We start from the raw sequence: 57,671 nt of genomic DNA on the forward strand, positions 1-57,671 counted from the left end.
CTACCCGCACCACGCCCTCGGCCCAGGGCCGGATGCGCAGGGTGCCGCCGCTGGTGCTGTTGATGGTCAGAATACCTTTCTGGTACGAATGGCTGCGGTAGTTGCCAATGCCGCGCGTAGCGCCCGCCACCTCGTGCCGCGCAAACGGGTCTTGCGTAGGTGGGCCGCCGCTGGCGCGCTGGGCTCGGGTGGGCACGGCGGCAACGGACAGCCAAAGCAGGAGCAGGGCGCGGCAGAATCGGGGAAGCATAGCGGCAGAACGGAATGGGCCGCCAAGATAGGGCCCCGCCGCCAACTCCCGGCCCGCAACGACCCGCCCGCGCCACCCGTACAGCAAAGCTCAACCCCCAATTCCTACGACCATGGCCCTTTCCTCCGACAACCTCAACGACCACCTCTATTCGACCAACCTCGCCCTGGGCGACCTGTTCAACAATCACACCTTCGCCCACGACCCCAGTGGCCTGCTGCCCATTATCGACAGCTGGACCCCGCAACTGCAGAACTCCCACAGCGCCGTGCTGCATACCGCCGCCGCCGACCTGGGCCAGCTCAAAGGCTACGTCCAGAACGGCGACCGGGCCGGCCTGAGCGCCCTGCTCCAGCACCTGGGCGAGCAGGCTTCCAAAGCCGCCAGCAACACCCACGACCTGGCCGGCAACCACCTGCACAACGGCATCGGCGACCAGCTCCGCCACCTCGGCCAGCTTCTGATTATGGCCTCCGGCAACCTGAAAAGCTACATCGGCCCCCGAGTGTAAGTGAAGTTGTGAAATAGTGAATTTGTGCCCTTGCGAGGCGTAAGCCATTCCGCGTTTCAAGCGGCGTCAATGCGTCTTCTGAAATGTGCTGAGCCTTCTAATGTGAAAAGCCCTTTCCCGTACCAACGAGAAAGGGCTTTCTGGTAAAAGAGTGTACCGTACTGTGCGGAGGACGGATTGCTTCGTGCCTCGCAATGACACATTTCACAACTGCACCTTCCACAATTTCACCACTAATACCCCACCGCCGTATCGTCGCCGCGGGGGTCGGCGCCGCCTTCGAGACGGTTGTCGGGCAGGATGCGGATGGCATCGACGCGGCCCCACGCCCCGCGCGGGTTGATGCGGTAGCCACGCTGGCGCAGCGAGTCGGCCGCGGCGGGCGTTAGGGCATCTTGTTCGGCGTCAATCTGGTCGGGGAGCCACTGATGGTGCAGGCGCGGGGCGGCCACAGCCTGTTGCAGAGTCATATCGTAGTCGATGACGTGCAGAATGGTTTGCAATACGCTCGTAATAATGGTGCTGCCGCCGGGCGTGCCTACCACCATCTGCAGCTTGCCGTTACGGGTCAGAATGGCGGGCGTCATCGAGGACAGCATCCGCTTGCCGGGCCGGATGGCGTTGGCTGTGCCGCCCACTAGTCCGTAGGCATTGGGCACGCCGGCTTTGGCCGAGAAGTCGTCCATTTCATTATTGAGCAGAAACCCCGCCCCGGCCACTACCACCTTGCTGCCGTAGGCGCCGTTGAGCGTGGTCGTGCAGCTTACCGCGTTGCCTTGGGCATCCACGATGCTGTAGTGGGTGGTCTGGTCACTCTCGTAGGCCGGCAGGCCGGGGCCGGCCGTTACGCTGGCGCTGGGCGTGGCCCGGTGGGGCTGAATAGTGGTCATGCGCTGCGCGTTGTAGCTTTTGTCGAGCAGCTGCGTCACCGGCACCCGGCCAAAGTCCGGGTCGCCGAGGTAGGTGGCGCGGTCGGCGTACACGCGCCGCTGGGCCTCGGTAATAAGGTGGACGCCGGTAGGGGAGTGCCAGCCGGCTTTGCCCAGGTCGAAGGGCTCCAGCATCTGCAGCATCTGGAGCAAGGCCACCCCGCCGCTGCTGGGCGGCGGAAACGTGGTGATTTCGTAGCCCCGGTACTGCCCGTGCAGCGGTGCTCGCCACTTCGGCTCGTACTTCTTCAGATCCTGCTTCGTAACAAGGCCCTTACCGCGCTTCATCTCAGCCGTGAGCAGATCGGCGGTACGACCCTCATAAAACCCGGCCCGGCCCTGGTCCCGAATGCGGCTCAGGGTGGCGGCCAGCTCGGGGTAGCGGATGGTGTCGCCGGGTTGCCAGGTGCCGTTGCCGGGAGCCAGGTAGGCCAGCGGCTTGCCGGGGTTATATTTCACAAACACCGCCCGGGTGCTGTTCAGTCCCGCCGCTTCCTTGGCCGTGAGGGCTAGGCCGTGCGCGGCCAGATTTACGGCGGGCTGCACCAGTTCGGCCCAGGTGAGCTTGCCCAGCTTCTGGTGCAACGCCACCATACCGGCCACGGTACCGGGCACGCCCACGGCCAGGTGGCCCGCCGTGCTCAGGTTGGGCACCACGTTGCCCTGCTTGTCGAGGTACATATCCCGGGAAGCCGCGGCCGGGGCCGTTTCCCGAAAATCCAGCGCGCCTTCCTGCTTATCGGCACTACGGTAGAGCAGAAAGCCGCCCCCGCCGATGTTGCCGGCTACCGGTAACGCCACGGCCAGCGCAAACTGCACAGCCACGGCCGCATCGTAAGCGTTGCCGCCCTTGCGCAGAATGTCGAGCCCAATGCGCGAGGCCTCGGGGTGGGCCGACACCACCATGGCATTGGCTGCCGTAACGCCCAGCCCGGCAGCAGTGGTCGGTGAACCGGTAGCTGCCGCCGGGCTGGGCGTTACGGCAGGAGTAGTGACGGCCGAAGTAGGGGCCGTCGTGCGGGTGCAGGCAAGCAGCGCGGCCAGCGCCAGTAGGGAAAGGCGAGTATGCATCATGTGGTGAAGATAAGTGAAGCGGCCACGGCGGCGCACACGCGTAAGTGAAAATGCCTTCGTGGACCCGGGGTTGCCAACGGGGTGTAAACAGTTAAAAAAAATTTTGTTTACACCCAGGTCGGATGGTCTACCGGGGGTGTAAACAATTAAAAAAAAATTTGTTTACACCCCCACCGGCCGGCAACCTTCCCGCTGCGGGCCGGTGGGGCCGGTGGGGTGTGGAGAGTCCTCGGCTGGCTCGTGCATTGAAACCGGCCGTGCGTAGTGCTACCTTGCGAAACCCGACTGCTACTGCGCCGGGAATCGTAGTTTTGGCCTAACTCTCCCTCGTTGCTATGGAAACCTCTTCGCTGACTACCGCCGCTACGCCCACCTTGCCCCTGGTACAAAACGACCCGTGGCTGGCGCCCTATGAACCCGTGTTGCAGGCCCGCCAGCAGCGCCTGGAACAGCGCCTGGCCGATATCACCAGCCAGTACGGCTCGTTGGCCAAATTTGCCACCGCCCACCAGCGCCTGGGCCTCACCTACGACGGCCGCCGCCGCGGCTACTGGTTCCGGGAATGGGCCCCGGCCGCTACGTATCTGTCGCTCACCGGCGACTTCAACAGCTGGGACCGGGGTGCGACGCCCCTGCAACAAGGCCCCGACGGCGTGTGGGAAGTGTTTCTGGCCGATAAGGACTACGCCGGCCGCCTCACCCACGGCAGCCGCTACAAGGTGCACGTGGCCAATACCATGCGGGGCCAGGACCGGCTGCCAGCCACCGTGCGCCGCGTAGTGCAGGATGAGGATACTAAGGACTTCGCGGCTCAGGTGTGGCGGCCCGAAGCCCCTTTTACCTGGACCGACCAGAAATTCCGGATTCAGAATTATGTGCGGGAGCCGTTCATTTACGAGGCTCATGTGGGCATGGCTACCGAGGAGCACCGGCTGGGCACCTACCTCGAATTTGCCGAAAAAGTGCTGCCCCGGGTGCAGGAGCTAGGCTACAACTGCATTCAGCTGATGGCCATCATGGAGCACCCATACTACGGCTCCTTCGGCTACCACGTCGCCAATTTCTTTGCCGCGTCCTCGCGCTTCGGCACGCCCGAAGACCTGAAGCACCTGATAAACGAGGCCCACAACCGGGGCATTGCCGTGCTGCTCGACGTAGTGCACTCGCACGCCGTGAAAAACGAAGCCGAGGGCCTGGCCAACTTCGACGGCTCGGGCGGGCAATATTTCCACGAGGGTGAGCGGGGCAACCACCCCGGCTGGGACTCCAAGCTGTTTGACTACAGCAAGCCCGAAGTGCAGCAGTTCTTATTGAGTAACCTGCGCTACTGGCTCGAAGAGTTTCACTTCGACGGCTTCCGCTTCGATGGCGTCACGAGCATGCTCTATCACCACCACGGCGAGGGGGTGGCCTTTGGTAGCTACGACCAGTATTTCGGGCCCGAGGTGGACGAGGATGCAGTGCTTTACCTGCAACTAGCCACCACGCTCATCCACGAAATGAAGCGCGGCGCCCTGCTCATTGCCGAAGACATGAGCGGCATGCCCGGCCTGTGTCGACCCATTGCCGAGGGTGGTATCGGCTTCGACTACCGCCTGGGCATGGGCATTCCCGACTTCTGGATCAAGCAGCTCAAGCACAAGCGCGACGAAGACTGGAGCCTGGGCGAGGTGTGGTACACGCTCACCAACCGCCGCCTCGGCGAGAAAACCGTAGCCTACGCCGAAAGTCACGACCAGGCCCTGGTGGGCGACAAAACCCTCTCGCACTGGCTCCTGGACGCGGCCATCTACGAGCACATGCACCGCGACGACCCGAGCGACATCGTAGCCCGGGGGCTGGCCCTGCACAAGATGATCCGGCTGCTCACGCTGGCGTTGGGCGGCGAGGCTTACCTCAACTTTATCGGTAACGAGTTCGGCCACCCCGAGTGGGTCGATTTCCCGCGCCAGGGCAACGACTGGAGCTACCAGCACGCCCGCCGGCAGTGGAGCCTGCCCGACAACCCCGAGCTGAAATACCAGTACCTGCAGGCCTTCGACAAGGCCATGATAACCACGGCCCGGCAGCGCCGCCTGCTTTCGGCCGCCCCGGCCAAGGAACTCAATCAGGATAACAACAACCAGGTGCTCATCTTCGAGCGGGGCGGCCTGATTTTCATCTTCAACTTCCACGTCACGGCCAGCATCTTCGACTACCGCTTCTTCGTGCCCCAGCCCGGCCGCTACCGCATCATCCTCACCTCCGACGCGGCCCAGTTCGGCGGCTTTCAGCGCGTGGACGACTCCCTTATCTACGAAACCTTCCGGGAAGATGAGGTCAACAAGCTGAGCCTGTACGTAACGAACCGCACGGTTTTAGTTTTGATGAGAGTAGGTTGAGCTTATAACTTCTATACCAACCAAAAACATTAGTTGGTATAGCACTGCAAACCCGTACTAACTATAAAAGCGAATGCTGTTGATAATTATCAACAGCATTCGCTTTTATAGTTAGTACGGTGCCTTAGTGGGCGTAACAAAGGTGGTAACAATTTTTTCTTTTAGTCTAGGTGTATAAGACTTGATGATTATTTTTTTAATTCGAATAGATAATCATAAAAGAATATATCTACTATCGCCAGAATGAATAATATAATGATAATATATATCGGTTTGAATTTGTCAAAAATCGTAAAGAGAATTTTGATATTCTTTAAATTCGGATTATCCAATTCATTTTCATTTAAAATATACTTTGCTGATTTTGCTAATATCATACCAATGATAATGCCAAGGGCAAATACATGTGCAATTCCTGCAACAATACCTAGGAAATTTCTCATTCGAAAAAAAGATTTTAATGAGGTCTTGTATCACGAGCGGTTGATACGCCAACTCTTGCCTTTATCTCAGCACCTAAAATTGCTCTAGCGCTTCCAGAAACTTCAATTCCAACATTATATATGGTGCTGTTGTCTTGGAGTGAAGTTTTGCCTTCAAAGTAATAATTTATAAAGGGGATTCCAGTCGGTAAATTAAGGGTATTGGTATAGGAGTCTGGCTTGATTATGCCTTGTCCATTTTCAACTCCCTCTAGGCCAAAGGAATATCCAAGTCCTAAAAACGCAGCTCCTACTCCAAAATCTACCTTTGATTTATCAGGTTGTCCCAAAAGTTTATTTATAAGAACACCATCTACTTTTGGTCTATTGTCTTCACGTGAATTGTAGCTGAAAGAAGCCATATTCCAAGCGCCACCTATTATCTCTGCACTTAGTTCTTTGGAAAGATCTGCCCCAATTTGAGGTCCTAGGCTTATTTTTCCCGAAAATTCCCCATAAAAATTTAAACTATAAGGAGTGCCTTTTAAAGTAAGGGTACCCGACCTAAAGGAGTACCCAGCCATGTAAGTCTTTCCAGTAGACTCACTTCTCTTTGAGTCTAGTACATGCCATGTGTAGATAGGAAAGCTATAGCTGCCATTTGCATTATATTTCCCTACGAGTCCTATCTGGCGCATTTGCGCCATTATCTCAGCAATTGGTAGAGAGGGGCCACCCATTACGGTTACTCCTTCTTGGTAGTTCATCCAGCTGGCTCCCGTGTAGTCGTCTACTACGCGCTGACCATATACGTTGCGTGGGTTGGCGGGGCGGCCGTTGATATACACGGTAGCTTCATCACCGTTCGGGTCGTTCAGATTGATTGGGTCATTCAGCGCAAATTGGTAGGGCGATACATCAGCGAAGCTGGAAGCTTTACTGTCAATTCCTTGGAAGCGACCGAGTAAGGGGTCGTAGGTGCGGAAGAATGTGCTGTACGTAGCCTGTTCGCCGAGTAATTCATCTTGCAGTTGGGAGCCGCCGTTAAACTGGTTTTTGCTGATTTTTTCGCCGGGCTGGGTGTTTACCGCTACGCCGCTGAGGTTTAGGCCAAACGGATAATAGTGGTTTTCCTGGGAGATGAGCAGCTCGTCTTTGGGGTGGCGGATGGTCAGGGAGTCAAAGAATACTGACTGGGTGCCATCGTTCAGCAACTGTACCTTCAGGTAGCCGTTCTTAGTTCCGGCGTCGGGCAGCTGAATATCCAGTACTTTTTCCAGCGGCCGCCAAGCATTGTCGAAGTAAGCCGAGGCATTCTGCCGCCCCGAGGATACCGGCTGATCTTTGTCGTCATACAACGTCCAGGCCAAGTAGGCATAGCGCTGCTGAGGAGGCAGGATCGGCCCCGCCGGCGCCATCGATTCCGCAACGACAGCCTGTTTGCGAAGGCTACCTAATAACCCGAGCACGTTTAGCTGCACGCCCAACGTTGGTTGCGGGCGGGAGTGCTCTGCCTCGGCAATGCGCGGCGGCCCAATCAGCGGAGCCACTGCCAGCAAAGGAGCCTTGCGTACCATCGTCATCGGTTCGGCCGGGGCCAGTGGGTACTGCGGTCCGTTCGGCGTCTGATAGTACACCCGTAGCTTCAGATGGTCGCCGTGCGCCACCGGAATGCGGGTATGGGGCCCGGCCTGGGTTGCCGATACAGCCCCCGCGTAGGTTCCGGGCGTGGTGCTGCCGGCATGATAAGAGGTGCCCGCTACGCGCGAAGCCGCTACGCCCTGAAACTTTGGATAGGCGCCTTCTTCAGTAGGAGTTGGCTGGCCTTCAAAAGCCAGATGCAAATCTTCCGTTTTGCTTTGTGCGCGGAAAGCCACGCGCAGGTTGCCTAAATGGTCGCGCAGATGATATTCATATACGAATTTGGTAGGGTCGTCGGGTAGCAGCAGCACCCTACCCTCCGTAGTGGGCACCGAGGCGAGCAGGGGAGCGGAGCTACCCACCGACTCGTAGGCAAAGCCATCAACGTAATCGAAGGTTCTGGTTATTGTCGCGCGGTTTTCCAGCAGCCCGCTCACCGTACGCCGTAGCACCACGCCTTCCGCGCTGTAGTGGTAGGTGATGCTTTGGGTAGGACTGTTCTGCTGTCTGTCAACTTTGTTTAGGACGTTATACGTGTAATCAACGCCCTTATTATCGTCGCGCCTGATGTTACCATTGTCATCTATCTGGTATTCATTGTTGAGAGTGCCCGCGTCCCGGAAACCACTGTTAGGGTCACCAGTATCGGTAACGCTGCGCAGCTGGTTGCCGCCGTTGGTCGAGAGCAGGTTGTAGTTGTAGGTCAGATCATCGATGAGGCGTGGTGTCGTGGTACCGTTGTCCTGCGAGTAGCGCTTCAGGGTCAGGATGTTGCCGTTGGCATCGTAGGTAATGTTGCGCTCGTCATATGCACCTGTCTCTACTCCCCAAAAGCCGGCTTCTTTCGCCTGATAATCGGCGTTGCGCAACCTACCCAAGCCATCGTAATCGAAGGTATAAGCCCGTTCCCGCTCGGGCTGGTTTTGTTGGGCCGTATTGCGTGAGTGCCATTTTACGGCCGATATTCCACCATCGTAGCGGGCCGTGTTATACAGGCCTTCTTCGGTCTGTTCCCGGAGCAGTTCCATACCGAACACATCGTTGGCATCATCGTAGCTGGCACTGCCCGAGGTTAGGGCGCTGTTGTTGATAGCCGTAAGCTGGCCGTTGATATTGTAGCTGAAATCCTCTGATTGCAGAAAAGAAACCCCGTTGTCGCGGCTGTGCAGGTTTTTCTCGACTTCCTGACCCAACTCATTGTAGACATGGTGCGCTAAAAGAATTTCTGGCTGCTTCTGCGAGTTCAGCTCGTTTTGCTGCCAGGCATCCACTAAACGGCCGGCGTGGTCATAGCCAAATCGGTTGCGAATAACGACGGTTCCGGTGGGCGCTACCTGCTTTTTGTGCGTAAATAAAAGCTGGGGTACAAAGCCTTGCTCCCGGTACACCATCGTGGTAATATCCGACAATGTAGTAGCTACATTCAGGTGGTTGTTGCCCTGCTTCTGAATCAGGTTGCCGTAGTCATCATAAAACAGGACCGAGACGAGCCAGCCGCCGTACTGTGGCGTTCCCGAGTTGTTTTCAAGTACGATGCGCTTATGAGTTACCGTCAACCGCCCACGTGTGCGTGCTGACGGTTCTGGCTGTACTACATTCGGGCCCAACACCTGGGTTTGATACTGATAGTCGGGCTGATCATTGGCATCCAGGTCATAGTCATCGAAAAACGAGCGCGACAGAATAGTACCGTTGCTTGCCGTAATCTCTGGGAATGTCTGATTGGTGGTGTAAGTCGTGTAGGGTGTGGCAGGTAATCGGTCTTCAGCCGAGCCGCCAGTCCAGGCATCCGCCAAGGCTTGTAGCTGCGTGCGCTGCGTACTAGTATTATCGGTGTAGAGGCCCTCAATAACGGCGCGGCCTTGCGCATTATACTTGGTGAAGTACCAGGAGTTTGTCGTTCTGCGGTTGCCATCCTGCACCAGAATCGGCCGGTCCAACTTGTCGTATACAATGTGAATTGCCTTGGCACCCGGCATCTGACGCGTTATTACCCGACCAATATCGTCGTAGCTGTATTGATAGAGCCAGCGGTTTTTGAAGGTGTTGTCCAAAATAATACCCGAAGCTGGCAGACGCTCAACGGCTCCCGGAGGAATGGTGTACAGGGTGCGCCCGGCATCGTCATACACGGTGTAGGTATCAAGCTTTCGGCCTGTTTCTGCCATAATCCTGCGCTGCAGAATTACGCGTTCATTAAGGTCGAGGTAGGTTTCGGTACGCCGGCCATCTGCATCCGTTTGTACGTGCTTAAACAGCGAGTTAGAGGTATAAAAGGAAGAGCCATCCAAGCCGGTCCAGCGCCGAACAAGGTCATTGCTCTGGTTCGTCTGGTAAGAGATTTTATTGGGATGACCTGCCCGGTCGGTACCAGCCTGGGTCGCCTGCTGAACGCGGGCCAACGGTGATGCTTCAACAGTAGCCGTTGAGTAAGGCTGCAAATCTGCCGCTACCCGGGGAGCTCCCAAATCATAGAAGTCGTTCTGTTCGTTTGCCGCGTCAGTATGATACGGGGCCGAGGCAGCGGTTGCCGTCTTAGCATATGGCAGATAGCTGCGGGGAGTGCCACCAAACTGGTCATACTGCTGGAAGCTAACCAGATCCTGCTTGGCAGGTGAGCCCTCTATCTGGATTTTTTGTTCGGCTCTTCCCAGTCCGTCCCAGTATGTTACCTGCTGGTTTTTCTCGGCTATGGCGAGTGTGGCTAAGTCGGCTCCCAGCAATAGTCCCCGCTTCAATACGGTAGTTTCCTTGCTGAACGAAAGAGGCATTCCATTAACGGTGCTGCCATCGTATACAACAATGTCTTGCGCACTAATAAAAGAGGTTACCTGCTTCTTAAGGATGTGATTATAAGTGTCATAGCTGGTAGTGGCAGTGTATATCCCGGGCTGAGTTATAGTTAAAGTCGAACTGTAGTTATTTGCTAGTGCAATGCCGTTTCGGCTCCAAACACCATAAGTGCCATGTGCTTTTAGGGTAAGGCCCGTTGACAAGGCAATCGGCCCGGCTATAGGGGTGTCGTCAGCAAGCGTGATGTATATGCTGGTTGCAGCAGGAAAGGACCTGTTTTGTCCAAAGGAATGACCTGGTAGCAGCTGAAGTGTGAATAGGGTTACAAAAAAGATGTACTGAAGGTATGACTGCATAGCCCGCACGTTAGTCATTTCGCTAGTAGGTAAGATTGTTTTCATTGACAAGGATATGAGCTTTGGAAATGACCTACTTCTAGCGGCGCTGAAATTACTTGTGGGGAATTTCTAAGCCGGCATTGTACCCGAAAGCGACGGACGCCATTGCGTAAAACCAATACAGAGCTAGTGGTAGAATTGCTGCCATTTACTATGTAATTCTCGGGTAGGCTAGTGTCAAGAACCCAAGTGGTTCCATTATGAGTATAAATGACCCAATCAACTTCCGCCACAATACCACTGCCACTATTAATTGTATAGGGCTCACTAAGCGTCACGCAATATTCTGTCTGGTTATTAGGCGGCAAGCTGCGGCCTAAGCAGCTTTCAGTAGCGTGGTTATTGCCGCACAAATCATATTGCGTAACCCCGTTCATACAGAAGCTTGTAATACGCGGCGGGGGCGGTGCTATACTGATGACTTTCGACTTGGAGCGTACGCCTGTTGGAGTAGTAATCTGCAACGTAACCGTGTAATTCTGCACGGTAGCCACCACAGGGAAAGTGCAGGTCGGAGTCGCCGCATTCACGTCTGAAACTACCGCCGCCGTCGAGCCAAAACTCCACACGTAGCTGATGGAATTCGCGCAGTTGTAGGTGGAAGTAAATTGGATAGGCCGTCCTGATTCCCATACTCCTTCGGTGGAAAAATCCACCAGGTCTTCCTCGGCCTGGCCCAGCGCCTGTCGATCAAACTGGCGCACGATATGCCCCCGATGGTTACGAACCAAAGTCAGCTTACCGGAACCGGCGTATTCATAGAAGGTGGTTTCGCCGCGGTCATTCGTTTCGGAGGTTTTGCCCAAACGAATGTCATAAGTCATGCTTTGAGCAATAGCGGCGGTAGGCAGCAGCAGCACATCATCGACTTTAAAAGCGGGGCCGTCGCTGCTTAGCACTACAGAGTAGTTCTGGCGGTTAGCCGACGGCAGCGTCATGGCTAGTTGCACGTGCTGCCACTCGGAAGCAGAAGCCGTAACTGCCACTGATTTGGTGGAAAACACAGCGCTAGAGCTGGTGGTAATCACCTGCACCACCAGATTGCCCGCCGAAGGCGACTTCACCCATAGGCTCAAGCGGTAGGTTGGCAGGCTGGTCGTGCTAGCCGGCATTGGCAGGGAGGCTTTCAGCGTTACTCCGGAGCCCATAAGCAGCCCTTTGCTGCCAGTGCGAGCAGCCGATGCGCCCGGTTCCGTATTTGCCGGGTTGATCTGCCATTGCCAGGGTAAAGTCGACTCGAAGTCTGAGAACCGGGCCTCCGAAGCATACGCATGCTGGAGTTGCAGTGCCGGCAAGTTGCCTTGGTAGCCTAAGTGTACGCCACTGATGAGCTGGCCCGCTTTTTTATTGACGGAAACAGGCGCGTGTTTGTCATTTACTTCTTCAATGGCTAGCTCGGGGCGCAAATGCGCAACGTCATATTTCCATTGCCAGGTACCATTTTCAACAACCGCTCTGGCAGAGTCTGCATACGTCTGCGGGGTGGCTGGTTGCCAGGCAAGTACCTGATAAGGCCGGCTCATTTGGCTATAGGTGCCGGCTTCCATACGGTATGTATTCAGGGTTACACCCAGCAACTGTACCTGGCGAACCATGCTGGTGTTGACGGTGATAACCTCCTCAATGGTTTCAATTACGTCGCCCGTTATCTTTTCATCATAGTAGCGCTTTACCAAAGGCTGGATACCAGCCGATAAGTTGGAAGAGCTGGAGGGGGGTAAAGCATAATCGGCGGCGTGCTTGTAACGGGTGCGATACGTGCGCCCATTGCTGCCCGTGCGTACCAGTGTTGTCAACAGGCCCTGGGCATTGTAGCCATAGCGTGTGAGCGACGATACAGCGGCACTGGTCAGCTCCTGGTTGTAGGTAGTCTGGGTTTCGCCAACTAAGGCAATCTGACAATCTGTAAGCAACTGGTAGCGGGCGCAGGCATACACAGCTGGCGAGGCTGAGCCTATCTGGTCGTAAGTGAAGCCCATAACCCAAGCAGAGGAGGCGGGTCGTAAATCCCGGAATGCGTAGTTATAGTCGAGGGCCTTTACCAGTACGGGAGCCGCTGTCCCTACTGGCTCGGCGTAGTGGGTCACTTTTAGCGGGAGGCCCCGGGCAAAATGCAAGCTGCTACTCGGGGCTAGCGGATAACCATCGTAGCCAGGGGAATAGGGCGCGTTCGGGGTAGTGCAGCCTGCTGCCATGCGAGCTAGCCCTATCACGGTTCGTTGCCAGGCGGGAGCCATGGCGCTTGCCAGATTGCTGCTTTCATCGGCAATGCCCAAACCAGTTAGGGAGAAAGTCGTGACGCTACTGCCCCGACCCGAAACAGACTCCGTAACGCGGCCGTAGCCCAGCGGCCGGTCTTCAAACGCATCAATGTTGATATCCTCATTAAAGCGGATGGTGGCCGCCGCCCAAAGGTTGGTTGGAGTTGCGCTGGCTGGCGGTACCTGCAAGGCAAAGCAGGGCATCCGCAGCAAGCGGCCACTCGACTCGCCGCTGGTTTGGGTGTAACTATAGTTTCGTTTCTGCCAGATGGCGTTGGCGTTAGCTGCGTTGTCGGTCCAGCTCACGGTTTTGATGCGGGTGCCGGGGCCATAGTAGGGCAGCGTGCCATTCCAGCTGGAGGCCTGCGCTACCGGGTCGTAGAAGCGGTGGGGCTCGTATTCCAGCTTGATCTTGCCGCCACTAGGCAGCCGCACTTCCGTTAAGGTGCCCAGCAGCGTAGACTCCTCGAAGAAATTGCCCTGACCACTACCGGTGGGGTCAGGCCAGCCATTCGATTTCCACGGGGGCTGCTCTGTGCCGGCGGGCCTTCTGTCGCCGCCGTTCAGTTGAAACTCCCCGGGGCGGCTGCCAGTGTTGGGCAACGGAAATAGGCGGTAGGGCGCGTTCGGATGCACTTGGGCGGAAAGGTCAGTGGGGCCGCCTTGCGGCCCTGGGTACCCGTATATTTGCGGTTCAATCGAGGCTTCGAAATCCACCCGTATATAGCCCCAGAGGTCACGCTCCAAGCACCGCGGAGGCGGAATAGCGGCAATGGCGGTAACTGGGTTTATGCGATGGTACGTGAAGTAATAGTTAGCCGGCAGTCCGCAGATTGGCTGGATCTTGACGTTGGTCAAGAACCGACGCTTGGTTAGAGAAGAAGAGGTCTCAATTAGATGAGAGTCCTGATCTTTCCAGTCACCTTGAGTTGATCGGTCCGTTGGGCGTACTTCCGTGTAACTAAAGAATATTTGTTTTACTAAATTATCGGTGCTTCTCAGTAAAGAAGAAATAGTAATACGGTTTAGATAATAGCCATCACCATCTTGTTCTGGATTATTATCCAAAACGATGGATAAAGTAGGTGTAGTAATCTCCGTTAGAATTTGCTTGTTACGCTCTATCAGCCAAGTATAGTCCTTATGAAGTTCGTAGGGATTAGCTGAGTCAAAATAACCAAAAGAATTATTTTGCAAGGATACTTCCGACTGGTCAGGAGTCGTTCTGTAGGTGAGATAAATGCTTTCGGATTGTGGATTGCTTATTCGAGAAGCATTCCATTGAGTGGCAAATGTTACACCAAAACAAGTTCTGTTATACCCATTTTGGTCTTTGTAATAATAGTACTCGCGGGCAAAGTAGCTGGGAGTAGCAGTTTGTTCCATACTGGCCTTTCGGGTCACGGTTGGAACATCAAATTGATATTCCATTCCTTCAGGCGTTTTAAGAACGAATTTATTAATATAGCTAGCGCCATCTTCCGCATAGCCTCGCGCTTGCGTAAGCATAATCGGATCATAAGGGATGGTGCGAGCAGCGCCAGTCGCATCGAACACGAAATGGCCGGAGTGCCCCGGTACGGAATAAGAAAAAACATCCGGTTCGGAGTCGTACATTGTTGCCGGGTTATTCGTACCAGAAGGCTGTTCCAATAGGCTGATTAGTGCCTTGGCTTGCCCTTCAGCAGCCGTAGTGCAAACCGTCTTATCCAACGGATAGGTATAGTCCGTAAAGTTTGCTAAAGCATCTTTACGCGGTTGGGCTTGCGCTTCGGCACTCAACCAGCCATACCGCTTCGTTTGGACGCTAGCATCCGGCCGGAAGTCGTCGGGTAAGCCCCGGACTACCCGGTTAATAGTGGGTAACCCTGCCAAGGACCAGTTGACCCCCACCAATCCTCCTCTGTTATCTACTTTCACGCCGCTAGCAGCATGAGAAAGAATAACAGGCATTGTCAGCCCCTTAATCTCGGGAGTAGCAATAGGAATTGTTACGTGGGCAGTACCCGTAAACTGATCAACCGAAACCTCTTGCTGAGCAAGAATCGGGGTAGTGCCAACTCCCAAAAAAAGCAGGGATAGTAAACTTAAACTTCGAGTTGTAGTATTACTAAAGAAATTCTTTTTTAGAACACGTACTGTCCTAATACTTTTGGTGTACTCGTTGTGCATACAGCTCCTTTTCCCCAATACCGAATTGGCATCAGGCGATAAATGACAATTTTTTTCAAAACTGAAATAGGATTATCCGTCTCGTTTTCGAAACAGACAGCTGCAAGAGGAGTGTAAGTAGTAGAGCGGTTATACCTATTACTCAGATAGGCTATAGTAGGCGCAATCTATGTATTAAATAACCTGGTAATTACAACTGCTTTGTTTTTATATTAACTAAAATATGCTATGAGGAAATGGAAGGCCGGCCGTTTTTATAGCTTTTGTTTAAAGCTTGGATTGTACGGCTAGCAGTATTTGTCACTTTTTCAGCTGGTGGATGCTGGTTTCGAATCTTTTGCTTCCGTAAGCCAGCATGCGTATTCCTGCCGTAGGTGTAGGCCAACATGCCTAACGTGGCGTGAGCGCCACTCACCGCAGTCATGACTTCGGCCAGCTCCTCGCACACTTGTACGGTCCACTCGGTTGTATCTTGGCTGAGCGTTACGCTAGACCAAGTCGCCGGGCTACTTGCCGATGGCCTCCCGGGTAGCCTTGTGCACCAGCAGCAGGTAATGGCTATCCATCCGGGCTAGGTTCAACTGAAACGCTTAGCTATCCATTGTGCTGTGCACACGCACCTAGCCTTTGATACCAAACACAAAGGGCACATCCAGCGGTGAAGTACGGAAACAGCCGCCGCCCCCAGCTGTTTTCAGTTGGGCTTCCGAAGAATGAACGAGAGTCATATCGGCTACCTTAATAGTTAGTCGAGCTTTTTACCCGCGCTGATCAGCTCAATGGATTCCTTAATGCGGCGCATCCGGGTTTCGGGCTTCTTGGCCCGCTCTATCCACTGCACATACTCGCGGCGGTAGGGGTAGGGCAGCTGGTCGAACTTGGGGCGGAAACCTGACTGCGACAACGCCCGCTCCAGGTCCTGGGGCAGCTCGAAGGAGGCTTCCTCAGTATCGAGTTGGATGATGACGTCGACCGGCAGGCCCCAGGTTTTGTCGATGGCCCGGCGAATCTGCTTGCCCACGGGCAGCATGTATTCCCCATCCTTGTTCTGCACCAGGGTGAGGCGGAATGGGAAGCCGTCGAGGGTGCCGCGCACATGAAACGGCGGCTTCTGGTGAAAAGCCTCGGTAGGCTCGAAGGGAATCAGCAGCTGCACGCCGCCATCGGTGTCGTCGAGTTCGAGGGTACCGGTAAAGCGCTGTTCAAAGGAATCGGACATGAAAAAAGAAAAAAGCGGGCCGCAGACCGGCTAGGAGCGGGAAGCTACGCTGGTCAGGGCCTCGTTGATGGCGGCGGTGTCGGTGGCAGCAACCACCCGAATGCGGGCCGCAGGAAGAGAATAAAAGGAAGTCAGGCGCTGGGCCAGCGCCTCCGTGTTGGCCAGAATCAGCTCGGCCCGGCGCAAAGTTAAGCGTTCCAGCTCCAGGATCCAGCCCCGGTCGGCGGGCGAGTCGCGGTCGGCGGCCAACGACTGCACGTGCAGCACCAACGGGCAGCCCGTCATCTGCCTGATTTCGAGGGCAGCCAGCCAGGCGGGCCAGGCAGCGGCATATATCACCCCAAAGGGCTGGCTCACGGCCATCGGCGTAGCAAACCGGGCGTATTGAATCACCCGAAAGTTCAAGTCGCCGCCTTCCACTCCGTCCAGCGCCTGCAGGGCCTGAATAAAAGAAGCTTGCCCGGCCGCATCCTTGGCCGACATAGGTGCCGGCGCGGCCGGAGAAGTATTCTCCAAAACCCCAGAGTCCAGCGTCAGGTCGTTCTGGGGCTGGCTCAGCGCTTCGGCCTCATCGGTCCCCATTTCGGCGGTGGCCACGGCAAATTCGTCCGAGTTGAGTAGCGTCTGGGGCTCCTGAGCAGTAGTCGGGGAGGCTATGCTCGGCGTAGCGGTCGGGCTGCTGGTGGCAGCTACGGGATATTCCGCTACTATCGTTTGGTTATCGGCCTCGTGCGTGCCGGAGCCGGTATAGGGAGCGGCTGGGGCCTGCCACGTGCCGGGCAGCCCTGCGGGGCGGGCCGTGGCGGCTGCTAGCTGCTCGTTGCTCAGCGTGTTGAGGCTCAGAATCTGGTCGGTGGCCGTTAGCGCGGAGGCTTCGGGCAGGCGGGGCACGATGACGGAAACGGGGGTAAAAGCGGCTAAGCGGCGGGAGACATCCAGGGCCGGCGCGGCGGTAGGTTCGGCACCCTGGGCCGAGTCATCCCAGCCCAGCAGTAATACCTTGAGAGGATGACTTTCCATAAGAATCAATGCGTAACGGCGAAAAGAGAAGCGAAAGAAAAAGGGCCCGGATACGGTCCTGTTGGGGTTTCAGGCCTTGGGAAGCTAATGTTAGGCAAAATTCGCGGGAATCGTTTTTACCTTGCAGGCTTAAATTGCATTGCTTCCGGCCGGGCCGGATTTTTTTTGCGCTATTTCTTCTCCTCGAATACACACCCGATGGCCGATACGATTCAGGAAAACAACTACATGGTCAATGACCTGGCCGCCCGTGGGAAGCAGGAATTCTTCCCCGGCCAGGTGCTTTCCTGCGTGCAGCAGGGCAATGATTTCCTGCTGACCTGCGACAATGGTGTGCAGCTGAGCGTGCAGGTCATTACCGACAAGATACTGCGTTTCCGTTACGCTACCGAGGTGGGCTTTGCCGCCGATTTCAGCTATGCCGTGCCCGCCGACCAGCCCCGGCCGGCCGTTGAGTTTCTGGAGTTTCGCGAGAAGCCCGACCACTACCGCATCACCACCGACCGCCTGATTTGCACCCTGGCCAAGGAAAACCTGCGCGTGCGGGTGCTCGACCGCTCGGGCAACGTGCTCAGCAGCGACGAAAAGGGCTTCCACTGGGAATACGACTACGAAACCGGCAACGACATCGTCAAGATGAGCAAGCAGGTGCAGAGCGGCGTGCACTACTACGGCCTCGGCGACAAGCCCGACAACATGAACCTGCGCGGCAAGCGCTTCACCAACTGGGGCACCGACACCTACGGCTACACCAAAGGCAGCGACCCGCTCTACAAGAATATCCCGTTTTACCTGGAGTTGCAGCAGAAAACGGCCCACGGCATCTTCTTCGATAACACCTTTAAAGCCTCGTTCGACTTTGCTGCCGAGCGGGCCGACGTGACCAGCTTCTGGGCCATGGGCGGCGAGATGAACTACTACTTCATCTACGGCCCCAGCCTGCTGGAAGTAACCCAGGAATATACCCGCCTCACCTGCCCGCCCGAAATGCCGCCGATGTGGGCTTTGGGCTACCACCAGTGCAAGTGGAGCTATTTCCCCGAAAGCAACTTCCGTGACATTGCCAAGGGGTTCCGTGACCGGAAAATCCCCTGCGACGCGCTGTATCTGGATATCGACTACATGGATGGCTACCGGTGCTTTACCTGGAGCCCCACCCACTTCCCCGACCCCAAAAAGATGGTGCGGGAGCTGGCCGAGGATGGCTTCAAAACCATCGTCATCATTGACCCCGGCATCAAGATTGACCCGCAGTACAGCGTGTACACCGAGGCGCTGGCCAACGACTACTTCTGCCGCCGCGCCGACGGCCCCCTGATGAAAGGCTCAGTGTGGCCCGGTCTGTGCAATTTTCCCGACTTCACCCGCCCCGACGTGCGCGACTGGTGGGCCGGCCTGTTCAAAGGGCTGATTGCGGAAGACGGCGTGCGGGGCGTGTGGAACGACATGAACGAGCCGGCCGTGTTCGAGAAGGGTACTTTTCCCGACGACGTGCGCTTCAGCTACGACGGGCACTCAGCCTCCCACAAAAAGGCCCACAACATCTACGGTATGCAGATGGCCCGGGCCACGGCGGCCGGCGTGAAGCAGTTCAGCTACCCCAACCGGCCCTTTACCATCACCCGCAGCACCTACGCCGGCGGGCAGCGCTACTCCTCGGCCTGGACCGGCGACAACATTGCCAGCTGGGAGCACCTGTGGCTGGCCAACATTCAGTGCCAGCGCCTGAGCATCTCGGGCTTTAGCTTTATCGGCTCCGATGTGGGCGGCTTTATTGATACGCCCGACGGCGAGCTGTACGTGCGCTGGGTGGCGCTGGCTGCCTTTCACCCGTTTTTCCGCACCCACAGCTCCGGCGACCATGGCGACCAGGAGCCCTGGAGCTTCGGCGAGCAGTACCTCGACCTGGCCCGCGGCTTCATCGAGCTACGCTACCGCCTGCTGCCCTACATGTACACCACCTTCTGGCAGTATGTGGAGCAGGGCACGCCGGTGCTGCGCCCCCTCACCTTCCTCGACCAAAACGACACGGAAACCTACCTGCGCATGGCCGAGTTCAGCCTCGGCGACCATCTGCTGGTGTGCCCCATTACCCAGGCCGGCGCCGACGGCCGCTGGATGTATTTGCCCCGCGGCGACTGGTTCTACTACTGGACCGACGAAGCCAAGGCCGGCGGGGCCGAAGTGTGGGCCAGCGCCCCGCTCGACCGGATTCCGCTGTTCGTGAAAGCCGGCGCCGTTATTCCGATGTACCCGCTGATGCAATACGTAGGCGAGAAAACTGTGGAAGAGCTGACGCTGCACGTCTATTATAAGAATGGCACCGAAAGCAGCGTGGTGTACGACGACGGTGGCGAAGGCTACGGCTACCAGCAGGGCCAGAGCACCACGCGCCGCTTCACCGTGGCCGGCACGCCCACCAGCCTCACGCTCACCCAGGCCATCGAAGGCGACTACCAGCCGTCCTTCACCACCTACCGCATCGTGCTCCACGGGCTGAGCTTCGGCCCGGGCCAGGCCACCGTCGATGGGGGGGGCGGCACCTTGGCTGAGGCTACCACCGATACTGGCCTGACGCTGCCCGAGCTGGTGGTGCCCAGTTCATTTACCACGGTGGCTATTGCCGCCAACGTTGAAAAAGCCAGCTAAGGTTACGGCTGCAGTTTTGCCCGAAGCCCCTTTGCCGCCCGGCAGAGGGGCTTTTTTTGTGCTCGTTGTAGGGGCAGCTGCAAGAAATGCAGGTGTTGGTCCCGGCAAAATGGGTGTTGGTGTAACAAATTTCAGCCAACTGACGGGTTGAGGTACGTTTGTGTCATCCCAACAGCAGCCCGGCAACCAAAGGCGTTTGCGTCTCAGCTTTCGCGTCAGAGCACTCCATACATTAGCCAGCAGCAGACGCGCAACCCGGTAGTTGATCAGGTGAAAAACGGGATAAGGGGTAAAAGGGTACTTATTATTATCTGATTAGATAGTTATTTTATTCGATCCTCTAGATTATGAAAAAGCCGGCCCGGCGTAAAAATCGGGTCGGCTTTTTCCTTTGCTGTGTCAAGTAGTTTTTTGTGTTAGTAGCTGTCTGTAATTTATGGCAGACGATGATTGTTGCGGCTGGTTGCTATCAGTTGCAGTAATTCATTGGTCATATAAATTATGTTGGTGACCAGTGGTGCTGTGCTAAGTGTCTGCTGTGAATAGCTATAGCAGAAGCCTGTGCCATTTTATTGATTATAAGCCCAAACAAGATGTTTAGGGCTGTTGGTACTTCGAAAGGGAGGATTGGTGTAATGTATTTTTAAGCCGCCGCTGACTACTCTATGTTTGTATCATCAGAATCGCAAAAGGGAATATTACAAGGGGTTGTTTTGGTTTGATAGTTATTTCATAATGAATTTTTATTAACAGGTAAATTATTTTATGACAATGCGTTATTTAAGCTAAAGGGGTTAGCAGTATTTTTATTTTATGTTGATGATTATCTGTTCTGTTTATTATTTTATCATTATCGTTATTTAAAAAAAGAACCCGGCTATTTTAGCCGGGTTCTTTTTTTGTGGCCTGCGCAGTAGCCCGCCAATAACCTGCTGATTATAGATGGTCGCGCAGGTATTGGTATACTTCCGGGTTGGAAAGCAGCCCCGCGTGGCTTTGCTGCGCGAATACGCGGGTATGCACCTGGGAGTCAGGTGGCAGGGCTGGGTCGCCGAAAATGCGGCCAACGGCGCTGCCGGCTCCTACCAGCCCGTCGCCGAAATAGTGATGGAGCGCCGAACCGGCCGTTTTGAGCAGTGAGCCCACCAGCACATGGTATTGCACACCGGGTAGAGGCGGCACCACCGTGCGAGGCGGCATCAGTACGTCATCGGCGTGCGGGTCCTGCCAGTCCTGGTCCACAAGCAGGGCGTGGCGTAGGTCCTTGATGCCGTTGCTACGCTGGTCCATGGCCCGGCTTAGGAAGCGCGTCGGGGCCACGTTGATTTTGCGCAGCATTACGGACGTGAGGTGGCTGTTCTGCTCTAGAAACGACCCATCGTTGGGCACGCCCAGCAAAAACACCGACCGGAGCCGGCTCAACCAGCTGGCGGGCGTTGCCGGGCCGTGCGTGCCGTAGTAGCCGGCGCTGCGAATTACGAGGCCGCCCATGGAGTGGCCCACCAACACCAGCTCGCCCACGGCTTCCGCATGGGTTTCTACCAGCTCGGTAAGTAGTTGGGACAGTAGCTGGCCATTTTGAGAAATGTGCAGGCCGCTGTTGTAGCGCACGTAGAGGCAGCGTACCCCGGCCTCACGCTGCAGGAGCGGGCCGTAGCGCGGCGTATCGGGCGAGCCCGCCTGCCAGATCATCTCGTCGCCCATCAGCCCGTGCAGAAAGACCACCGTAGTCAGGGGCGGAGCGGTCAGGGGCAGGTCGGCCACGGCCACATCGGCCCCGAGCTGGCGGAAACTTAGCTGGATAGCCCGGTAGTCGTGGCGCTCAGCCAGCTGGTCGCCGATGGCCCCGTTGAGAATGGGCAGGGTAAAGTGCCGGTAGGCCTGGCCGGCCTGGTACAGATAATCGAAGCCCTGCACCGGAAGCGAAGCCGCCCTTCGCGCGGCGGCCGAAAAGCGGCGCCAGCGCGAAGGGCGGTCAGCAGAATCCCCGGTGGGAGTGGTAGGATCGGTCACGGAATCAAGAGTTTGTGAATTACCGGGCCGTCGGGCGTGTCGAGGCGCAGGGTGTAGACGCCGGCCCGCTGGCCCCGCAAATCTACGGTGCGCAAGCCACTTGCGTTGGCCGGCGCGGCCGGCTGGCGCACGATGATGCGGCCCGTCATATCGGCCACGGTGTAGGCGGCGCGCACCCAGTTAGCTTCCCGGGAAGTGGAGAGCATAAACAGGCCATCAGCGCTGGGGTTGGGGTACACCGTAACGGCCGCATTGCGGGCCGCATCGAGGGTAGGAGTAGCCGTGCCGCTTAGTACCACATCATCGATATAGAGACTGGTGCCGACGGTCGGCGCGTCGTTGGTGCTGGAAATAAATACAATGCGGATGGAATCGGGGGTGGCAGATGAGGCGTACTGCAGTGGAATTGTGCGCAGCGTATACGTGCTGGCGGGAGCCAACTCATCGGCGCCGGCGGCTATTACGGTAGTCTCGGTGCCGTTCCACTTCGTCAGAATTATCTGGGCCCCGGCCATTTCAGTAGCGGCGGCGGCCCCGGTAAGCTTATAGTAGAATTGCATATTGGCCGGCCGGCCGGTAAAGGGAATGCCGCCCGGAAACTCCGAATCGATGGTAGCACCGGCGCCGAGGCCCAGAATGCCGGGAAACGTGAAGCCAAATATTGGGTTGGATTTGTTTTCTAGCAGGGCCGCATACGTACCGCCATGCTTGTCGATGGTCTGGCTGGTAGTGCTCACCGGAAACGGAAAGCCCGAATTGGCCAGCACATCGTCGAAGGTAAACCAGCTAGTGGGGGCCAGGGCGGTACCGCGGGTTTGCCAGGTTTCGAGCGTGCCGTTGGGCAACGTCTGAGCGGTGGCCGACAAGGACACGGCGGTGGTCAGGGCCGTGAGGCAGAGGCGTACAAGTGTTTTTTTCATAGCTGTGGAGGTAAGGTTTTTATCAGAGATGCCTAAGCTGGCAATAGGGTTGCCAGCGCTCCAAAGGTACAAGGTGAAAGGTGCTTAGTCCAATCACATCTTTATGCGATCCTATCGGTGGGGTTAGGCTCTGCGCTGAAACACCGCGTAGAGCAGCCCCAGAAAGCTGCCCGCCAACAGCCCGCCGATGTGCGCAGCATTATCTGTAGAGCCCGTGCCTTGCAGGCCTGCCTGCAGCTGACTGGGCACGAGCAGCAGAATAAGCCAGAACAAGCCGAAGCGCTGCTGCCGGCTCAAAGGCACGGCTCCCGTCACGGCCAGGGCCAGCAGCAGTCCGTAGAGCCCGAAAATGGCCCCGGAAGCTCCCACTGAATTAACGCCCGGCGCGTGCCACCACAAGCTCAGCAAACTGCCCCCCACGCCGCTGAGTAGATAAACCAGCAGCAGCCGGCCCGGCCCGATTAGCGACTCGGTGAGCCGCCCCAGAAACAGCAGGGCCAGGGAATTGAGCAGCAAATGTGCTAGCCCGCCGTGCAAAAAGCAGCTAGTGAGCAGGCGCCAGGGCTGGCCGTGCAGTGTGAGCGGCGAAAAGTTGGAACCCCAGGCCACCAGCATAGCCGCTTGGGGCTGAAATACGTCGGCCCCGGCCTGTACCATGAGGCCAAACACCAGCACGTTGAGCGCCAGCAGTAGGGGCGTTACGAAGTAGGTGGCGGAAGGTCGGAAAAGCTGCCCCAGCGCATCGGCGGCCACGCGGTACCAGGGCTGCTCGGCCGGTACGGCTACCGGGGGCGGGGCAGCGGCCGGGGTTAGCTGCTCGGCCGTGGGCACCAAGCCACGCTGCTGTAGCTCGCGCACGGCAGCCTCGCCCAGCGCGGGTGGGTAGCGGCGGGCATTCTGGGCCAGATAGAGCAGCTCGGCGTCCGTCTTTTGGGCAAATAACTCAGGTAGGGTAGGGCCGGTTGCCATGGTCGGAGTAAAAGCCGGCAGCGCCGGAAAAGTTTGTTGCCGGCCTTATTCCCGGGAAGCCGCCGCGGCGCGCTTGGTCGTTACGACCACCGCGCCCGAATGCGCCCGGGGACCGAAGGCAGCAACGGCGGCTTTGCCATTCACTACCAGCACGCGGGCAATGGAATCGGGGTGGAGGCGGGCTACTTTTTCCGGCGCGTCGCCGGTTTGCGGGTCGCTGGCCAGCAACTCGCCATCCAGCACGTAGAGCGGATTGTGGCCCGGGCGGGTGGGGGGCAGCTGCAGCTGCTGAGCTACGGCCGGGGCTGCTTTGGGCTGGCGGGCCTTGGTAACGGTGCCGGGCTTAATGCGCTGCCCCACTGGCACGCCCAGCAACCCCTGGCGCATGTACAAAATGGAGTCGTTCATGAGCATCGAATACTCCGTCAGCACCGCCGCACCTACCTTGTAGGCATCCCGCTGCGCCTCCAGGGTGTTGATGCGAGTAATGGCCACGCGCGACATTTGCTGGAGCTGCCGCGACATGGTAGGCCGTAGGCGGTGGTCGTACACTAGTACGCTGGTCAGGCGGTGCCACTTATCGAGCGTCATATCGGCCTGGCCGGGAAAGGTGGCGTCGAGCTGGTCGGCTACGACCTGGTCGAACAGGTAGTTCGAGGGGTTTTCAGCCTCCCAGAAACGGCGGGCCAGCAGCAGAAACTTGCGCTGGGCAGCGGTGTCGGCCCGCTCGGCGGCAGGCAGCGTGGCCGGCATCTTCTTCAGCTGGGCCGTGGTCAGTGAATCGAAGGAGGGCATCTGGTGGGTGGCCACCGATACCAGCTCGGCGGGTTTGGCTGGTGCTACTGCCTGGGCAGGCTTTTTGGCTCCCGAAGGCCACAGAAAAAAGCCGGCGGCCACTACCACGAGGCCCACCCCGATGGCCGGGGCCAGCCAGTGCCGGGTGGGTGCTTCCTCGTCGTAGGCGGTATCAACCAGCGGGAGCTGGGCTGGGTTGGCGGCTACGGGGTAGGAAATAGTCACGCCCCGCCGGTGTAGCTCCTTGCGGGCCGCGTTTACTAGCTCGGAGTGGTAGTACGTCGGGTTTTGAACCAGGTAGAGCAGCTCGGCCTCCGATTTGGAAAGCAGAAAATCAGCGTTGGAAGAAACGGGGGCAGACATGAAGAAAGCAGAACAATAAGGCCAGTATCAATCCGTAAGTTGGGGAAAACCGCGGGCAAAACCACTGGGAATTATTAAACCAGCCCACCCGCCCGGCGTATAGCATAGCAGCACGTAGCCGGCCGGCTGCGGCTTCCTAACCCAGCACCTGATTCTTATGCAAGATCCTGAGGAAATTCCCACTGACGGCCGCAACATTCAGCAGGCCACCACTTCCCAGTCGGAGCAGCGCCAGCCCGAAGGCCGGCAGGCCCCCGGCACCGACGCGCTGCGGGGCAACAACGGCGACGACAACTCCGGCAGCGGCGGCACCGCCGGCGGCCACGCAATAAAAGGCCGGCGCGTGAGTACCGGCCCCAACTACGACCAGCCCGGCAACGCGGCCGACGGCGACGTGGGCGGCAGCACCATTTCCAGCGGCACCGGCGTATCGGGCGGTGAAACCGGGCAAGTACCGCAGCTGTAGCTGCTCATAGGTTGTTCTGCCTAATCAACTAACAGCCAGAAAAATTAACAATCAACTACTAATCAACCACCAACCACCCTCATGGCAAACCAACCCAATAATGCCGGCACCTCTTCTGAAGACAGCGGTGCTCAGCGCGTAAGCACCACCAGCCACGGCCAGGACGGCACTTCCAAAAATGAAGCGCAGGCCGCCGCTCAGAAAGCCGACGACGCCCAGAACAACACTACCAGCACCCAGAGCAACATGGGCAACGGCGACGGTATCCGGGGCGACTACGGCGACGCCAGTCAGACTAACGGCATGGAAGGCGGCAACAAAGACGAATCCGACACCCGCCAAAACCACAATTAGGGGCCGCTTCAGCTGTGTAGTCGATTAAGTTCTGTGAAAATGCTGCCTGGGCTATATAGAAAGCCAGGGCAGCATTTTTGCATTTTTAGCCAGCCTTCATCCAGCAGTAAGGGCTGATTTTGGGCGAGCTTCCGCAAAACCCGGCGGGCCAGTGCGTAATTTGCGGACGTTTTCTCCGTTTCTGTGCTGATGTTTCGATTGTTCCCGGCTGCCCGCCCTCTTGGTTTTTGGATTTTTTCGCTGCTATTCCTGTTCAGCTTCACCCGGGCGGTTCTGGCTCAGGATGGACCGCCGAAGCGGGAGCTGCGCGGCGTCTGGATTGCAACGGTGGAAAACATCGACTGGCCCAGCAGCCGCACGCTCACGCCCGAGCAGCAGCGCCGCGAGTACCGCCGCATTCTGGACGTGCAGCAGCGCAACGGCATCAATGCGGTGTTTGTGCAGGTGCGGCCCGCCGCCGACGCCTTTTACCAGAGCGAGCTGGAGCCCTGGAGCAAGTGGCTCACCGGGCAGCAGGGCAAAGCCCCTGGCCCGGCCTACGACCCGCTCCCGTTTCTGATTGACGAGGCCCACGCCCGGGGCATGGAGTTTCACGCCTGGTTTAACCCCTACCGGGCCAGTATGGACTCCGTGACGCGCCGCCTGGCCCCCAACCATCCGTTTAAGCAGCACCCCGAGTGGTTTTTGCGCTTCGGCGGCAAGCTGCTCTTCAACCCCGGTCTGCCCGAGGTGCGCAGCTACATCACCCGGGTTATCCTGGACGTGGTGCGGCGCTACGACATCGACGGGGTGCATTTCGACGACTACTTCTACCCCTATCCCGAGCCCGGCCTGAAAATCCAGGATGACGCGGCTTTTCAGCTCTATAATGCCGACAAGCTGAGCCTGGCCGACTGGCGCCGCCAAAACGTGAACAAGCTCATTGAGGGCCTCCACGACACGATTCAGGATACCAAGCGCTGGGTGAAGTTCGGCATTTCGCCCTTCGGCGTTTGGATGAACAAGAGCGCCCACCCCGACGGCTCCGACACCCGCGCCGGGCAGCCCAGCTACGCCAACCTCTACGCCGACTCGCGCCTGTGGCTGCAGGAAGGCTGGATCGACTACATCGTGCCCCAGCTCTACTGGAGCACCAATTTTAAGCTAGTGCCCTACGCTACCTTGCTTGAATGGTGGACGCGTAACCACTTCGGCCGTCACCTCTACATTGGGCAGGGCGCCTACCGGATGCTGGAAAACACCCGCTCTGACACCACCTGGCGCAACCCCCGCGAGCTACCCCGGCAGGTGCGCCTCAACCGCTCGTACCCCACCGACGTCAGCGGCAGCGTGTTTTTCAGTGCCCGCTCCCTGATGTCGAACCCGCTGCACACCCGCGACTCGCTCCGCCAGAACCTGTTCCGCTACCCGGCCCTGGTGCCCACCATGCCCTGGCTCGACGCCGTGCCGCCCCGCCCAGCCCAGAACCTGGTGCTGACCCGCGCCGCGCCGGCCATTACCCTCACCTGGCAGCCCGGCCCCGCCGCAGCCGATGGCGACGTGGCCCGCTACTTTGTGGTCTACCGCTTCACCAAAGGCCAGGAGCCCACGCCCGACGACCCGCGCAATATTCTGGCTCTGGTGCAGAGCCGCCCCAACGCTTCGTCGGTACTAGTGGATACCAGCGCCGCCCCCGGCACCGACTACGCCTACTACATTACCGCCGTCGACCGGCTGCACAACGAAAGCACCCCCGTGCGGGTAAGCACCCAGGGCAAAGCCGCCGAGGTTATCGTGGCCCAGGCCCCGGTGTCTGCGGCTCCGGTAGCTGCCGCGCCGCCAGTGGCGGCTACCAGGCCATTGCCGCCAACCCGGCCCGCCGTAGTGCAGCCCGAAACGGCCGCCGTGACGAAGGTGAAAACCAAGACCAAAAAGCGCGGCTTCTTCGCCCGACTGTTTGGCAAGAAGTAAGCTTTTCAGCCTTCTTGTAGCAATGAAAACGGCCTAGTGCGAAGCAGCAGCGGGCGTAGTATCGGTGCGCCCGGCCCGCACCAGCGCCCAGCCGGCCAATAGCAGCAGCAAGCCAAACCCGAGAAAAGCCAGATCGGCCGGCAGGTGGCGGATAGTATACTCGTAAACGTGGTGCAGGCCCAGTATTTCGTGGTCGATGATGCCTTCAATGACGTTGAATAACCCCCAGCCGATGAGCAGGGAGCCGAAAAAGGTGCGGCCTGACCACGGCACATCCCGGCGGTGGCCCACGGCCCATAGCAGGCGCAGCCCCAGGGCCGTCATCACCCACACGGCAGCATGAAATACTCCGTCCCAGTACATATTTACCTTGGCATCAATGAGGTTGTTGGGCGGAAGCTTACCGGAAAGCATATTGTGCCACTGCAAAATCTGGTGCAGCACGATGCCGTCGACGAAGCCGCCCAGCCCGGCCCCCAGCAGGATGCCGGCCGCAATCAAGGGGCCACGGTGGAGCGGGGAGGAGTTGGCTTCCATGAGAACAGCGTAGGCGAGAAAAATAGCAACAGCACCCCACCCACCAGCAGCGCCACCGGCAGCAGCAACAGCAGCAGGGTATCTGTATAGTCCGGGGCATGGATGGCGGCCTCGACCCTGGGCCGGCACACCGCGCAGGCCTGGGCCGTGGTGGCTGCCAGCAGCAAGGCCAGCGTGGCAAGGAGCTTGAGCATAGCGGGGGCAGTCAGGATAGTTGGTTTCAGCCGTAACGAGGCCATTGCAGGCCAGGTTGCTACTGCTCAGTTCCGTTGGCAGCCTACCTCGGCAGTACCATCGACAGCACAAAAAAAGCTCCGGCCAACTGGCCGGAGCTTTTTTACAACCTAAGTAAGCGCCGCCGCTACAGTGCCTTAATATCCAGCGTGAGCGTGACGCTGGCAGCGGTGCGGCTGATGCCGGTGACGGTGAAGATGACGTACTGATCGGCGTTGCGCAGGCGGGCAATGACCACGTCGCCTACCACCACATTGTCGAGCTGCACTACCTGGGCGCTGGTGGCCGTCTGGTAAGCCTGCCGGATGCTGTTGAGCGTGGCCGCCGCGTACACCGCCGCCGTGGAGCGCACAAATTTGGTGGCATTCAGCGGCTTGAGCTGCACGGCGTTGGTAGCAATGCTGCTAATGCTTACATCTTTTGAAGCGGGCAGGTCGCCGGCGGGCACTGTAGTAAAATTTGTCAGGTCGTAGGCGGCCTGGTCGCCGCCAGCGGTGCCGCTGAAGACGAGCGTGGCGCTGCGCACGGCGGCCAAAGCAGTAGGCGTGGTAGGCGTAATAGCGGCCGCCGTGGCACTGCTGCTCCGGATGCTGGGCGCCCCGGCCGGGGCGGGCAGCGTGGGCTTATCCTGGAAGCGCGACTTCACCTCGAAGCGGTACACCAGCGGCTGCCCGCTGCTGCCGGCAGGGAGCGTCACGTCCACATTTAGTCCTACGGTGCCACCCGTTTGCGCACCGGTGCCCACTGGCACCCGCTGTCGGGCCACGCGCCGCTCGGCCTGGGTGCCCACCTTCACGTAGGTTATCAGGCTGTCGATGTCCTTGTAGAGCGTGCCGGCGGTGGTAATGGCCGCGGCCGTGTTGATGCCGCCCACGTTCAGGCGCACCGGAAAGCGCACCACGTCGCCGGGCGCGCGGGCCGCGTCGGACGGAGCGGTTACGTTGGTCGGCGCATCTATGGTGATGGTTGGAGTGGGTTCAGCCAGGCGGAAGCTGAAGCTGCGCACCTTGCTCTGGCCGTTGTCGGCCACTACCACGGCATCTACGCGCACGTTGGCCTTGTTCACGCCGGCCGGCACCACGTAGTTTACTAGCAGCGTATCGGCCCGGTTGATGCGCGAATAAGCGGCGCGGTAGGGTATGGTCTGCACCAAAGTCGAGTCGCGGCCCGGCTCTATTTTCTGCAGAATCCGGATTTCGCGGATGGGCGCGGTTTGCTGGGCAAAGCGCAGCTCAAAGCTCACGATTTCGCCGGTGGCATACTTGGTGGTCGTGTTCAGGCTGTTAGCCAGGAAAGTTGGAATCTGGCCGCCTACTTCCTGGTAAGGTTTTTCCAACTCGGTGTCGCAGGCAGCCAGCGCCGGCCCGAGCAGTGCCAGCAGCAGCGTGCGGCGGAGAAAAGTATAGAACATAAGGAGAAAGTCAGGGAGTGAAATACTGGGACAAAACGCACAACAGGGGTGGCCCTAAGGCATGTCCCACCACAGCGGCCGGGTGATGTAGTCGGGGGCACTGGCACCGAGGGCGGCCACGGCCTGCGGGTTGTACATCACCTCGGTAGCGCCCGGCAGCATCCGCCGCGGCCACTTGCCGCCCAAGCCGTTGGGGGCACCCACGGGGTATTTCAGGTTGGGGTAAATGGTAGGGTCGAAGTCGTAGCGCCGCAGATCCGACCACGACTCCGGGTTCAGGAACATGGCAATGTACTTCTGCTCCATAATGTTCTTGATGGTCAGCTGGGCCTCGGTCTGGGCTACGGCCGCGCTGGCGAGGTAGGCGTCAATCTGGGCTGTGGTGATGGTAGGAAACGTCACGGCCGGGTTGGCAAATGTGCCGCCCACCCCGATTTTGGCCATGTGCGCCCGGATACCAGCCCGGTAAGCCGTCAGGGCCCGGGTTTTGTCGCCGGCCTTGAAGGCAGCTTCGGCTTCAATGAACTTCAGCTCGTGAAAGGTAATGACCTCGAAAATGCCTAGGTCGCGGGCATACCAGCCGTTGTAGAAGTCGGCCACGCCATTAATCAGGTTGGGAGACGTAGTGAGTACGCCGGGGTCGGTGCCGCTGCTGCTGTTGGCAATCATGATGGGCAGGCGCGGGTCGGCTACGCCCGGAAAAGCGGCTCCCACTACCGTGCCGTTCAGGTACTTAATGATGTTGTTGGAAAAGGTGGAGGTGCCGAAGTTGGACCGCGTAACGCCGTAGATGTTGGTAGTACCCGCCAGCGGCGCCACGGCTACCTGAAACTGAATCTGGGCGTCGTCGGCCGAGTTGCGGAAGCTGGCACTGACCAGCTGCAGCACCTGGGCCGGGTCGTAACTGGCTTTCTTGGTGAGGTGGTTGAGCTGCCGGGCCTTGAGGGCATTGGCAAAACGAATCCACTTGTCGGTGTCGCCGCGGTAGAGAATGTCGCCGCTGGGGCTGGGTACGCTCACATATAGAGGCCGGAAGTTGTCGGTGGCGGGCGTCTTCATCAGCGCAATACCCTCGTCGAGCAACGTCTGCACGGTGGCATAAATCTGCTCTTGTGGGTCGTACTTGGGTGTGTAGTTTTCGGCGCCCTTAAAAGCTTCGGAGTAGGGCAGGTCGCCCAGCATATCGGTGGCGTGGGCCAGGTCCATGGCCAGGATAATCTTGCCTGCCCCCACGTAGTACGGCGACTTTTCCTGCTCGGCGGCGGCAATCATCGTGGGCACGTTGCCGCCCGAGTAGAAGTAGGCGTAGTTGAAGGTGTTGGTGCTGTTGCCGTTGGTAAGCACAAACTGGTCGGTAAGGTTGCCCGGCGTTTTGCGCACCGCATACTGGGTGATATACGCCGTGGTAATGGACGTAAACATCTGCTGCTGAATGCCGTTGGAAATAATGCCGGGCAGCAGGAAGTTCGGCGACGAGGTAATCGGGTTGTTGGGGTCGGTATTCACGTCGAGAAACGACTCGCACGAGGGCAGCACCGCACCACTCAGGGCCAAACCCAGGAAAAGGATATATTTTTTCATCTTGATTGTCTGCTTGTTAGGCTGCTGGAAATGGCCCCGCTTTAAAGGCACAACGTCACCATTTCCCGGCTTCACCGTTTAGAAATTTACCCGCAGGCCCATGTCCACGCCGCGCGTGGCAGGCACGCTGCCGTAGTCGAAGCCCGAGGAGCCGCCGCCCCGCACGCCCGCGCCGGCCGCGGCCGTTTCGGGGTCTACGCCGGAGTAGTTGGTCAGCAGCACCAGGTTGCGGCCCGTTACGCTCAGTTCCACGCCGCGCACAAACGATTTGCCCAGCAGCGAAGCGGGCAGCGCGTAGCTCAAGGTCACGTAGCGCAGGCGGCTCCAGGAGGCGTCTTCCACGAACGAGGCCGCCGTACCGGTCAGCACGTTCTGGTAGTAGCCCTGGGTCAGCTCGGCGGGCTTGGTGTTGCGCACGTAGCCGCCGTCGGAGTTCAGCAGCGGACCGTTGGCGGCGGCATTGGCCAGCACCCCGTCGAAAACGACCTGCTTGTAGCGGTCCAGGGTCCGCTCACTGATGCCGGTTTTGGTAGCAAACCAGTCGTTGCCGTTCACCACGTCGCCGCCCTGGCGGAAGTCGAGCAGAAAGCTCAGATTCAAGCCTTTGTAGCCGAAGGAGTTGGTGAGCTGCACCGTGTAGTCGGGGGCGCGGTTGCCGGCGTACTCAAACACGCCGGTATTCACGATGGGGTAGCCGGAGGCGTCGATGAGCACCTGCCCGTCGGGGGCGCGCTTGAAATCCACGGCGCTGATGGAGGAAATGGGCTTGCCGGGAAACGCCCCGCCCCGGGCCCAATCAATTACGAAGGCGTCGGACTGGTACACTTCGGTCAGGAAGCTGGGCAGCTCGATGGCGCGGTTGCGGTTCAGGGTGAAGTTGGCAATAACGTCCCAGGTCAGGCCCTTCGACGACTTGAGGGGCGTACCGGTCAGGGACAGCTCGAAGCCCTTGTTTTCGACCTTGCCGCCGTTGATATACTGGAAAATGAAAGCCGTGGCCTGGCTCACGCGGGGCGCAATGAGCTGGTCGCGGGTTTCCTGGTAGTACACGGCCGCGTCTAGGGTCAGGCGGTTCTGCAGAAACTGCAGGTCGAGGCCAGCTTCCACCGAGCGGGTTTGCTCGGGCTTGAGCAGGCGGTTGGAGCCGAAGAAGCCGTTGCGGAAGCCGCCGCCGATGTAAGTGCTCTGGGCCAGGGGCGAATCGACGCGGTAGGGACCCGTGTCTTTGCCCACCACGGCCACCGAGCCGCGCACCTTGCCGTAGTTCAGAATCGGGTTCTGATCCATACCCAGGGTGCGGGTAAATTCCCAGCCCACGGCCGCCGAGCCGTAGCCGAAAGCCTTGCCGTAGTTCTTGTTCTTATTGGGCCGGGGCAGCGTCGACGACATATCCACGCGGCCGTTCAGCTCCAGTGTCACCTGCTGAAACAAATCCAGGTTCAGGCGGGCAAAGTTGCCGATAAGGCGCCGGTCACGGTTGGTTACCAGCGTGTTGCGGTTTACCGTGTTGTTGATGCTGACAAAGTCCGGGTTCTGGAAAATCAGGCCGATGTTGTCGGTGGCTTCGTTGCGGCTCATTTCCACGGTGTTACCCAGAACGAGCGAGGTGCCGATGTTGTCCGAGAACTTGTGGTTGAGGCTGACCAGGAAGTTGGAGGTCAGCAGGCGGTTGAAAATGGTGGTTTCCGAAATGCCGCCGTCCTGGTTGCTGGGCTGCGACGTGCCCACGGCCCGCACTGAGCGGTCTTTCTGGGCGTAGAAGTCGGTGCCGATGTTGTAGCTCACCGAGGCCCATTTGAAGGCCTCAAACGTGACCTGCGCGTTGCCGATCATGCGGTTGGTGCGCGTGGTCTGGGGGTTGCGGTAAATGGTGAAGTAAGGGTTGTCAGGGTCACCGGCCGAGGTGGCCGCGCCCAGCAAGCGGCGGCGGGTACCGTCGGGATTGAGGTAGTTGCGGGCGTCGTCGTTGCGGGGCCAGTTGAGCAGGCTGGTAAAGAAGCCGCTGGGATTCAGACCGGTACCAAACAAGCCGCCGCCCTGAAACGGCGACTGGCCGCCGCTGTTCAGATACTGGGCCGAGGCCGAACCGCTGAACTTGGGCGAAAACTGCACCGTGCCTGAGGCCCGCACCGTCGACTTATCATACAAGGTATTGGGCACTACGCCCTTCTGGTCGAGCCGCGAGGCCGATACCAGGAATGTGGCTTTGTCGCCGCCGCCCGACATGGTGAGGTAGTGCTGCCAGGCGGTGCCCTTACCGAAGAGGTTGCCCAGGTTATCGTACACGGCTTCGCCCTCGGCAAAGCGTGGCCCCCACGAGCCGCGGGTGGTAGCGTCGAATACGCCGTTGGCGCCCTGCTTATACTGGTCCTGGAGCTTGGGCAGGCGGTTTACCTCATCCACCGAAAACTGCGTGCGGTAGTTGATGTTGGTGCGGCCGGCGGTGCCTTTCTTGGTCGTGATAATCACGGCCCCGTTGGCGGCGCGCAGGCCGTAGAGCGCGGCGGCGGCCGGACCCTTCAGCACCGTCATCGAGGCAATATCCTCGGGGTTCAGGTCGCCGGCGCGGTTCTGGCTTACCGAGCTACGGCCCAGCTGCCCATTAAAAGCCGAGCCGCCCCCGGGCGAGGTAGATTCCACGAAAGAGGAGTTGTCCATGATGATGCCGTCGATAACGAACAAGGGTTGGTTGTCGCCGTCGAGCGAGTTGCCACCCCGAATCACGATGGCCGAACCTTCGCCGGGGGCACCGCCGGCGCTGGTAATCTGCACGCCGGCCACCTTGCCCTGCAAGGCATTCACGATGTTGGTTTGCCGCGACTCGATGATGTCTTTGGCCTTCACTTCCTGGGCCGCGTAGTTGATCTGGCGGCGTTCCTGCTTGATGCCGTAAGCCGTTACCACCACGTCATTCAAGCTGGTTGTGTTTTCGGCCAGGCTGATGTCAATAGAACCGTCGGCGCCCACAGCGCGCTCCTGGGTAGTGAAGCCGATAAAGCTGAAGGTGAGCGTGCTACCGGGCGCGGCCTGCACCGAGTAACGGCCGTCGGCGCCGGTGCTGGCCCCGTTGCTGGTGCCCTTCACGAGCACCGTTACGCCGGGCAGCGGGCTACCTTTGGTATCGGCTACCACGCCCGAAACGGTGCGCGGCGGGCCGGTTTGGGCATAGCTGCCGGGGGCAAGCAGCACTCCCAGCGCGAGCAGAAGCCATAAAAGTTTGGTCATGTGAGAGAGGAAAGAAGGTGAGAAAAGGAACAGGGAAGCGGAAAAAGCAAAACCGGAGCCCACCGGGTTTAGTCGGTCGGGCTCCGGTAGGAGAAAAGCCAGTTAGGAAACCAAAGACGAACAACAGAGCAGAACGATTTCCATGGAGAAATTCGGGGCTGAAAGTTGAAATCAGGTGCTAATACGGCAGAAGTTATCCTTTTTATCGATAAAATTCCTTCGCTAAGTCGAAGAAAGGAAGAATATTGTCCACTGAAAACTATATAGGATATTTTGAGTATTTTCAGCGGCAGTAGGACGGAGCCAAGTTCCTGGCTATTTACAGCTACCCCGTAATAGTTACCCACTACCTTTTTTTGCCACTCCCAGTCACTCTCACCCAGTCCCTCATGACTCCTGCCAGCCCGCCGCCCGCCCTGTCCGTTGCCATCCACCCCGATTCGGAAGTAGCTTCCGTAGCCGTGGCCCGCACCATGGCCGAGCTGATTCGGATTCGGCAAGCCGAGGGGCGCACCGCCGTGCTCGGGCTGGCCACCGGCTCGTCGCCGACGCGAGTGTATGAGGAACTGGTGCGCCTGCACCGCGAGGAAGGCCTCAGCTTTCAGAATGTGGTCAGCTTCAACCTCGACGAGTATTATCCCATGCCGCCCGACTCGCTACAGAGCTACGTGCGCTTTATGCACGAGTACCTGTTCGACCACGTCGATATCCGGCCCGAAAACGTGCACATTCCCGACGGTACGCTGCCCCAGGAGCAGGTAGCCGAGTTTTGCCGACGCTACGAGGAGCAGATCCGCGAAGCCGGCGGCATCGACTTGCAGCTGCTGGGCATCGGGCGCACCGGCCACATCGGCTTCAACGAGCCAGGCTCGGGGCCCCAGTCGCGCACTCGCCTGATAACGCTCGACCACATCACCCGCACCGACGCCGCCAGTGACTTCTACGGGGAGGAAAACGTGCCGCGCCGGGCCCTGACAATGGGCGTGGGCACTATTCTGGAAGCCCGCCACATTGTGCTGCTGGCCTGGGGCGAGGGCAAAGCCGCCGTGATAAAGCGCATGGTGGAAGGGGAGCCCAGCGACTCAGTGCCGGCTACGTATCTGCAGAAGCACCCGCGTGTAGACGTGGTGCTCGACGAAGCCGCCGGGGCCGAGCTGACCGAGCGCAAAACACCCTGGCTGGCCGGCGTGCCTTGCCGCTGGCAGGATGAAGCAGTGGTGCGCAAGGCCGTGACGTGGCTGGCGCGCCGCCTCGAAAAGCCCATACTCAAGCTCACCGACGAAGACTACAACGAAAACGGCCTCTCGGATTTACTAGCCGAGTCGGGCCGGGCCTACAGTATCAATATTCGGGTGTTCAACCAGCTCCAGCACACCATTACGGGCTGGCCCGGCGGCAAGCCCGACGCCGACGACACCCACCGCCCCGAGCGGGCCGAGCCGTTCCCGAAGCGCGTGCTCATCTTCTCGCCCCACCCCGACGACGACGTAATATCCATGGGCGGCACGCTGCTGCGCCTCGTGGATCAGGGCCACGAGGTACACGTGGCGTATCAGACCTCGGGCAACATTGCCGTGTTTGATGACGAAACGCTGCGCTTTGCCGAGTTCGTGGCCGACTACGACGAGGCTTTCCGGCTCGATGAGCAGCCGGCTGAAAACCTCTACCAGCGGGTGGCCGAATTCCTCAAAAACAAAGCGCCCGGCCAAGTCGATTCGCCGGAGGTGCAGCAGATCAAGGGCTTGATCCGGCGGGGCGAGGCCAAGGCTGCCTGCCGCTACGCCGGCATCCCCGACGACAACGCCCACTTCATGGATTTGCCGTTTTACGAAACCGGGCGAGTGCGCAAAAAGCCCATCGGCGAGGAAGACATTCGCCTCACGATGGAGCTGCTCAACCAGATCCGGCCCCAGCAGATTTATGCCGCCGGCGACCTGAGCGACCCGCACGGCACGCACCGGGTGTGCTTAGCGGCCATTTTCGAGGCTGTGCGTCGCCTGAAGGAAACCAACACCGACTGGCTGGCCGACTGCTGGGTGTGGCTCTACCGCGGGGCCTGGCAGGAGTGGGACATCGACCAGATTGAAATGGCCGTGCCCCTGAGCCCCGAGGAGCTGACGCGTAAGCGCCGGGCCATCTTCAAGCACCAGTCGCAGAAAGACCGGCCGCTGTTCCCGGGCGCCGACCAGCGCGAGTTCTGGCAGCGTAGCGAAGCCCGCAACCGCACCACGGCCAGGATTTATGACCAGCTGGGTTTGCCGGAGTATGAGGGCATCGAGGCGTTTGTGCGCTGGGTGTTTTAACACCTCAGTCGCTCGGCTGTGCCGAGTGACTGTGCCGTGCCGAAGGACCTCGTCACCTGACTTACTACAGTCTGTATCAATTTGAAAAGCCCTTTACCGCGCCGGTGGTAAAGGGCTTTGGGTATATAATTAACCCTATCACTTAGGTAGGGAAGGTCACGCCGCTCGATGCGCAGAATACAAGATGACAGAACAAGCAATGTCAGCACGCGCGACGCGGCGTTCTGAATGCACACTCTGACTTGGGAGCCGGTAGGCTCAATAAGGTCGGATATTTATATAGTACAATTATTATATAAGCCCTGCTGGGTTGGTAAGACAGCTCGGCGGTCAAGAAAATCCGGCTGCGAGTGAGTAATTACTCATCCTTTGTTTCGAAAACGGCATTTGGCAACGTTCCCGACAACGTTTGCATAAATTAATTCGCTCACCTTCTGTCGTTTCCTGGTGATTAGCGCAACCTTATGAGAGTGCAACCGCGTGCGTTCTGCCGCCGTTGGCCGCCGGTTCTTCGACAAATCAAATTCCCACTTTACTTCCCACATCATGAAAAACTGGTTACTACTCCTCGCGCTGCTGTGTGGCCTGGCCGGGCAGGCCTGGGCCCAGCAAGCCCGCCAGCTGACGGGCCAGGTCCTCGACGACGCCAACGGGCAGGGTTTGCCGGGCGTCACGGTCGTTGTGAAAGGAACCACCATTGGTACTGGCACCGATGCCAGCGGCAATTTCTCACTGAGCGTACCCGCCGGCACCGAGCCCACGCTCGTGTTCAGCTACGTGGGCTACCTGGCCAGCACCGTAACGGTCGGCTCCGACGGCGCGGTGAAGGTGCGGCTCAAAACCGACCAGAAAGCCCTGGACGAAGTCGTGGTAATCGGCTACGGCGAGGTGAAAAAGAGCGACGTGACCGGCTCTATCGTGTCGGTGAAAGAAGAAGACCTGAAGAAGGTGCCCGCCGCCAACGTGATGGAAACCCTGCAGGGCCGCCTGCCCGGCGTGGATATTACCAGCGCCGGCGGCTCGGCTGGGGCGGCCGTCAATATTGCCGTGCGCGGCAACCGCTCCATTCTGGCCAGCAACGGTCCGCTCTTTATTGTGGACGGTGTGCAGTATAACTCGATTCAGGATATCAACCCGAACGACATTCAGGCTATGGAAGTGCTGAAAGACGCAGCTTCCACCGCCATTTACGGGGCCCGGGGCGCCAACGGCGTTATCATCGTGACGACCAAGAAAGGCAGCGCCGGCAAAACGAAGGTGAGCTTCAACTCCTACTACGGGCAAACCGACGTAGCCTTTTACCCCAAAGTGAACAACGGCGCACAGTACGTAGCCCAGAAGCGCGAGGCCAACCGCACCACCGGCAACTGGACCGGCACCGCCGACGACGCCAAGATCTTTACGCCCCTGGAGCTGCAGGCCATTGCCAACGGCACCTCCACAAACTGGGCCGACCTATTGCTGCGCAACGGCGTGCAGCAGGAGCACCAAATCGGTGTATCGGGCGGCTCGGAGAAAACCAAGTTCTACCTCTCGGCCGACTACTACAATGAGCAGGGTTTGTTCCGCAACGACGATTTGAACCGCTACTCCTTCCGGGCCAACATCGACCAGGCCATCAACGACAAGGTGCGCATCGGGCTGCAAAACCAGCTGACTTATTATAACCTCGATGCCCGCCGCGACCCAACCAACCTGGCCAACAAGATTAACCCGCTCTTCACGCCCTACGATGCCAACGGCGGCTTCGTGAACTACCCCAACAACGCGGCCTTTCTCAACCCCCTGGCCGACGAGCAGCCGGATGCCTACGCCAACAACACCCGCCGCACCCGCACCTTCTCGACGGCCTACCTCAGCTACCAGATTCTGCCCAGCCTGAACTTTCGCTCGAACGTGGGCCTCACGCTGTCCAACGACCGCACCGGTATCTATCTGGGGCAGTATTCTATTGACCGCAACGGCCAGATCAACCAGGCTTCCTACGGCACGGGCTTCGAAACCAACTGGAGCTGGGAAAACATCCTGAACTACAGCAAAACCTTCGGCGACCATTCCGTTAACGTAACGGGCGTCACCTCGCTGCTTACCTTCAATCAGGAAAACTCCCTGGCCCAGGGCCGCGGCGTGCCAGTGCCCTACCAGCAATACTACGCCCTGGCCAACGCCTCGCAGGTGGTTTCGCCCTACACCAACCTGACCCGCAGCAAGCTGCTCTCCCTCACGGGGCGCGTGCAGTACGGCTACAAGAGCCGCTACCTGCTCACGCTCACGGCCCGCGAAGACGGCTCGTCCAAGCTCTACACCGGCAACAAGGCGGCCTTCTTTCCCTCGGCCGCCGTGGCCTGGCGTATCATCGACGAGGAGTTCATGAAAGGCCTCACGCCCATCACCGACCTGAAGCTGCGCGTGAGCTACGGCCGCGCCGGCAACTACGACGTGGCCCCGTACTCGTCGCAGAGCGTGCTGACGCGTATTCCCTTCGGCTTCGGCGAAACCAGCGCCTCGGGCTACGGCTTCGATAAGCGCGTGGGCAACACCGACCTGGGCTGGGAAATTTCGCTTACCAAGAACGTAGGCCTCGACTTCGGCCTGATCCAGAACCGCGTGACGGGCTCCATCGACGTGTACGAAACCAAAACCAGCGACCTGCTGCTCGACAACTTCCTGCCCTCGACTACGGGTCGCGGTAACATCATCGAGAACATCGGCAAAACCCGCAACCGCGGCGTGGAAGTCGGCATCAATGCCCTGGCCGTCGAAACCCCGGATTTCCGCTGGAATGTGGGTTTGACCTGGTTTAAGAACAAGGAAGAAATCCTGGAGCTGGGTGGCTCCGATGACCTGGTAAACAACCGCTTCGTGGGCTACCCCGTGCGCGTGTTCTACGACTACGAGAAAGTAGGCATCTGGCAGACCAGCGAAGTCGACGAAGCCAAGCTCTACGGCCAGAAGCCCGGCCAGATCAAGGTGAAGGACATTTCGGGCCCCAACGGCGTACCGGACGGCAAGATTAGCGCCGCCTACGACCGGCGCGTGCTGGGTGCCGCGGTGCCCAAGTGGAGCGGCAGCTTCAACAGCGACTTCGCCTACAAAGGCATCGACCTCTCGTTCCAGGTGTTTGCCCGCATCGGCCAGATGATCAACTACGAGTACGCCCAGATTTTCGACCCGCAGGGCATCGAAAACAGCTCGGTGCAAAACTACTGGACCCCCGAAAACCCGAGCAACGACTACCCCCGTCCTGACGCCTCGCTGTCGAAATCGACGATGCAGAACAGCCTCTACGGCACCACGCTGCAATACCGCGACGGCTCGTTTGCCAAGCTGCGCGGCGTGACCTTGGGCTACAACCTGCCTGCCGGGCTGCTGGAAAAAATCGGTCTGGGCTCGGCCCGCATCTACATCCAGGGCAAAAACCTGGTGACCGTCAGCAAAATCGACAACTACGACCCCGAGCGGGGCGGCCCCATCACCACGCCCATTCCGCGCGTCGTGCTGGCCGGTATCAACCTTGGTTTTTAGTTGTTAGTTGTTGGTTGTCAGTTGTTAGTGGTTCTAGTTGGGCGTTTGGACTTTCGGAGTCAACTGCTAACTACAAACAGTAACAACCGGCAACTAACAACTGACAACGAGCAACTAACAACTAATAAAGCTCCCATGAAATTCTCGAAGAAAATATATGTTGCCCTGACGGCCGTAGCGCTGGCGGGTCTTACTTCCTGCGAAAAGCAGCTGGAAGAATACAACCCCTCGGGCCTCACGCCCGACTCGGTATACACCACGCCAGCTGGGTTCGACAACCTGGTGAATGCCGCGTATTCCTACACCCGCTGGTGGTACGGCAAGGAGGATGGCTACAGCATGTCGGAAATGGGTACCGACCTGTGGTTGCGCGGCGCCGGCGACGTAAACCCTGACCTGACCGAGTACACCACGCTGCAGTCCAGCTCGCGGGCCGTGGAGTCGCTCTGGAGCAAGCTCTACATCGGCATCAACGTTTGCAACGCCGGCATCAGCCGCGTGGGGCAGAGCGGCATGAGCGATGCGCTGAAGAAAACCCGGGAAGGCGAACTGCGCTTCCTGCGGGCCTTTTACTACTGGCACATCGTGGAAAGCTGGGGCGGTGTGCACTTCACAACGGCCGAAACCCTGGGCGCCGACAAAACTGCCAACCGCACCCCGGTGGATGAGTTCTACAAGCAGATTTTCGAGGATCTGACGATTGCCGTAGCCAACCTGCCCACCACCACCACCGACTACGGCCGCGTGACCAAGCCCGCCGCCGAGGCGTTTCTGGTGCGCATGTACCTCACCCGGGGCAACAACCAGGAAGCCGCCACGCTGGCCCAGAAGGTGATTTCGAGCTACGGCTTCTCGTTGCAGCCCCGCTACGCCGACTTGTGGTCGATGACCAACCTGGAAAACAAGGAAATCGTGTGGGCCGTGAACTACTCCAAAGACCTGACCTTGAACGACCGGGTAGACGCGGGCCTCTACCCCGACGGCCACCCGCGCGGCGGCAACAATGGCCACCTGATGTGGATGATGAAGTACGACGACCAGCCCGGCATGACCCGCGACATTGCCAACGGCCGGCCCTTCAACCGCTTCATGCCCAGCAAGTTTCTGCTCAATCTGTTCGACGAAACCAAGGACTCGCGCTACGCTGCTTCCTTCCGCACGGTGTGGCTGGCCAACACGGCCGTAACCACCGGCACCAAGCCCCTGGCCGTGGGCGACACGGCCATTCTGGCTACCAAGAAAGTGGTGTCTACGGCCGTGCGCAACGCCAAGAAGTACCGTGTGTATGACGTCAACGACATCTACAACGCCAACGGCACCGGCAAAAACCGCCTGCAGTACGTGTGCCTGCGCAAATTCGACGACCCGACGCGCCCCACGATTCAGGAGGAGCAAAGTGCCCGGGATGCCTACGTAATCCGGCTGGCCGACGTGTACCTGATGGCCGCCGAAGCCAACTTCAAGCTGGGCAAGACGGATGACGCCGTCAAGCAGATCAACGCGGTGCGGGAGCGGGCGGCGCTGCCCGGCAAGGTGGCCGATATGCGCATCAGCGCCTCCGACGTTACTCTGGACTTTATTCTAGACGAGCGGGCCCGGGAGCTGGCCGGCGAGCAGCTGCGCTGGTTTGACCTGAAGCGTACCAACAAGCTCATCGACCGGGTGAAGGCCAATAACCCCGAGGCCGGGGCCAGCATTCAGCCCTACCACGCGGTGCGCCCCATTCCGCAGCGCCAGCTCGACGCCATTACCAATAAGAGTGAATTCCTGCAGAACCCGAACTACCGCTAAGAGGGAAGTAGCAAGCAAAAGGCCCGTCCGGAGTTCCGGACGGGCCTTTTCTGTATGGCGGAATCAGCCAGTTCCAAAAGAACTATCACTGAATCATCAAATCACCACTTCACTGGGTGTGGCACTGCTGGCACACGCCCGACATGAGGTAGTCGCGGTGGGTGGCCTGGAAGCCGCCGGGCAGCTGCACCACCGGAATGGCCACCTGGTTGAGGCAGTAGGTGTGCTGGCACACCGAGCACTTGAAGTGGACGTGGTCGTCGGCGTGGGCCTGCTCGGTGCAGGTGGCGGCGCAGGCAGCAAAGCGGATAACGTCGGAGCTGTCGAGTACCCGGTGAATAACGCCCTTCTGCTCGAAGGTGCGCAGGGTGCGGTAAAGCGTAATCCGGTCGGTATCGGCTTCCAGCGCCTGCTCAATGTCGTTGCTCGACAAGGCAAACGACTTGCTGAACAGCACGGCCAGCACGGCACGGCGCATGGGCGTATGGCGCAGCCCGTGGCGGGCCAGCGTGAGGGCAATATGGTCGGGAGTTGCCATGGGAAGTTCAAAAGTACGAGGTTGGCACCGAAGCCCATGCGTGCCGCCGGAAATGGGGCCGCGCGGTAGTAACAAGCAAGCCGCCGAAAAGGTGTGCAGGATGCCGGCCCCAGGTATTGGGTGGCAGGAGCACAGTAACGCGAATTTGGCAGTTGGCGGGCCAGAACGACCTGACGGCCCAGGCTACGCGAGCTACGCAGTTCGCGCTACGGGCCGCTGCGGCCTTTCCCTATCTTTGGTAAAACCGCCGCCTCTCCCTATGCCCCGCCTCACCGTTCCTTCTGCCGAACCGCTGCCATTACTGCCCACCCGCTTGGTGTCGCTCGACGTGTTTCGGGGCCTCACCGTTATGGCCATGGTACTGGTAAACAACCCCGGCGACTGGGGCCACATTTACGCGCCGCTGGAACACGCCGAGTGGCACGGCTGCACCCTGGCCGACCTCATCTTTCCCTTCTTCCTGTTCATCGTGGGCGTTTCCATCGTCTACGCCCTCGATTCGGCCCGGCGCACGCAGCCCCACGGGCCACTGCTGGGGCGTATTGCACGGCGGGCGGCGGTGCTGTTTGGACTGGGGCTGTTTGCGGCGCTGTTTCTGCAGTGGGACTTGGCCACGGTGCGCATTCCGGGGGTGCTAGCCCGCATTGCGCTGGTGTTTCTGGTGTGCGGGGCGCTATTTCTCAAAACCACCGCGCGGCAGCAGGCGTGGCTGCTGACCATTATTCTGGTGGGCTACAACGTGCTGCTGCAGCTGGTACCGGTGCCGGGTATCGGGGCAGCCAACCTGGAGCCGGCCACCAACTTGGGCGCCTGGCTCGACCGGCTGCTGCTGGGGGAGGCTCACCTCTGGAAAATCAGCAAAACCTGGGACCCGGAAGGCCTGCTGAGCAGCCTGCCCGCCGTGGGCACCGGCATTATGGGCTTGCTGGCCGGGCAGCAGCTGCGCAAAACGAGCCTGGAAGCCGCCGCCAAAGTGGCCTGGCTGTTTGTGGCCGGCGGCGGGGCCGTGGTACTGGGCCTGGTGTGGAGCAGCTGGCTGCCGCTCAACAAAAGCCTGTGGACCAGCTCCTATGTGCTCTACACCGGCGGCATTGCGGCTATGGGCTTGGCTGCTCTCTACTGGCTCTGCGACGTGCAGGGCTACCGGCGCGGCATTAAGCCCTTTGTTGTGTATGGCGTCAACGCCATTACCGTGTTTTTCCTCTCGGGCCTCATTGCCCGGGGCCTCAACAAGTGGCCGGTAACTACCAGCGCGGGCGTTACCAACATGAAGCAGTGGCTCTACGACACGCTGTTTGTGCCTTTCTTCCCCGGCCCATACCTGGCTTCCCTGGCCGGCGGCCTGGCCTGCGTGCTCATCTGGCTGGGCGTGCTGTGGCTGATGTATGAGCGGCGCATTATTATAAAGGTCTGAGGCAGACTGTCCTTGCCATTGTGCCTGGATAGTTGGTTCTTACCCCGGTATCCTAACTCCCAGGTAGCATGGCACGCGTCACCCATAACAGTCTCTTAAGCGGCCTCAGTGGCAAGCTGGGCAACATCACCATTCGCCAGGTAAGCGGCCAGATGCAGGATCCGGCCGCTAAGGCGTTGTACACCACTGGTATCACCGTCAGGAAGACCAGCGCCCGGACCGTCGCCATTTCCGATTTCATGCGGGGGCCGGTTATTACGGCTACCGACCTGAGCAACTACCACGGCCAGGCTGGCGACTCAATCCGCATTTGGGCTACCGATAATTTTGCCGTTACGGCCGTGCAGGTCCGCCTCTACGCCGCTACCGGCGCCCTGATGGCGCAAGGCCCCGCCACGCCTGAGCCTGGTGGCAGCTGGCTGTTTCAAGCCGCCGTAGCAAGCACCGACTGGCCCGGCACCCGCATCGAGGTAGAAGCCCAGGACCGCCCCGGCAACCTGACCAGCCAGAGCTATATCCTGCAGTCGGGGTTGCCGGGAGGCTGGGCCGTAGCGAAGCCACCGGAAGAACTATAGGTTTTGTCCTATTGAAGCAACCAACGTTCGTAGGCCTTGGTTGGTCAAAGTCTAGAGGAAGTCTAGAAGCAGTATAGAGGCAGACTAGAAGTAGTATGGTCAAAATATCCAATTAGCCCAGCCGATACTACCGGCTGCTTCTCCGCTGCGAGCAAGGTGCGCAATGGCATTTTACCGGCCAAGAGGGGGAACTGGCGAAGGCAGAAACAAGCGGGAAGTAGTATCTTGCCCCCATCTGTAGAATGAGGGGTAAGCAGGCCTGTTGCGGCTGGTAAGCCGTCCTGAGTTACCACGGATATCGAACCCTATTTCTTCACCGGAACCACGCGGCCGGGCCGGCCGGCCATCCGCTGCGTGCTCTGCATTAGCTTACTATCCGTGCGTACTTTCCTTACTTCCCTAGTGGCTGCCGCGCTGCTCACTATACCCGCTGCCGTGCAGGCCCAAACCCCGGCACCTGCCGCCACCAGCACCAGCACCCCAGCCCAGCGCAAGGCCGCCGAAACCTTCCTGAACACGATGCAGGTAGAAAAAACCCTGGGGTCGGCCATGGACCAGATGATGACGATGCAAATAAAGCAGCGGCCCGAAATGAAGGCTGTGGAGCCGGAAATGCGGGCCTTCATGGCCAAGTACATGAGCTGGACGTCGCTCAAGGAAGACATGATTAGCCTCTACGCCAAGGAGTTTACAGAGAAAGAGCTAAAAGACCTGACCAAGTTTTACGAAACACCCGTGGGGCAGAAATTCGTGACCCGCCAGGCGTTTCTGATGCAGGCCGGCATGGAGCTGGGCCAGCGCCGGGTGCAGGAAAACCTGCCCGAGCTGCAGCGGGCCATTGAGGCCAAGATGAAAGGCCAAGAGTAGTCATTGCTTGACTTGCGCAGGGTGCAGCTCCCCGCATGCAGCCGTTTGACACGACTACAACTGCGCCTGAAAATAGGGCAACGTGAAATAGAGTACCACGCCTTGCAGCAGCGTCAGCACCAGGGTAACGCCCCAGAAAGCGGCTTTGCGGTTTTTGTGGTGGAGCAGCAAAATAGCTGCCCACGCGCCGGGCGCCGCGCCGGGCAGCGTAGCGAGGTGCAGCGTTTTTTCGGCAATGCGCCGCTGGCCCCGTTGGGCTTTGCGTTTATCTAAGGCGAAGAGCAGGAAACACAGGAGGTTGAAAAACAACAGGCAACTCAAGAGTATGGTCATGGTGCGGGAGCCGGGCCTTTCTGGCTAGTCAGTGCTGGTTTCGGCCGGGGTGGGTTCAAAAGGGACGGGCAAGATGAGATACCAGCGGGGCCGCAAGGTATGGAGCTGCATTCAAGCAAGCAGCGGTTTTCATTGAAAGAGCGGAGGGCGCCGCTCACCGAGCTAGACCTTCCGTTGTTGAGAGGTTGCCAACGATACTAAAAAAGCGTTCCAGCTTACGGCCGGAACGCTTCTAAAAAGGCAAAAGGCCCGGTACTGCACCCCGGGCCTGTTGGCGTTTCAGCCTATTGCACCGGCGGAAACTCGTAGCCGGTAAAGTCCTGGCGGAGCTTGGTTTTGAGCAGCTTGCCGGTGGCCGTGTGGGGCAGTTGCTCCACGAATTCCACCGCGTCGGGCTTCCACCAGTGCGCCACTTTGCCCTCGAAGAAATCGAGCAGCTCCTGCTTGTCGACCTCGGTGCCGGGCTTGCGTACCACTACCAGCAGCGGCCTTTCGCTCCATTTGGGGTGGGGCAGGCCAATAACGGCGGCTTCGGCCACGCCGGGGTGAGCTACGGCCAGGTTTTCGAGGTCAATAGAGCTGATCCACTCGCCGCCCGACTTGATGACGTCCTTCGAGCGGTCAGTAATGTTCATGAAGCCGTCGGGGTCGATGGTAGCCACGTCGCCGGTCAGGAACCAGCCGTCGGCGGTAAACTGCGTGCGGTTGTCGGACTCGTAGTAGCCGCCGGCCACGAAGGGGCCGCGCACCAGTAGGTCGCCGAAGGCCGCACCGTCGTGGGGCAGCTCCCGGCCCTCGCCGTCCACTATCTTCATATTGATGCCGAATATGCTGCGGCCCTGCTTGGTACTGATGGCAAACTGCTCGTCGGGGCTCAGCCGCAGCTGGTTGCTCTTGGGCGTGTTCACGGTGCCCAGGGGCGAGGTTTCGCTCATGCCCCAGGCGTGGCGGATGGTGACACCCAGCTCCTCATCGAAGGCCCGGAGCAGGGCTGGCGGGCAGGAGGCGCCACCCACAATCATTTGCGTCAGGGTGCGGAAACGAGCTTTTTTCTCCCGCATGAAGGTGAGCAGGCCAAACCAGATAGTGGGCACGCCGGCCGAGAAGGTCACGCCCTCATTTTCGAAGAGCTCAAACAAGCTGGCCGCATCAAGGCCGGGGCCGGGCAGCACCAGCTTGCAGCCAATCATTGGGGCCAGGTACGGAATACCCCAGGCGTTGACGTGGAACATGGGCACCACGGGCAGTATCACGTCCCGGGCCGAGCAGTTGAAGCAGTCGGGCAGGGCCGCGGCGTAGCTGTGCAGCACTGTGGAGCGGTGGGAGTAGAGCACCCCTTTGGGCTGGTCGGTGGTGCCGGAAGTGTAGCAGAGCGAGGAGGCGGTGTTTTCGTCGAAGTAAGGCCACTCAAACTCGGCGCTCTGGGCAGCCAGCAGGTCTTCGTAGCAGCGGATATCGGGCAGCTGGCTAGTCTCGGGCATGTGGGCGCGGTCGGTGAGTAGCACCCAGCCTTCCACTTTGGGGCAGTGCGGGGCCAGCTTTTCCACCAGCGGCAGAAAGGTCAGGTCGAAGAAGATGAACCGGTCGGCGGCGTGGTTGATAATGTAGATGAGCTGCTCGGCAAACAGGCGCGGGTTGATGGTATGGCACACGGCCCCGATGCCCGAGACACCATAGTACAGCTCGAAGTGGCGGTGCGTGTTCCAGGCTAGCGTCCCAATTCGGTCCCCGCTTTGCACGCCCAGCTCCCGCAGGGAGTTGGCCAGCTGCTTGGCCCGCAGATGGGCGGCGTGGTAAGTGTAGCGGTGGAAGCCGCCCTCAACGAGGCGCGTCACGATTTCGGTATCGGCGTGCCACTTGGCGGCGTGCTGCAAAAGCCCGGCAATGCGCAGGGGCTCGTTCATCATTAGTCCTAGCATGCTGTTCTGGTGGGGTTAGGTCGGGGCTTTAAGCTACTAGTTAATGTGCTGATGTGCTAATGTGGAGAATGTGGTTGCATGTGGGAAATATGTATTGTGAGGAGACACGAAGCAATCCGTCTGCTGAAATGTAGAAAGCTGTCTTAAATGAAAAGCCCTTTACTCCAGTTGGAATAAAGGGCTTGCTAGTGAAAGGCGGAACTACCTGCGTAGAGGACGGATTGCTGCGTGCCTCCTCGCAAGAACGAAGAGGCAGAGCTTACGGCAGTCGGTACCAAAGGCCGGTGCCGTCTTCTTCAAAGGCCACTACGCCTTTGTTTTTGGCATAATACAGTTGGCGCACCAGCTTGAGACCGGGCAGAGTAGCAGTCGGATACTGGTTTTGGGCGCGAATAACCTGCGAATAAGTAGCTGGCCCAAGGGTAATGGTCGGCAGAAACTCGATACCTGGAGTAAAGGTGGTGCCCAGGGCAACACCCGCATTGACCGAGTCAATTGGCAGGCGGGCGGCCGGGTAAAATGTTTCCCACTCGACCTCGGCAAGCAGCACCACTTTCGCCTCGCTGCCGTCGTAGTAGAGCTCCAGGTTGAGCACAGTCTGGGGCTGGGCCGTGGAATCGGTGCGCAGGGCCAGCACCTTAACTTGTTGCGCTATGAGTTCCCGGGATGGAAAAGGCGTCCAGTTGATGCCGGTGTTTTGCTTCTCCATTTGGTCCTGCACCTCCGTTACGCGGTAGGTGCGCACTTTGCCGTCCTTGGCGTGGCCGAAGCGCAGCACGTCGTTGGCGTGGTACGGCTGCCAAGCTAGCTGCTCGGCCGAGAGCCTATATTCCTCGGGGTCTTTTTCGCAGCCCGAAAGCAGCACTGTAGCCAGCAAGGCAAACGGCAGGATAATATTAAGGCGGATGGGATGAAGCATAGTCGTCAATAAGTTCGGATGGGAGTTTTCCAAAGCTGAAGAGCCCACTGGGCCCCGAACAGTTGCAACTCCGCTTCTATAAAAAATACTTCTACTCCTCCACGGTCGTCTCCACCGGCTGGGTCTGCGCCTTCCGGATGCTTTCTAGGGCTACCTGCAGAATCTGGGTGCGCACGTTCAGTTCGCCGAGCTTGTTGTTGCGCCGGGTCGGGTTTACGCGGTTGGAGAGAAACACGTAGATCAGCTCCTGCTCCGGGTCGACCCAGAAGAAGGTGCCGGTGAAGCCCGAGTGGCCGAAGCTGCTTTGGGAGGCGTCGTGGGCGGTATTGCCGGCAGGTTTGGCGGCCTGCCGGTCGAAGCCCAGGGCGCGGCGGTTGCCCTGCTCGCAGAACTGACAGCGCGTGTAGTCGGCCAGGATTTCGGGCTTCAGGATTTGCTGGCCGCCGTACTTGCCCTGCCAGGCGTAGGTTTGCACCAGCTTGGCTAGGTCGTTGGCATTGCCGAAGAGGCCAGCGTGGCCGGAAAGGCCGCCGAGCAGGGCCGCGCCTTCGTCGTGCACGGTACCGTGCAGCTGCTGCTGCCGAAACAGCGAATCGTACTCGGTGGGGGCAATACGACTGCGCGAGAAGCGGCGGGTGGGGTTGAAGCCGAGCGTGGTAGCGCCCAGCGGCCCGTAGATTTCCTCGCGCAGAAACTGGTCGAAAGGCTTGCCAGTGACCTGCTTCACGAGCAGCGGATAGAGGTAAAACGACAGATCGGAATACACGTAGCCCGGCTTCTCATTCAGCGGCGACTCGCCAATCTGCTTTACCAGCAGCTGGGGCAAATCCTTGCGGCCCCAGAGCCGGGTGGCCACTTGCAGCGGGAAGCGGGCCGACGAGTCGGGGCGGAAAAAGCGGCGGCTGAGTTTGGCGTCAGGGGCCAGCTTGCGGTTGGGGTCGGGTTTGGCGAAGCCCGCGAAGAGCCGGGCAAAAAAGCCTTTGGGCTGGGTGTAGCCCTGCCAGAACGGAATCCAGGCCTTGAGGCGGGCCTGGTGGGCCAGCACGTCGCGCAGCTTCAGATCCTGCTTGTTGGTGCCCTGGAACTCGGGGAAACAGTCGCCCAGGGTTTTGTCGGGGCTGAACTTGCCCTGTTCCTGCAGCTTCATCAGGGCCGGAACGGCGGCCGATACTTTGGTGAGCGAAGCCAGGTCGTAGAGGTCGGTGTTGCGCACGGCGCGACTGGGCCGGCCGGCCTGGGCGGGTGCATCAGCGAAGCTGTGGGTGCCGTAGCTTTTGCGCAGCACCACCGTACCCTTGCGGGCAATGAGCACCTCGCAGCCGGGCATGGCGCGGGCCGCCATAGCCTGGGCCACGATAGAGTCGACGCGGGCTTCGAGGGTGTTGCTCATGTTCACATCTTCGGGGAAGCCGTAGCCCAGCCGCAGACCGCCAGCGGTAGTCAGCCCAAAGCCCCGGCTGTACTTGTCGGTAACCGTGACGGGAAGCTGGCCGGTAGCACCGAGGCCGCCGAAAATCACCTGGGCTACGGTTTCCTGGGCGTTTTTGCTTTCCTGGTAGGCCAGCAGCACCGCGTCGGCGCGGTCTAGGTCCCGGATTTTAGCCACGGCATAAGCATTACCAAACACGCTGACGACAACGCGCTGCTTGGCGCTGGTCAGCTCGCGCAGCAGTAGGTTGGTTTCGGGCGTCACGCCGAAGCTGGTAGCCGGCAGCCGGCCCAGATTATTGACCCCGATGAGCAGCGTGTTGTAGCGTTTCAGCGCGGCCCGCATCTGCGTCAGCTCGTCGAGGGTGGCGGTGGCGCTCAGCCAGTAGTGGTCCACGGCGGCGTAGTCGGCGGTGAGACGCTGAAAGTCGGTGGTGTCTTTGGTGCCGATGGTGAGCGTGGCCAGCCGCAGCGTGTCGAGGCGCTGCAGAGGCAGCACGTTTTTCTGGTTGCGCAGCAGCGTGACGCTCAGGGCCGAGAGCTTCTGACTCAGGGCCTGGGCGTGCACCGGATTGAGGTCCTGGTAGAGGTTGCGCAGCTCGATGGGGCGGTATTTATCCAGGCCGGCCCACTGTTTCAGGGCCAGCACCTTGCGGCAGCGGGCGTCAATGTCTTCCTGCTTCAACTGGCCAGCATTGATGGCGGCGCGCACCATCTGCAGGGCCAGGGGAATGTTTTTGGAAAACTCCAGAATGTCGTTGCCGGCCACCAACGCCCGCAGGTCGGCCTCGCCGGGTGGGTACTTGCTGATGACGCCCTTCATGTTCATGGCATCGGTAAATATCACGCCCTGAAAACCCAGCTGCTGCTTCACCATGCCCGTCACAATAGGTTTTGACAAGGTGCTGGGCATGCCGGTGCTGTCGAGGGCCGGAATGTTGAGGTGGGCAATCATGATGCCGCCCAGGCCGCGCCGCATCAAGTCCCGGAACGGAAACAGCTCCAGCGTATCGAGGCGGCGCCTATCTACGCGCACCAGGGGCAGGGCCAGGTGGGAGTCGGTGTCGGTGTCGCCGTGGCCGGGAAAGTGCTTGGCTACGGCCAGCACGCCCGCGTCCTGCATGCCGCGCATATACAGGTAGCTTTTCTCGGTCACGTTTTCGCGCTGCTCGCCCCAGCTCCGGAAGCCGATGACGGGGTTGGCCGCGTTGTTGTTCACATCCACTACCGGCGCAAAGTTGACGTGCATGCCCAGGCGCTTGAACTGCGTGGCAATTTCGCGGCCCATGTCGTAGAGCAGCTGGTTGTCGCGGATGCCGCCCATGCTCATCTGAAACGGAAACTTCACCACGCTATCCAGGCGCATGCCCGCGCCCCACTCACCGTCGAGGGCCACCAGCAGCGGCACTTTGCTCTGGCTCTGGTAGCGGTTTAGCAGGCGGCTCTGGCGCACCGGCCCGCCCTGGAAAAAGATGAGCCCGCCGATGCCGTACTGCTGAATCAGGGTTGAAATGGAGTCTTCGTCGATGCGCTTACGGTTGGAGTAGGCGGCCACCATAAAGAGCTGGGCCACGCGCTGGTCGGGCGTGAGGGTCTTCATCACCGAATCGACCCAGCGCGATGAGGCCAGCTGGGCGGCAAACGGTACCGGCTGCACGCCGCGCGGGCGGGCGGCTTTGGCCGGCGCGGAAGTCGCCTTCGAGGCAATAGCTGCTGTTGAAGCCTTGGCCGCGGCTTGGCGGGCTTTGGCGCGGGCGGCCGCGGCCTGGGCTTCCCGGTAATCCAGAATTTCCTGGCGCCGGCGGGCGGCGGCGCTTTGCTTGCCGCGCCGGGTGGTGGTCTGGGTGGTTTTCTTTTTGGCCGACTGCTTTTTGCGGCGCTGGGCCAGGGTATCGACGGGGCTCAGCAAAATCAGCAGCAGCCACAGAAACGGAAATAGGCGGGCGAAAGACAAGATAGGGCGCAGATGAGTTGAGAGGCGAATTTAAGACAATACGCGGCTTGGGCCGAGGCCGGGCCCGGAAAGGAAAGTGCTGCCTGGGCTGCCATGGTACCCGCCACACCGGTGGGCTGGTGGTGTTTCCGAGCAAAGTTATAAGACAGGCAAAGGTGCTGGCGTAGTATTGACTTGTAAATAATTGATATAAAGTATTTTATAAATATGCGTTTCGGCTACTATTTATCAACGCTTTTATAAATCGTGCCGTAGTATTGCAGGAACAGGATTCTTCTGATGCGCTTGGCTTTTACCGTTAAGGCCGACGCCAGTAAGAGCTCCTGGCTTTCAGGCGTTGCCGCCGGTCATCCGGCGGCCCGCTTCCCAACCGCAGCTGCAGCGGCTGCCCCTGAGCCGCCGCTTGATACGCGGGCCCGCACCGGCCCTCGTTACCCGCCTCCGTTTCTACCGCCCGGCCTGCCTTTGCTCCCTGAGAACAAGCCACCGGCCGGCTCCCCAACCTATTGCTACTGTGCCACCAATGCCCCCAACACCGGGCGGCTGACGTGGTGCGCCTGTTTCTATTGCCGTGCGGGTGGCATTGCGGCCACTTGCCCGCCGGGCACTGCCCTGCGCTGTTAGGTCCGGAACTACCAGCGCAGGGCGGCTCCTCTAGGGCTTTGCACCCATTTTCTTATCCCATTCCTTTTTGCTATGAAAACCTCAAACACAACCAACCCGCTGCGCGCCTGGACGAAGGGCGTAGTACTGGCGCTGGCTGCCACGTTCAGCCTGGAGGCCGCCGCCCAAACCCAGACGCCGGTGCAGCAATACGGTCTGCTGAAAGTAGCCGGCAATAAAGTAGTCGACAAAAACAACGTGCCGGTGAGCCTGGCTGGCAACAGCCTATTCTGGAGCAACGACGGCTGGGGTGGCGAGAAATACTACAACGCCAACGTGGTGAACTGGCTCCGCAATAACTGGAACGCCAAAATCGTGCGCGTGGCCATGGGCGTTGAAGACGGTGGTGGCTACATCGGTAACCCGGTCGGCAACCGACAGAAAATCAAGGCGGTAATAGAAGCCTGCATTGCCCAGGGCCTCTACGTTATCATCGACTGGCACTCGCACCACGCCGAGAGCTACCAGCCCCAGGCCATTGCTTTTTTCCAGGATATGGCCCGCACCTACGGCAATACGCCCAACGTCATCTACGAGGTGTACAACGAGCCCCTGCAGGTGTCCTGGACCGGCACCATCAAGCCCTACGCCGAAGCCGTAGCCGGGGCCATTCGCGCCATTGACCCCGATAACCTGATTGTAGTGGGCACCCCGACCTGGTCGCAGGATGTGGATGTGGCGGCCAGCAACCCCATTACCAGCTACCCCAACATTGCCTACACCCTGCACTTTTACGCGGCCTCCCACAAGCAAAGCCTGCGCGACAAAGCCCAGACGGCCCTGAACCGGGGCGTGGCCCTGCTGGTGACGGAATACGGTACCACCGAGGCCTCGGGCAATGGCTACGTGGACGCAGCTTCCACCCAGGAATGGATGAATTTTCTGAAGCAGAACGGCATCAGCCACCTGAACTGGGCCCTGAACGATAAAGCCGAGTCGGCTTCTGCCCTCGTGCCCGGCACCAGCCCCACCGCGCCCTGGTCAGATAGCTACCTGACACAATCGGGGGCCTTGGTGAAAGGCTACATTCAGAGCTGGAACGGTACCGTGACGGGCGGTGGTGGGGGCGGCACTACGCCACCACCGGCTACCGGCACCCTCGTGCAGGCCGAAAGCTCCCACACGGCGGCCGGCGTGCAAACCGAAACGACTACCGACACCGGCGGGGGCCTGAATGTGGGCTGGCTCGATGCCGGCGACTGGATGGCCTACACCGTTACCATTCCCGAAGCCGGCAGCTACCTGATTCAGTACCGGGTGGCCAGTCCCGGCGGGGGCGGCACTATCCGGGTGGAGCAGAACTCGGGCACCACCTTACGCGGCTCCGTGACCGTGCCGGCTACCGGCGGCTGGCAAACCTGGACGACCATTTCGCACACCGTAACGCTGCCGGCCGGCCGGCAGGATATTGCCCTGGGTGTACCGGCCGGGGGCTACAATATCAACTGGTGGAGCTTCTCGAAAGCCACTACGGGGGCCCGCACGGCCCAGCCGGAAGCGGCCCTGTTTCCCAACCCGGCCCAGAGTCAGCTAGCGGTAATGGTACCGGCCGCCACCGGCCTCGTGCAGCTCACTATTCTCGACGCTCAGGGCCACGAAGTGAGTAGCCGCAGCATCAGGGGAACTGCGGCGGGCCAGCAGGTAGCGTTGCCGGTAGCCGGGCTGAAGCCGGGCGTGTACCTGGTGCGCATCGTCAGCAATGGGCAGGTAGCCACTCACCGGCTGGTCAAGGAATAAAGGACTACCTATTCGGCCGCGGGGCTGAAACCAGACAGTCCACTCTGAAGCGAAAAGCCCGTCGGCGCATTGGCACCGGCGGGCTTTTCTGTGGGCAATGGTTTTAATGCATTACTGCATCTCAATTTCCTGGCGGTATAGCTCCTTGCCATTATCCCCCTTCAGAAAGGCCGTTACCAACAGCTTCTTGCCTTTCTGGCGGAAGCGCAGCAGGCCGTAGTGTTGCTGATTGACGCGCGGCCCCACGCGGTACTGGTTGGGCTCGTCCACGATGCGCGGGTCAACGTGGGTGAGGCCGCTAGAGGTGATTTCGTAAATCGGCTGCTTCTGGCCGGCCAGCGTAATCTTCGACATTTCGCCGATGTGCCGGTCGCCGCTGATGAGCAGTACGCCCTTGGCCCGGCTGGCTATCAGCAAATCGAGCAGGCGCTTGCGGGCGGCCGGGAAGTTGGCCCATTTCTCGTAGGGGTGCTGGCTGGGCAGAAACTGGATGCCCGAGCCGATGATGTGCACGTCGGCATCGGAGCCGGTGAGCTGGCGGCTCAGCCACTGCCATTGGGCCTCGCCCAGAATGTCGCCTGTGGGGTTGGGCACGTAGGCCCGGTCGATGATGCCACGCTCCAGCTCATCCTGGAAGTAGCGGTCATCGAGCAGAATAACCTTCACTTTTTTGGTGCCGGCCATGTAAGTATAAGAAGCATAGATGCCTTCCTGCTGGCGGCGCGGGCTGTTTTTGGGCTCCCCCAGAAAGTCGAGGGCCAACTGCTGACTCTGCTTTTTGAACGGGTACTCCTTGCCCGCGTCGTTGCGGCCGTAGTCGTGGTCGTCCCAGGTGCCGATGATGGTGGGTACCTGCTGGCGAAACTGCCGGTAGCCGGGCAGATTGAGTTGGGCGTCGTACTTGCCCTTGAGCACCTGCATGTCGTTGGTGTCGCCGTACACGTTGTCGCCGAGCCAGATCCAGACGTTGGGTTTGTCGCGGGCAATATCGTCCCAGAGCGGCTGGGGCAGCTCCACCTTGTTGCAGGAGCCGAAGGCCAGCGTCAGGTCTTTAGGCTGCTGAGCCTGGGCCGGGCACCTCAGCAAGAGTAGGGTCCCGAAAAGAAACGGCAGGTGTTTTTTCATCCCGCAAAGATGCGGTTTGCGTGGTTGCAGTAGTGTAAAGCCTGCGTTAAGTTGTGAGAAAGGCTTCGTTGGCCTACCGTTCCTTTCCACCACTTGCAGCGTATTGGCTCTTACCAAGGTCTTTTGAATTATCCCGTAAAACTTTCCCGGTCTACAACCAGAGCGGTCCTACTTTTGCACGGGGCATACGCTCGTCGGTGCGTCGGCCGTTTACAGAGCCGGGGCTTTCCCTTCATTTACCAATCCTGCTGTTTTGATGACTTCCGCTGCTTCTTCCGTTTCTTCCGCCGCCCGGTCGCGCTTTCGGCCGGCTTTCCTGCTCCTGCTGGCGCTGCTGTTTGCGCACTTCGCCCAGGCCCAGCAGCTGCGCGGCATCGTACTCGATAAGGAAACCAACCAGGCGCTGCCGTTTGCCAGCGTATCGGTGCCGGGCACCACGCTGGGCACCACCACCAATACCGAGGGCGAATTCAGCCTGCGGGTGCCGAAGCTGCCCATCACGCTGCTGATTTCGGAGCTGGGCCACGTGCGCGATACGCTGCGCGTAACTACCAACGCTGAGCTGCTGCGCGTATCTCTGGCGCCAGCCAACGTGACGCTGCCCGAGGTGAAAATCGGTAGCTACGCCTTTCGCCTCGTCGATCGGGCCTTTCGCCAGCTGCAGAGCAGCAACAGCCGCAAGTTCTACGGTAAAGCTTTCTACCGCCAAACCACCCGCATCGATGGCGACCCAACGGAGCTGCAGGAAGTGGTGTGGGACGTGAAGTCGAGCACGGCCCGCATCGAGGGCACGGCCATTGCCCAGGGGCGCTACGCGGCCAAGCAAAGCATCACCAGCTTCAGCAACTTCTCGCTCTACACCAAGTCCTACGGCCTGTTTGATGCCCGCGCCGACACCACCAAATCATTGGCCTTGCTGAGCCCCAATGCCGTGAAAAACTACCTGCTGGAGCTGAAAGGCGTGGTAGCCGGCCCCGACAGCACCAAGGGCGGCATTGCCGAAATCGATTTTGAAACCCGCCCCGAGCTGACTAAATACAAGGCCAAAGGCACCGTTTGGATCGACGTGGACAGCTACAAAGTGGTGCGCTACCGCATGAGCACGCCCAACTTCACGGCCACCACCACCAACATCAACCAGAAGTTCCGCAACACCAAGCTCGACATCGAAATGTCGTTCCAGAACACCGAGGATGCCGTGGCTCCAATCGAATATATCAAGGTGAATCTGGCCGCTGAGCTGACCACGCCTGGCAAACCCGCCACGCCGCTCACCGTCTCGTCGTTCACCTTTTTCTACGACACCAGCACCACGCCCACCAGCATCCCCTACGCCCGCGTGAGCGTGGACGACCGGGACTTGCAGGCCATCAAGAGCATCAAGTACGACCCCGAATTCTGGGCCAACAACCCCGTGGTGAAGCGCACCCCGGTGGAAGACGAGGTTATTCAGTCGTTCGAGAAGAAAGGCGCTTTCGGCACGATGGTGCCCAAAGCCGCCCCGAAGGCTGACGTGCGCCTCGACAAAAACGGCCGGATTATAAAGTAGTAACGCTGGTTTCTCAGTATAACAAAAAGGCCCCGGACGTCACGTCCGGGGCCTTTTTAGTAGCGCAAACTTTGTAGTTCGCGTGGTCCGCGCCGTTAGAGCCGTTCCAACGATTGTGGTTTAGCCACGCGAACTATAAAGTTCGCGCTACGGTCACTATGGGTTGGTGCTCCACATGCCGGCTTCCTTGATGAAGATGCGGCGGTTGAGCTTGAGCTGGGAAACGATGAACTCGGCCAGGTCGTCGGGCTGCATCACCTTGTCGGGGTTGCCGTCGGTGAGGTTGTTGCTGATGGCCAGCTCGGTAGCCACGGTGCTGGGCGTGAGGGCCGATACTCGGATGTTCTGCTTGCGCACCTCCTGCATCAACGACTCGGTGAGGCCCAGAATGGCGAATTTGGAGGCGCTGTAGGCACTGGTCGTGGCCGCGCCGCGCTGGCCGGCCGTGGAGGCAATGTTGATAATGTCGCCGCTCTGGCGCTCCAGCATCTGG

General features: G+C 59.5%; 37 protein-coding genes (2 of these 37 only partly in view). 14 read left to right on the forward strand and 23 right to left on the reverse strand.

What is annotated here, in order from left to right; genetic code table 11:
• Positions 1–250: the 5' portion of a TIM-barrel domain-containing protein gene (locus LGH74_RS06580; RefSeq protein WP_226173554.1), read on the reverse strand. It extends 2,792 nt beyond the left edge of the window; 250 of the gene's 3,042 nt are visible here — the first part of the coding sequence; it begins with the start codon at positions 248–250; its stop codon lies off the left edge, out of view.
• Between the two features lie 112 nt (positions 251–362).
• Between LGH74_RS06580 and LGH74_RS06585 the strand changes: the two genes are divergently transcribed.
• Positions 363–761, forward strand: a complete 399-nt coding sequence (locus LGH74_RS06585) for a hypothetical protein (protein ID WP_226173556.1) — start codon at positions 363–365, stop codon at positions 759–761.
• A 233-nt stretch (positions 762–994) separates the two neighbouring features.
• On the opposite strand, the gene ggt is transcribed toward LGH74_RS06585, so the two are convergent.
• On the reverse strand, positions 995–2,761 hold the full coding sequence (ggt, locus tag LGH74_RS06590; RefSeq protein WP_431357443.1) for a gamma-glutamyltransferase: 1,767 nt from the start codon (positions 2,759–2,761) through the stop codon (positions 995–997).
• 338 nt (positions 2,762–3,099) lie between these two features.
• Between ggt and LGH74_RS06595 the strand changes: the two genes are divergently transcribed.
• Positions 3,100–5,145, forward strand: coding sequence for an alpha-amylase family glycosyl hydrolase (locus LGH74_RS06595; protein ID WP_226173560.1), 2,046 nt, complete (start codon positions 3,100–3,102; stop codon positions 5,143–5,145).
• A 188-nt stretch (positions 5,146–5,333) separates the two neighbouring features.
• Here the strand turns inward: LGH74_RS06595 and LGH74_RS06600 are convergent, their stop codons facing one another.
• The 5 genes from LGH74_RS06600 to LGH74_RS06620 form a co-directional block, all read right to left on the reverse strand.
• Positions 5,334–5,588, reverse strand: a complete 255-nt coding sequence (locus LGH74_RS06600; RefSeq protein WP_226173561.1) for a hypothetical protein — start codon at positions 5,586–5,588, stop codon at positions 5,334–5,336.
• Positions 5,589–5,602: 14 nt separating this feature from the next.
• Positions 5,603–10,402: a DUF6443 domain-containing protein gene (locus LGH74_RS06605; protein ID WP_226173563.1), complete on the reverse strand. Its 4,800-nt coding sequence runs from the start codon at positions 10,400–10,402 to the stop codon at positions 5,603–5,605.
• Positions 10,399–14,727, reverse strand: coding sequence for a hypothetical protein (locus LGH74_RS06610; protein ID WP_226173565.1), 4,329 nt, complete (start codon positions 14,725–14,727; stop codon positions 10,399–10,401). The genes LGH74_RS06605 and LGH74_RS06610 overlap by 4 nt, the downstream gene beginning before the upstream one ends.
• A gap of 850 nt (positions 14,728–15,577) precedes the next feature.
• On the reverse strand, positions 15,578–16,051 hold the full coding sequence (locus LGH74_RS06615; protein WP_226173567.1) for a YdeI/OmpD-associated family protein: 474 nt from the start codon (positions 16,049–16,051) through the stop codon (positions 15,578–15,580).
• 30 nt (positions 16,052–16,081) lie between these two features.
• Complete coding sequence (locus LGH74_RS06620; RefSeq protein WP_226173569.1) at positions 16,082–17,071, reverse strand: glycosyltransferase; 990 nt, start codon at positions 17,069–17,071, stop codon at positions 16,082–16,084.
• Between the two features lie 198 nt (positions 17,072–17,269).
• Here LGH74_RS06620 and LGH74_RS06625 point away from each other — a divergent pair, with 198 nt between their 5' ends.
• Positions 17,270–19,720, forward strand: coding sequence for a glycoside hydrolase family 31 protein (locus LGH74_RS06625; protein WP_226173571.1), 2,451 nt, complete (start codon positions 17,270–17,272; stop codon positions 19,718–19,720).
• A gap of 936 nt (positions 19,721–20,656) precedes the next feature.
• Here the strand turns inward: LGH74_RS06625 and LGH74_RS06630 are convergent.
• The 4 genes from LGH74_RS06630 to LGH74_RS06645 form a co-directional block, all read right to left on the reverse strand.
• Positions 20,657–21,733: an esterase/lipase family protein gene (locus tag LGH74_RS06630; RefSeq protein WP_226173573.1), complete on the reverse strand. Its 1,077-nt coding sequence runs from the start codon at positions 21,731–21,733 to the stop codon at positions 20,657–20,659.
• Positions 21,730–22,653, reverse strand: a complete 924-nt coding sequence (locus LGH74_RS06635) for a T9SS type A sorting domain-containing protein (protein ID WP_226173575.1) — start codon at positions 22,651–22,653, stop codon at positions 21,730–21,732. The genes LGH74_RS06630 and LGH74_RS06635 overlap by 4 nt, the downstream gene beginning before the upstream one ends.
• Positions 22,654–22,776: 123 nt before the next feature.
• On the reverse strand, positions 22,777–23,622 hold the full coding sequence (locus LGH74_RS06640; RefSeq protein ID WP_226173577.1) for a rhomboid family intramembrane serine protease: 846 nt from the start codon (positions 23,620–23,622) through the stop codon (positions 22,777–22,779).
• 45 nt (positions 23,623–23,667) lie between these two features.
• On the reverse strand, positions 23,668–24,780 hold the full coding sequence (locus LGH74_RS06645) for a hypothetical protein (protein ID WP_226173578.1): 1,113 nt from the start codon (positions 24,778–24,780) through the stop codon (positions 23,668–23,670).
• A 157-nt stretch (positions 24,781–24,937) separates the two neighbouring features.
• Here LGH74_RS06645 and LGH74_RS06650 point away from each other — a divergent pair, with 157 nt between their 5' ends.
• The 3 genes from LGH74_RS06650 to LGH74_RS06660 all read left to right on the forward strand — a co-directional run bounded on the left by LGH74_RS06650 (position 24,938) and on the right by LGH74_RS06660 (position 27,550).
• Positions 24,938–25,246, forward strand: coding sequence for a hypothetical protein (locus LGH74_RS06650; protein ID WP_226173580.1), 309 nt, complete (start codon positions 24,938–24,940; stop codon positions 25,244–25,246).
• A gap of 81 nt (positions 25,247–25,327) precedes the next feature.
• Positions 25,328–25,600 carry a hypothetical protein gene (locus LGH74_RS06655; RefSeq protein ID WP_226173590.1) on the forward strand — a complete coding sequence of 91 codons (273 nt, stop codon included), beginning with the start codon at positions 25,328–25,330 and terminating at the stop codon, positions 25,598–25,600.
• A 189-nt stretch (positions 25,601–25,789) separates the two neighbouring features.
• Positions 25,790–27,550 (forward strand): glycoside hydrolase family 10-like protein, encoded by a 1,761-nt coding sequence (locus tag LGH74_RS06660; protein WP_226173592.1) that lies wholly within the window; start codon positions 25,790–25,792, stop codon positions 27,548–27,550.
• A 33-nt stretch (positions 27,551–27,583) separates the two neighbouring features.
• Here the strand turns inward: LGH74_RS06660 and LGH74_RS06665 are convergent, their stop codons facing one another.
• The 5 genes from LGH74_RS06665 to LGH74_RS06685 all read right to left on the reverse strand — a co-directional run bounded on the left by LGH74_RS06665 (position 27,584) and on the right by LGH74_RS06685 (position 34,538).
• Positions 27,584–28,087, reverse strand: coding sequence for a DUF2243 domain-containing protein (locus LGH74_RS06665; protein WP_226173594.1), 504 nt, complete (start codon positions 28,085–28,087; stop codon positions 27,584–27,586).
• Positions 28,048–28,281: a hypothetical protein gene (locus LGH74_RS06670; protein WP_226173596.1), complete on the reverse strand. Its 234-nt coding sequence runs from the start codon at positions 28,279–28,281 to the stop codon at positions 28,048–28,050. Before LGH74_RS06670 ends, LGH74_RS06665 begins: the two co-directional genes overlap by 40 nt.
• A gap of 167 nt (positions 28,282–28,448) precedes the next feature.
• Positions 28,449–29,732 carry a hypothetical protein gene (locus tag LGH74_RS06675; protein ID WP_226173603.1) on the reverse strand — a complete coding sequence of 428 codons (1,284 nt, stop codon included), beginning with the start codon at positions 29,730–29,732 and terminating at the stop codon, positions 28,449–28,451.
• Between the two features lie 54 nt (positions 29,733–29,786).
• Positions 29,787–31,313: a SusD/RagB family nutrient-binding outer membrane lipoprotein gene (locus LGH74_RS06680; RefSeq protein WP_226173605.1), complete on the reverse strand. Its 1,527-nt coding sequence runs from the start codon at positions 31,311–31,313 to the stop codon at positions 29,787–29,789.
• 78 nt (positions 31,314–31,391) lie between these two features.
• On the reverse strand, positions 31,392–34,538 hold the full coding sequence (locus LGH74_RS06685) for a SusC/RagA family TonB-linked outer membrane protein (protein ID WP_226173607.1): 3,147 nt from the start codon (positions 34,536–34,538) through the stop codon (positions 31,392–31,394).
• Between the two features lie 389 nt (positions 34,539–34,927).
• On the opposite strand from LGH74_RS06685, the gene nagB reads away from it, so the two are divergent.
• The 3 genes from nagB (at position 34,928) to LGH74_RS06700 (ending at position 42,157) form a co-directional block, all read left to right on the forward strand.
• Complete coding sequence (nagB, locus tag LGH74_RS06690; RefSeq protein WP_226173609.1) at positions 34,928–36,841, forward strand: glucosamine-6-phosphate deaminase; 1,914 nt, start codon at positions 34,928–34,930, stop codon at positions 36,839–36,841.
• Positions 36,842–37,387: 546 nt separating this feature from the next.
• Positions 37,388–40,366, forward strand: a complete 2,979-nt coding sequence (locus LGH74_RS06695; protein ID WP_226173617.1) for a SusC/RagA family TonB-linked outer membrane protein — start codon at positions 37,388–37,390, stop codon at positions 40,364–40,366.
• A 135-nt stretch (positions 40,367–40,501) separates the two neighbouring features.
• A complete protein-coding gene (locus tag LGH74_RS06700; RefSeq protein WP_226173619.1) occupies positions 40,502–42,157 on the forward strand; it encodes a RagB/SusD family nutrient uptake outer membrane protein in 1,656 nt (551 codons plus the stop codon).
• 109 nt (positions 42,158–42,266) lie between these two features.
• Here the strand turns inward: LGH74_RS06700 and LGH74_RS06705 are convergent, their stop codons facing one another.
• Positions 42,267–42,695 carry a Fur family transcriptional regulator gene (locus LGH74_RS06705; RefSeq protein WP_226173621.1) on the reverse strand — a complete coding sequence of 143 codons (429 nt, stop codon included), beginning with the start codon at positions 42,693–42,695 and terminating at the stop codon, positions 42,267–42,269.
• Positions 42,696–42,954: 259 nt separating this feature from the next.
• Between LGH74_RS06705 and LGH74_RS06710 the strand changes: the two genes are divergently transcribed.
• From LGH74_RS06710 to LGH74_RS25070, 3 genes are all read left to right on the forward strand, one after another.
• Entirely contained in the window at positions 42,955–44,109 is a 1,155-nt protein-coding gene (locus LGH74_RS06710; RefSeq protein WP_226173623.1) for an acyltransferase family protein, read from the forward strand.
• A gap of 68 nt (positions 44,110–44,177) precedes the next feature.
• Positions 44,178–44,684 carry a hypothetical protein gene (locus tag LGH74_RS06715; RefSeq protein WP_226173625.1) on the forward strand — a complete coding sequence of 169 codons (507 nt, stop codon included), beginning with the start codon at positions 44,178–44,180 and terminating at the stop codon, positions 44,682–44,684.
• 378 nt (positions 44,685–45,062) lie between these two features.
• Positions 45,063–45,551 (forward strand): DUF2059 domain-containing protein, encoded by a 489-nt coding sequence (locus tag LGH74_RS25070; protein ID WP_226173627.1) that lies wholly within the window; start codon positions 45,063–45,065, stop codon positions 45,549–45,551.
• 54 nt (positions 45,552–45,605) lie between these two features.
• Here the strand turns inward: LGH74_RS25070 and LGH74_RS06725 are convergent, their stop codons facing one another.
• The 4 genes from LGH74_RS06725 to LGH74_RS06740 form a co-directional block, all read right to left on the reverse strand.
• The gene (locus tag LGH74_RS06725; RefSeq protein ID WP_226173629.1) at positions 45,606–45,884 is read right to left on the reverse strand and encodes a DUF1294 domain-containing protein; all 279 of its coding nucleotides are present in this window, start codon (positions 45,882–45,884) and stop codon (positions 45,606–45,608) included.
• Positions 45,885–46,168: 284 nt separating this feature from the next.
• Positions 46,169–47,803 (reverse strand): 3-(methylthio)propionyl-CoA ligase, encoded by a 1,635-nt coding sequence (locus LGH74_RS06730; RefSeq protein WP_226173631.1) that lies wholly within the window; start codon positions 47,801–47,803, stop codon positions 46,169–46,171.
• 259 nt (positions 47,804–48,062) lie between these two features.
• Positions 48,063–48,722, reverse strand: a complete 660-nt coding sequence (locus tag LGH74_RS06735; RefSeq protein ID WP_226173633.1) for a hypothetical protein — start codon at positions 48,720–48,722, stop codon at positions 48,063–48,065.
• A gap of 91 nt (positions 48,723–48,813) precedes the next feature.
• Positions 48,814–52,104: a serine hydrolase domain-containing protein gene (locus tag LGH74_RS06740; RefSeq protein WP_226173635.1), complete on the reverse strand. Its 3,291-nt coding sequence runs from the start codon at positions 52,102–52,104 to the stop codon at positions 48,814–48,816.
• A 696-nt stretch (positions 52,105–52,800) separates the two neighbouring features.
• Between LGH74_RS06740 and LGH74_RS06745 the strand changes: the two genes are divergently transcribed.
• Complete coding sequence (locus LGH74_RS06745) at positions 52,801–54,504, forward strand: cellulase family glycosylhydrolase (RefSeq protein ID WP_226173637.1); 1,704 nt, start codon at positions 52,801–52,803, stop codon at positions 54,502–54,504.
• Between the two features lie 111 nt (positions 54,505–54,615).
• On the opposite strand, the gene LGH74_RS06750 is transcribed toward LGH74_RS06745, so the two are convergent.
• Complete coding sequence (locus LGH74_RS06750; RefSeq protein WP_226173639.1) at positions 54,616–55,629, reverse strand: alkaline phosphatase D family protein; 1,014 nt, start codon at positions 55,627–55,629, stop codon at positions 54,616–54,618.
• Between the two features lie 256 nt (positions 55,630–55,885).
• Between LGH74_RS06750 and LGH74_RS06755 the strand changes: the two genes are divergently transcribed.
• Positions 55,886–57,178, forward strand: a complete 1,293-nt coding sequence (locus LGH74_RS06755; protein ID WP_226173776.1) for a carboxypeptidase-like regulatory domain-containing protein — start codon at positions 55,886–55,888, stop codon at positions 57,176–57,178.
• 156 nt (positions 57,179–57,334) lie between these two features.
• On the opposite strand, the gene LGH74_RS06760 is transcribed toward LGH74_RS06755, so the two are convergent.
• Positions 57,335–57,671: the end of a 3-ketoacyl-ACP reductase gene (locus LGH74_RS06760; RefSeq protein WP_226173640.1), read on the reverse strand. 380 nt of this gene lie beyond the right edge of the window; the window shows 337 of its 717 coding nt (coding positions 381–717); the start codon falls outside the window, past its right edge; it ends in the stop codon at positions 57,335–57,337.

Origin of the sequence: Hymenobacter lucidus, from assembly GCF_020447265.1 — a bacterium.
Taxonomy (GTDB): Bacteria; Bacteroidota; Bacteroidia; order Cytophagales; family Hymenobacteraceae; genus Hymenobacter; species Hymenobacter lucidus.

Bases quoted from the DNA above. Each gene is read 5' to 3' on its own strand.
- LGH74_RS06585 (WP_226173556.1), top strand. From the start codon at position 363: ATGGCCCTTTCCTCCGACAACCTCAACGACCACCTCTATTCGACCAAC.
- ggt (WP_431357443.1), bottom strand. From the start codon at position 2,761: ATGCATACTCGCCTTTCCCTACTGGCGCTGGCCGCGCTGCTTGCCTGC.
- LGH74_RS06595 (WP_226173560.1), top strand. From the start codon at position 3,100: ATGGAAACCTCTTCGCTGACTACCGCCGCTACGCCCACCTTGCCCCTG.
- LGH74_RS06600 (WP_226173561.1), bottom strand. From the start codon at position 5,588: ATGAGAAATTTCCTAGGTATTGTTGCAGGAATTGCACATGTATTTGCC.
- LGH74_RS06605 (WP_226173563.1), bottom strand. From the start codon at position 10,402: ATGAAAACAATCTTACCTACTAGCGAAATGACTAACGTGCGGGCTATG.
- LGH74_RS06615 (WP_226173567.1), bottom strand. From the start codon at position 16,051: ATGTCCGATTCCTTTGAACAGCGCTTTACCGGTACCCTCGAACTCGAC.
- LGH74_RS06620 (WP_226173569.1), bottom strand. From the start codon at position 17,071: ATGGAAAGTCATCCTCTCAAGGTATTACTGCTGGGCTGGGATGACTCG.
- LGH74_RS06625 (WP_226173571.1), top strand. From the start codon at position 17,270: ATGGCCGATACGATTCAGGAAAACAACTACATGGTCAATGACCTGGCC.
- LGH74_RS06635 (WP_226173575.1), bottom strand. From the start codon at position 22,653: ATGAAAAAAACACTTGTACGCCTCTGCCTCACGGCCCTGACCACCGCC.
- LGH74_RS06640 (WP_226173577.1), bottom strand. From the start codon at position 23,622: ATGGCAACCGGCCCTACCCTACCTGAGTTATTTGCCCAAAAGACGGAC.
- LGH74_RS06645 (WP_226173578.1), bottom strand. From the start codon at position 24,780: ATGTCTGCCCCCGTTTCTTCCAACGCTGATTTTCTGCTTTCCAAATCG.
- LGH74_RS06650 (WP_226173580.1), top strand. From the start codon at position 24,938: ATGCAAGATCCTGAGGAAATTCCCACTGACGGCCGCAACATTCAGCAG.
- LGH74_RS06655 (WP_226173590.1), top strand. From the start codon at position 25,328: ATGGCAAACCAACCCAATAATGCCGGCACCTCTTCTGAAGACAGCGGT.
- LGH74_RS06660 (WP_226173592.1), top strand. From the start codon at position 25,790: ATGTTTCGATTGTTCCCGGCTGCCCGCCCTCTTGGTTTTTGGATTTTT.
- LGH74_RS06665 (WP_226173594.1), bottom strand. From the start codon at position 28,087: ATGGAAGCCAACTCCTCCCCGCTCCACCGTGGCCCCTTGATTGCGGCC.
- LGH74_RS06670 (WP_226173596.1), bottom strand. From the start codon at position 28,281: ATGCTCAAGCTCCTTGCCACGCTGGCCTTGCTGCTGGCAGCCACCACG.
- LGH74_RS06675 (WP_226173603.1), bottom strand. From the start codon at position 29,732: ATGTTCTATACTTTTCTCCGCCGCACGCTGCTGCTGGCACTGCTCGGG.
- LGH74_RS06680 (WP_226173605.1), bottom strand. From the start codon at position 31,313: ATGAAAAAATATATCCTTTTCCTGGGTTTGGCCCTGAGTGGTGCGGTG.
- LGH74_RS06685 (WP_226173607.1), bottom strand. From the start codon at position 34,538: ATGACCAAACTTTTATGGCTTCTGCTCGCGCTGGGAGTGCTGCTTGCC.
- nagB (WP_226173609.1), top strand. From the start codon at position 34,928: ATGACTCCTGCCAGCCCGCCGCCCGCCCTGTCCGTTGCCATCCACCCC.
- LGH74_RS06695 (WP_226173617.1), top strand. From the start codon at position 37,388: ATGAAAAACTGGTTACTACTCCTCGCGCTGCTGTGTGGCCTGGCCGGG.
- LGH74_RS06700 (WP_226173619.1), top strand. From the start codon at position 40,502: ATGAAATTCTCGAAGAAAATATATGTTGCCCTGACGGCCGTAGCGCTG.
- LGH74_RS06705 (WP_226173621.1), bottom strand. From the start codon at position 42,695: ATGGCAACTCCCGACCATATTGCCCTCACGCTGGCCCGCCACGGGCTG.
- LGH74_RS06710 (WP_226173623.1), top strand. From the start codon at position 42,955: ATGCCCCGCCTCACCGTTCCTTCTGCCGAACCGCTGCCATTACTGCCC.
- LGH74_RS06715 (WP_226173625.1), top strand. From the start codon at position 44,178: ATGGCACGCGTCACCCATAACAGTCTCTTAAGCGGCCTCAGTGGCAAG.
- LGH74_RS06725 (WP_226173629.1), bottom strand. From the start codon at position 45,884: ATGACCATACTCTTGAGTTGCCTGTTGTTTTTCAACCTCCTGTGTTTC.
- LGH74_RS06730 (WP_226173631.1), bottom strand. From the start codon at position 47,803: ATGCTAGGACTAATGATGAACGAGCCCCTGCGCATTGCCGGGCTTTTG.
- LGH74_RS06735 (WP_226173633.1), bottom strand. From the start codon at position 48,722: ATGCTTCATCCCATCCGCCTTAATATTATCCTGCCGTTTGCCTTGCTG.
- LGH74_RS06745 (WP_226173637.1), top strand. From the start codon at position 52,801: ATGAAAACCTCAAACACAACCAACCCGCTGCGCGCCTGGACGAAGGGC.
- LGH74_RS06750 (WP_226173639.1), bottom strand. From the start codon at position 55,629: ATGAAAAAACACCTGCCGTTTCTTTTCGGGACCCTACTCTTGCTGAGG.
- LGH74_RS06755 (WP_226173776.1), top strand. From the start codon at position 55,886: ATGACTTCCGCTGCTTCTTCCGTTTCTTCCGCCGCCCGGTCGCGCTTT.